This window comes from Acuticoccus mangrovi (genome assembly GCF_016411865.1).
GTDB classification, from domain to species: domain Bacteria; phylum Pseudomonadota; class Alphaproteobacteria; order Rhizobiales; family Amorphaceae; genus Acuticoccus; species Acuticoccus mangrovi.
Map to the genome: position 1 here is coordinate 1 of NZ_JAEKJA010000009.1, position 55,630 is coordinate 55,630.

The window sequence follows — 55,630 nt, forward strand, 5'->3', positions numbered from 1 at the left end:
TTCAATAGCCGGCATGTCCGGTGAAACGGGGAGCACTCCAGCCGCGGCCGTCGTCGCCCCGCCGCCGCCGATAGACCTCGAGGCATGGGCGGAGCGCAACGTCGTGTTCTCGCCGCAGGAGTCGGAGTTCCACGGGCCGTACAACCCGAACCTGTTCCCGTACTTCACCGAGATCCTGCGCGCGCTGGGGCCGTCCGATCCCTGCCGCATCGTGACGCTCGCGAAGTCGGCGCAGATCGGCGGCACGGTGCTCGCCAACGTCTTCACCCTGTCGGCGCTGGATCTCGACGCGGCCGACGTCCTCTACGTCCACCCGACGACCGACAACGCGCAGCGGTGGTCGAAGCTCAAGCTCGAGCCGATGATGCGGGCGATCCCGCAGCTCGACCGCGCCTTCCCGCGGCGCTCGCGCGACGGCGGCGACGCGGTCCTGATGAAGCGGCGCGTCGACCGACGCGCCTCGCTCCTCATCTCCGGCGCCAACTCGCCGGCCTCGCTGTCCCAGGTCTCCATGCCGCGGCAGTGCCAGGACGACCTGGACAAATGGGAGAACCACCCGACCGCGGGCGACCCGGAGCGGCAGGCCGACACGCGCTCGGCGGCGCGCGAGTTCGCGAAGATCTTCAAGGTGTCGACGCCGCTCCTCGAGCCGGGATCGCGGATCATGCGCAACTTCCGCGATGGGACGCAGGAGGCGTTTCACGTGCCGTGCCCGGACCCCGATTGCGGGCACTATCACGCGCTCGAGCTCGGCAACTTCGTCGCGAGTCTCGAGGCGGGCGCGAGCCCGGAGGAGGCGCACTTCCATTGCCCGGACTGCGGCCAGCCGATCCGCGAGCACCAACGCGCCGAGACGGTGCGGCGTGGGCGGTGGGTTGCGTCGAACCCCGCGGCGGCGAGCCATCATCGCTCATTTCACCTGTGGAGCGCCTACTCGCCGCTCCAGTCCTGGGCGCGGATCGCGCGCGCTTGGCTCGCCTCGCGCGGCGACGCGGGGGCCGAGCAAGTCTTCCTCAACGACGTCGCCGGGCTGCCGTATGAGGCGCTCGGCGAGGCGCCGCCGTGGGAGACGCTCCAGAAGCGTGCCGAGGCGGGGCACAAGCGCGGCGTGGTGCCGGCCGGGTTCGCGGTCCTGACGATCGGCATGGACGTCCAGGGCGACCGCGTGGAGTGGCAGGTGGTCGCGTGGGACCGGCACGCGCGGCGCGCGGTGGTCGAAGTCGGCGTGGTGTCTGGGCATATCTCGGAGCCGGACACCTGGCCGCGGCTCGACGCCGTGGTGCGCTCGGAATGGCGCACCGAGGCAGGCGGGCGCCTTGCGATCGACCTCGCCGCGATCGACGGCAACGCCTACACCGAGGACGTTTGGCAGTGGGCGCAGCGGCACCCGGCGTCGAAGGTCATCATGGTGCGCGGCGTGCCGGGGCCGAACGCGCCGCTCATCGCGCGGGTGAAACGCGAGCGGCGGCCCGACGGCAAGCTCCGGCGCTACTCGGCGCGGTTCTACCACTTCGCCGCGGACAACCTGAAGCTCCGGCTCTACCGCAACCTCGAGAAAGCTGACCCCGCCGAGCGCGGCGCGGCGCTGTTCCCCGCCGGGCTGGACGCGGCGTACTTCCAGCAGCTCACCGCCGAGCGGCGGCAAAAGAAGATCGGGAAGGACGGGTTCGCGCGCTATCAGTGGGTGAAGGCCGAGCACCAGGCGAACGAGATGCTCGACACGATGAACCAGGCCGAGGTGGCGGCGATCAAGTGCAACGTCCACACCGCCGACGAGCGGGAGTGGGACCGGCTCGAGGCTGAGCGGTGCGGCGTACCGGCGGCGGCTCAGGGTGACCTTGAGGACCTGATGGGGCCGATCGCGGAGCAACCGCCGGTGATTGGTCGACCGTATTCCAGTGGGCGCCATCCCGCCGCGATGAGCGAGCGGCGGAGGATGAAAATGTGGTAGCAGAGCTTGGAGAGAAGTCCGTAGCGCTTCGCTGACGACCGTCATCTCGTGCGGTTCAATAAATCGGGAGCCCGGCCGACCAAGGCGGACGCGCCAGCCTTAACCCCACAGTCCGTTAGCACGAGTTCGAGAACGGGAGTTACGGAACGGGCCGAGCGAGGATACCGACGCCGCATCCTTGAGAACTGCCCCGCCGGAATCACGCTACGATCGCTTGGCAGCGAACTGCCTCTCCGACTGTCAGCTACTGACTGTGCCGCTCGATCACCGGAAAGCAAGGGTTCGGAAACAAATGCGTGCCATAAGCGTTTATGGCACGTATCCCTGATATGAGTCTCAGAGGGTACGTGTCACCCCTTGCGAAAGGGCATGGGGACCGCTTAGATTGCGACACGACGGCCTTGGGGCTCCACCCTTCAAGGCCCTAACCTGGAGCTGATTCATGTCCCGTTATCCAGAGGGCTGGTGATACGCAAAATGCCGGGGAGATCTCCCCGGCATTTTACGTTTGAAGTTATCCAAACTTCAGCAGCCGACGGAAAGCTCTTTTCTCATGTAAAGAGTAAAATGCTTTCGCTAGGCTGAGACCTTCTCCATTGCTCACCTGATTAAGCGCTCGCCGGCAACGGTCTAATCCGTCCCTCACACCAGACTCCTCCTGAGAGCACGAAATTAAAACGGCTCCGATCGTATCTTCTACTTGGCTGTTCCAGTCGGTGCCCCCGCTGTTAGCAATTAGATCATGGATGATATCCAGCGCTTCCTGCGCGCACTCTTCGGTGGCCTCGGTAATTATCTCGCCTCCACCGGAGGATTCATCGAATGCTCGATGGAAATAAGCCTCCGACAAAAAATACGCGAGATTAGCCTTCGCTTTTACGGATGATGCGGAAGGACTCTCTGCAGCTATCTTAAGAACTTCCCGCCCCGTAGACAGTGCTTCCTCATATTCGGATAGAGCCATGCATACCAAAGAGCGAAATACTATAGAGTTATTACGTTCATCTGAGCTATGGATTGAATCTATCCAATCGTCTATCAGTTCTATAGCCCAGTCAGTTCGGTCTCCAGATGGTCTAAGCAGGGCATAGACAGCTGCAACCCGACACAAATCTCGAGAAAGGCCCTTAGCGTCAACGTATAGGTCGAATCTTTGAAACAGTTCCATTGTAAGATCGTCAGATAGAGAGACTACAGATAGTCTCTCTTTATTATTTTGTACATATGATAATATATCAATCGCATCTTGATCGCTTGATCTTTTGATACCCATTACTAGCTCTGTGCTAGCAACGTGGCGCCGGGCGGCGTCTAGCTCCCAAGCGTCAGATATTAAGCTCTTCAAAATTTCGCTCTGCTCGTCAAGTATTTGAGCTACAAACGTCAGCTTCTCCATGTATAAACTGAGGCGTCGATCGATTTCTGCTGCAGGCTTATACGTAAGGTCATGAGTTTTCGTTCCCCAGCTCATCGCAAGAAGAGTCTTAATTTGTATTTCGCAGGGAATTTTGTGGAATTTACCCAGACCTACAGCGACTATGTGGAAGGCGCGGTATCCTTTATTTGTTAGTGGATCCCTAAAACTGATTCTGTCTATTCTGAATCGGCTACTCGAGAATTCCTCTTTAAGATAATTGCAGATCTCGTCTGTATCAGACGGGTAGTTGCATACTATAGTAACGCCAGCGATATCGTGAACTTGCTCGGGTGTTGCGGGTGGATTTACGGTCGAAGATTTATTCCATTTGTACAATTTTAAAGCTATTTTCCGGTCTGTTTTAATTGGATTCCTTGGGTCTTTTTCGGCTCTTGAGAAGACTTCGATTACCAAATCATGAAGTCGAGGCGTCTCGAAGGCTCTCTGAAGCTCGGACGTAACCGTTGATTGGAATTCAGTATACAGCTCTCTGCGGGAGCTTCTGCTAAGATATAACTCTACTTTTTCCAGTTCCTTCGCGTAAACTCGTTTCAAGGCAGTGTCCCCCCCCCCCCCCGGGCGCAACGAGACTTTACAGATTATGTCTGCCGCATAACAAATGCGGAATAGATCGAAAAGGTAAGTCCAATGTCAACGTCTATGTGCGGTGCGACCCCATTCGTGGACACCACGAGTCGCCGATCCGCACGACGATCCCGGGCGTGGAGCTGGAAGTTTTCACACCTTTGACCCCTTCCCATTCCCAGGCCTCCTCACCGACGCCGACCCGGAGCCGCACACGCGCGCCCTGAAGGAGCGCCTCGGCGACCTCGGCGAACGGCTCAACGCGTTCCGCAAGGAGCGCCTCGCCACGCACGACGACCTTACCATGACCGGCCTCTACAACCGCCTGGAGCGCCGCCGCGAGGCACTCGCCGGCGGCAAACCGCTCACCGAGGCCGAGCGGGAGGACCACGCCCGCGCCCAGATCGCGCTGCTCGCCGAACTGCATGATGACATCGACCGCGCCACTCTCGCCGCGTACGGCTGGGAGGACCTCGCCGATGCCCTCGTCGGCAAGCCCGGCGGCACCACCCCGTCCACCCACAAGGACGAGGCTCAGGAGGCCGCCGAGGAGGAAATGCTCTCCCGCCTCGTCGCACTCAACGCCGAGCGCGCCAAGGAGGAAGCGCGCGGCTTCGTCCGCTGGCTGCGGCCCGACTACCAGATCCCCAAGCTTGGCCATAAAGTGAAGAAACCGCAGGGTGAACAGATCGAGGTCGAGATGGCCCTCGCCACCGCCTCCGAAGCCCGCCACTGGCCCGACGATGCCCGCGACCAGTTCGCTGCCGTGCGCGATCTCCTCACCGCCGCGCCCGACGCCATGCCTCACGAGGCGATCGCCCGCGCGTTCAAAGGCCGCCTCACCGAAAAGCGCCGCAACCGCGTGAGCGAGGTGCTCGACATCCTCTCCGACCTCGGCCTGGTCCGCGCAGTCCAGCGCGAGGGCGAGACGCTCTATTTCGCACGGCGCTGATCAGGACAGGACGTCTTGCTCGCGACCACGAAGCATAGCCATCCAGCAGGCATTGATGCCAGGGTAGCGCGGTGCCCTCCGCGAAGGGTGCCAAGGATGGCGCCCATTTTTCCTCGCGGTGCAGTCCTTCTGGCCTGAGCCGCGAGGTTAGCTGCCGCCTTGCTTGTAGTGGAAAACTCGGAAGAAAGTGTCATTAATGACACTTTTGGTTCGCTGATGCGCTATTGTCCCACTCGACTAGTGGGGCGGAAATGGTGGCGATTACCCTTCTCCAGGCGAAGGACCAGCTCGACGCGGCGGTCGCCGCGCTGACGCTCGCGCGCCAGGGTAGTTACTCCATCTCCACCGGGACAGGCTCGCGCGCGTCCACGCCGGCGAGCGTCGACTCGATCCTGAAGGACATCGCGTACTGGCGCGCCGAGGTTGAGCGGCTGTCGCCGCGGCGTGGCCCGTCGCGGGTCTACCCAGCGTGAACATCACCGACGCGGTGGACCGCGCCATCGCCTTCATCGCCCCCGGCGCCGGCGCCCGCCGGATCGCCAACCGGCACGTGGCCCGCACCGCCGCCGCGATGCGCGGCGGCCACAAGGGCGCCCGGCGGGACCGCGACGCGACCCGCACGTGGCTTCCCGACGGCGGCTCGCCGACCGCCGACACCCACCCCGACCTTCCGACGCTGCGCGCCCGGTCCCGCGACACCATCCGCAACGACATGATCGCCGGCGGCGCCATCCGCACCGTCAAGACCAACGTCGTCGGCCTCGGCCTGGTGGCGAAGCCGACGGTAGACGCCGAGGTGCTCGGCCTGTCGCCGGAGGAGGCGCAGGCGTGGAACCGCGAGGCCGCGCGCCGCTTCCGCCGGTGGGCCAAGACCGCCGACTTCTACGGCCGCGAGACCTTCGCTGGCCTCCAGGGTCTCGCCTTCCGCGCGGTGCTCGAGTCCGGTGACGTGTTCGTGCTGCGCCGGTTCGATCCGTCCGCGTCGTTCGGGCTGCGCCTCCAGGTCCTCGAGGCGGACCACGTGCGCAACCCGGCGAAGCGCACGGACACCGACCGCGTCCGCGCGGGCGTCCAGCTCGACATTCGCGGCCGGCCCGAAGGGTACTACGTCACCGATCGGCACCCTGGCGACGATGTCCGCGGCGCGGTCGCGCGCTGGCGCTTCGTCCCCCGCGTCGGGCGCGACGGGGCGCCCCTGGTGCTGCACCTGTTCGAGGCGACGCGCCCCGGCCAGATCCGCGGCGTCCCGTTCCTGTCGCCGGTCCTCGAGGCGCTGAAGCAACTCGGCCGGTTCACTGATGCCGAGCTCATGGCCGCGGTCAACTCGGCGATGATCGTCGCGTTCGTCACGACGCAGGGCGACCCCGACAGCGCCGGCGCCGTGCTCGGCTCGCCCGACGGGGCCGGCTTTGCGGCCGGCGTCGACACGTCCGGCTACACGCTCGAGAACGGCCGCGTCGTCGGGCTTCGGCCCGGCGAGACGGTCGACATGAAGGCGCCCGGGCGCCCGAACACCGCGTTCGAGCAGTTCGAGCGGGCAATCCTGCGCGAGATCGGCGTGGCGCTGGAGCTCCCGTTCGAGCTCCTCATCAAGCACTTCGAAGCGTCCTACAGCGCGAGCCGCGCGGCGCTCGAGATGGCTTGGCAGATGTTCCGCGAGCGGCGCGACTGGCTGACCCGTCACCTATGCCAGCCGGTCTACGAGTGGTGGCTCGCCGAGGCCGTCGCGCGTTGCGACCTCGCCGCGCCTGGGTTCTTCGACGACGAGGCGACGCGGGCCGCGTGGTGCGCGGCCGAGTGGATCGGCCCCTCGCGCATGTCGCTGGACCCGCAGAAGGAGGCGGCGGCCGACGCTGCCGACGTCGCGCTTGGCGTGAAGACGCTCGACCAGGTCATCGCCGAGCGCACGGGCGGCACCTTCGAAAGCAAGCACGAGCAGCGGGTGCGCGAGGTCGCGATGCGGATCGCCGCGGGCCTCGAGGCGCCCGTTGCCGCCGCCACTGCGCGGGCGCCTGCGGGCGACCCCGAAAGCGACGACGACGGCGAGGCGCGCGCGAAGGCGCCGGCGCCCGGCCGAAAAAGAGGAGAGGACGAATGACGACGCAACCGCCGACGGCATCCCTTTTCGTGGTCGAGCCGTGCGAGGGCGACAGCGCCTATCTGTTCGCGGCCGACCGCACCCTCGGCGAGGTCGCGGCCGAGCTTGCGATGCGCGAGGGCATCCCCGGTGGCTCACTCCTTGTGAAGCCGCTGGTGCCGACCACGCCGCCGGCGACCAGTGAACCGCGCTCCCGCCTGTCGGTGGTGCGTTCGTGAGCGCGTGGGCGCTCGCCGCCGACCGGCTCGAGCCGTCGGCCTCGCATTCGGTGCGCGCCCGCGTCGAAGCGCGGGCCGAGCGCCGGACTGTCATGGCGGTCGGCGAGCGCCTGTCGTCGTCGGTGATGACCTTTGCCTCGCTAGTCCGCGAGGTCGCGGTCGTCCCGGTGTGGGGCGCGATCCTTAACAAGCGGTCGGTGTTCTTCTGGAGCTATGAGGAGATCGCGGCCGACCTCGCGCTCGCGGTCGCCGATCCGCGCGTGAAGCGCATCGTCCTCGACATCGATTCCCCCGGCGGGATGGTGGAGGGCTGCGCCGACTGCGCCGAGCTCATCGCCGCCGTATCGGCCATCAAGCCCGTCTCGGCGCAGGTGCGCGGCTCGGCGTGCTCGGCCGCCTACTGGATCGCCGCCGCCGCCTCGCCGATCGCGGCGACGCAAGGGTCGATCGTCGGGTCGGTCGGCGCCGTCATCCACTACGTCAACCTCGAGCCACTCCTCGAGAAGATGGGCGCGCGGGTTGTGGAGGTGGTCGCCAAGCAGTCGCCGGCGAAGCGGCTGGACCCGGACAGCGACGAAGGCCGCGCCGAGCTCCAGGCAATCGTTGACGACGCCGGCGAGCGCTTCGTCAACGCGCTGGCGGTCTACCGCGACACGAAGCCGGCGGCGGTGCTCGAGCGGTTCGGGCAGGGCCGGGTCTTCCCGGCGGCCGCCGCGCTCGAGCGGGGGATGATCGACCGTGTGGGCGGGTTCGACCTCGCCGCAGTGCCGCCCGCCGACCCCGCCGAGGACGAGGCCGGCGAAATGCCGGCGGCCGCCATCATCCCCAACGCAACGACGGAGATCCCCGTGGCAACGGAAACCACTGCGTTCGCCTCCCTCACCGAGGCCGAGCTCAACGACCGCCTCGCCGAGGCCGTGACTGCCGCCACTCCGGACATCGTGGCGGGGGCCGCCGCCGCCGAGCGTGCGCGGTGCGAGGCCATCCTCGCCGCCGCCGGCGCCCGCGCTGACCTCGCCGTCGCGTCCATCGCCGCCGGCCACACGCGCGAGCAGGCGTTCGAGGCGTTCCTCTCCGCCGAGCGAGAGGGGCGCGGCCAGCGACTCGCCGCCATCGCAGCGGCCGACGCCGAGGCGGACGTCACCCCTGTGTTCCCGTCCGCCGACGCGCCGGCGCCGGCCGCGGCCGACACGCCGGACGCGTGGGGCGCCGAGTACGACGCCAGCGCGGCGCTCAAGGCCGAGTTCGCCACCCGCGCCCGCTACGTCGCCTTCCGCAAGGCCGAAACCCGCGCCCGTTGATCCCGGCGCCAACCCTCGAGGAGTTCCTCCATGGCAACCTTGGCGGCCAACGAGCCCCGCAACTTCGTCGCCGGCGACGAGACCGAGTTCCCCGTGATCGCGTCGGACATCATCTATGAGGGCGCCGCGGTCGGGGAGAACGCCGCCGGCTATTCGCGCCCGCTGGTCGCAGGCGATCCGTTCCAGGGCTTCGCCGTCGCCAAGGTCGACAACGCGACCGGCGCCGCCGGCGACAAGCGCGTCACCGTCCGCCGGAAGGGCCTCATCCGCCTGACGGTCGCCGGCGCCAGCGCGATCACCGCGAACGATGGCTCGAAGGTCTACGCGGCCGACGACAACACCTTCACGCTGACGGCGGGGTCCAACTCCCTCATCGGAGTGGTGGCGCGTTGGGACGCCTCCACCGACTGCATCGTCCACTTCGACGCGGACGCGGTCGCGCTGCGCTGATCCTCATCCGGGGCGCGCCGTCCCATTCGCGGCCCCGAGGCGGGGCGTCTGACGCCGTAACGGGCGCTCCGCCAAGCCCTCTTCGCCAATCGCTCGAGCAACTGAAAGGCACCCGCCATGGTGGCGCAGTCCAAGGAATACATCACCGACCGCGCGGTGCGCGGCATGTTCTTTCACTCGCTCGAGGACGGGCCGATGGCGTGGGTGTCCCGCGTCGCCGACCGGTTTGAGTCCGACCAGGAGGTGGAGCGCTACGCCTTTCTCGGCGAGGTGCCGCAGATGAAGGAGCGGGCTGGCAATCAGGCCGAGGCCAAGACCCTCACCGAGAATGCCTTTACGATCCGCAACACCGACCACGAGGCGAGCCTCGAGGTGCGGCTTCGCGACATGGAGCGCGACAAGACGGGGCAGATCGACAAGCGCGTCGCCGAGCTCGGCACCCGCGCGCTCGCCTATCCGGCGAAGCTGCTGACCGCGCTCCTCGTCGCCGGTGAGGCGACGGCCATTTACGACGGCCAGTCCTACTTCGACACCGACCACAGCGAAGGTGCGTCGGGGTCGCAGTCCAACGACCTCGCCTTCGACATGGTGTCGACCGCGCCGACCGTGGCCGAGTTCGCGGACGCCGCGCTGGCGTCCGTGGAAGCGATGATGGGCCTCAAGGACGACCAGGGCGAGCCGCTGAACGAGGGCGCTCAGGTGTTCGACCTGATGGTGCCCGTCAAGCTGATGGGCACCGCCAAGAAGGCGCTCGGGATGCCCGTCATCCTGAACGGCGGGCAGGCGGTGACGAACCTCGTCGCCAACATGGAGGGGTTCACCTTCAACCTGGTGGTGAACCCGCGTCTCACCTCGGCGACGAAGTTCTACTCCTTCCGGACGGACGGCGCGCTCAAGCCGCTCATTATCCAGGAGGAGATCCCGCTCGACATCGTCCCGCTCGGGCCGAGCTCCGAATACTGCAAGGTGAACAAGCGGTGCCGCTACACCGCCGAGTGGACCGGCGCGACCGGCTACGGCCGCTGGCAGCACGCGGCGCTCACGACCTTCTCGTAACGGCGTTCGCACCGGCGGCCTCGCCGCCGGTGCCTCGCGGCGCGGTGGCTTCGATCTTCAGCTACCCGCGCCGCGGGTCTCCGGCGGCCGCTGCACCGCCGGGGACCATCGGCAAGGGGCGCCCGGCGCCCTTTCCCGATGGTCCGAACCGAAGGAGGAACGGATGAACGAACTTTGGTTGATGCTCACGGTCGCCACGGCGGCGACGATCGGAGCGGGCGCGGGCGCAGCTGTTGCACTCGGCTTTGCGGCAGGCCGGGTACGCGCGGCGCGCGACGACGCCGCGCGGTGGGAAGCCGTCGCGACGGGGTTCGCACGTCGCCTCGGCGAGGCCGCACGGGCGCGCCGCGTCGCCGCGCTCAAGAGCGAGGCGCGCGAGGCGGCCGATGCCATCAAGCGGCGCGGCGTCGCGAGCTTCTGCCACCCGGCGACCCCAACGGCACTCGATCCCGCCATGCCTTTCGCGCAGCCGGCGCCGTTCGTCGATCCGGCACGCCGCGGTCGGAGCGGCACCGATGCTCGCTGAGAATGCCCGCTTGATGACGACGGGGATGTTCTCCGTCGCCGTGACGTACACGCCAGACGGCGGCGCGCCGCTTGAGATTCGCGGCATCCCCGACACGCACTTCGTGGACGGCGCGGCCGACGACTATGGACCGCTCGCGACCAAGGTCGCCGAGATCACCGTCGCAGACGTTGACCTGCCGGCCGGTGCCGCCGCCGGGGACGCGGTCGCGTTCGGCGGCAACTTCTACGTCGTGCGCGAGCCGCGGCCGGACGGGACCGGCGTGACGCGAATCACCCTCGAGAAGGTGACACCATGACCACCCGCACGATCTATTCCGACCTCGGCGACGAGATGCTCGCGCTCGCCGACCAGACCACGACCGTAATCGACGCTGTGGTGACGAGGCTCGCCGACGGCGAGCGCGAGTTCGCCGACCGCGCCCTCGCCACGGTGCAGCGCCTTCGCGACGAGCGCGCGATGCTCTCCGCCCGCAACGAAGCGATCATGACGGCGCTCCTCGGCGAGGAGCCGCCGGCGATGCTCGGCCTCGGCATCTCGCTCGACGGGCCGCGCTGACGATGCCGCACGTTCGCCAGACGATCCGCGAGGCTGTTGAGACGCGCGTAACGGGGTTGCCGACCACCGGCGCCAACGTGTTCCGCGTGTCGCCGCACGCCGTCGGCAAGCTGCCGGCACTTCGCGTGTCGACGATGGACGAGTCCGTGGCGCGCCACACGATGGGGATCGTCATGCGCACGGTGGGCGTCACCGTCACCGCGTTCGCCAAGTCCGGCGACGACGTGGAGGATGCGCTCGACGCGATCGCGGCCGAGGTCGAAGCGGCGGTGATGGCCGGCGGGACCCTCGGCAGCGTGGCTCTCGACGTGGAGCACACAGGTACGCGCAAGGCGCTCGGTGAGGACGGCGAAGTGCGCAACGGCATCGCGCAGCTGTCGTTCGCTGTGCGCTACCGCACGCCGGAAGGCGCGCCGACGGTTGCGGCGTGACCGTCCCGACGCTGCGTAGGACCGTCGCCCGGGCGACGGCCGTCTACACCAACCGCGGCACCTCACCGGGAGTGCGCGCGGGCATCGCGGCGGCCGAAGCCGCCGGAGTTCCGGTGGAGCATCCCCAATTCGAGGAGGAATGAATGGCGGTCCATGTGGGCAAGTCTGGTGTCGTCAAGAACAGCACCGGCGCGGTCGGCGAAGTCCGGTCGTGGACGATCAACGAGACAGGCGAGACGACGGACGCGACCACGATGGGGTCGGGCAACTGGCGCACCAACGTCGCCACGTTCAATTCGTGGACGGCCGAAATCGAGTGCTTCTACGACGACGCCGACACCGTCCAGGGCGGGTTCACCGTCGGCGCGACCATCGACCTCGCGGTACAGCCGACCGGCTCCACCTCCGGCGAACCGGAATTCTCCGGCGACGCGATCGTGACCGGGTGCAGCACCGCCGGCGCGGTCGACGGCCTGGTGACGGCGAACCTCTCGCTCACCGTTACGGGCGCTCTAGTGAAGGGCACCGTCTCTTAACTCCTCGCGGCGTCCTCGCGCCGGTGCGGCCGGCGGCTCTCTCGCTCTCACTGCAGACAGGCACCTTCCTATGTCCATCCTCGACATCGCGCTCGCGCACTACAAGGCGACCACCGGGACCATCGTTGAGATTCCCGAGTGGACCCCGGCCGGCGAGCCGACCCTTCGCGCGCTCGTGCGCCCGCTCACCATCGCTGAGAAGCGCACCGTCATGAAGCTCCACGAGGGCGACAAGACCGGCGTCGACGCGACGATCAAATGCATCATCCGCGCGACCACCAACGCCGACACCGGCGCGGCGCTGTTCAAGGAGTCCGACCTCCCGGCGATCCGCAACGGGGTTCACCCGGCGATCGTCAACCGGCTCGGCAAGGCGCTCGACGATCTCGACACCGACGGCGCGAAGTCGCTCGCCGACGCGGTGGACGCTGCCGAGGGAAACTGATCGCCGATCCGCAAGCGCAAGCGATGTTCGCGCTCGCGGATCGGTGGGGGCAACCGCTGTCCGTGGTCCTCGGGATGACGACGGCGGAGTTCGTGTGCTGGCTGGCGTGGTGCCGGCTCTCCCGGAAACAGGCAGGGGGCAAGTAGGATGGCCGCCGAGATCCGCCCGCTACGGTTCCTGATCCAGGCGAAGGACAACTCCAGTCCGGCGTTCGCCCGCGTCAAGCAGAACCTCGGCGGCTTGACGCAGATGTGGGACCGCTTCCGCGAGCGCGGGAGGCGGGCGGTCGAAGTCCTCAAGGACTTCGGCCTCTCGCTCGAGGGGCTCAAAACGCCGTTCCAGGCCATGGGCGGCTGGCTCGAACTCTTCGACGGGCAGGCGAAGGCGGTGGCGCAGGTCGAAGCCGCGATCAAGTCCACCGGCGGCGTCGCCGGCCGGACGTCGGAACAGCTCCAGGCGATGGCCTCGGCACTGCAAGGGAAGACGCTGTTCGGCGACGAGCAGATCCTCCAGCGCGTCGTTGCGCCGCTTCTGACCTTCACCAAGATCCACGGAGAGGTGTTCGACCGCGCGACCGCGACCGTGCTCGACTATGCGCAGGCGCTCCGCACGGACCTCCAGTCGGCGGCCATCCAAGTCGGCAAGGCGCTGAACGATCCGATCGCCGGCGTGTCAGCCCTCGGCGAGGCCGGCGTCCAGTTCACCGAGGCGCAGAAGCTCCAGATCAAGGCGCTCGTCGAAGCCGGCAAGATGGCCGAGGCGCAAGGGCTCATCCTCGGCGAGCTCGCGACGCAGTTCGCCGGCTCGGCCATCGCGGCTGCCGAGGCGGGAACAGGCTGGCTGACGCAGCTTCAAAACGCGTGGGGCGACTTCGGCGAGGGGGTCGGTGGCATTCTGAACGACACGCTCAAGCCGATGGCTCCGGCGCTCCAGGACATGGTGACGTACCTCACCAACATGGACCCGGCGGTGCAACGCGCCGTCGTCGTCTTCACCGCGATGTACGCCATCGTCGTCCCGCTCCTCGGCGCGCTGGCGCTTCTGGTGACGGCCATCGGCATCATCGGCGGACCCGTGACGATCGCCATCGCCGCCATCGCGGGCCTCGTCGCCGCCTACGTCGCCTTCAAGGAGGACGTGGACGCGGTTCTCGGTGCAGTGCGTGACGCGGTCGTGCTGTTCGCGACGGACATGCCGAAGGCGCTCGAGGCCGTTGCCGCGGAAGTCGATCGCATCGGCGCCATGATCGCCGGCGCTCTCGACCGCTGGCTTCGCCAGCGCGTCGGAAACGTCCTCGCGGACAACGTCAAGATGCTGTGGGGCTATCTGCAACAGCTTCGCGAGTGGCGGTGGCAGGTGCTCTCGACCATCGGCGATGCGGCATCCGACGTTCTGTCCGGGCCGGATGTTATCCACGTCCGCGACCAGTTCACCGGCCGCGTGGACGAAGCGTTCTGGCTGATGCAGGAGTCCGCGACCGGCGCCGGCGGCGCGACCGAAAAGCAGATCACCGCCTCGTTCCAGCGCATGGCGGCCGCAGCGACCGAGGCGGCGGCGGCAACCGCCGCGAACGTCACAAGCCGTTACGACGAACTCGCGAAGGGCAGCGCCGGCGCGACCGGCGGGGCGAAGGCCGCCGCGCTCAAGGACTTCGAAGACCTCAAGGACAAGCTGCCGAAGCTATCGAAGGACGCCACCGACAAGGTCAAGGAGTCCTGGCTCGATTTTAGCCGAGTGACGTCCGGGGCGCTGTCGGAACTGTTCGACATCTCCAGCGCGCAGACCTTCGCCGAGCGCATAGTGAGCGTGTTCAACCGGATGGCCGACCGGATCATGGACCAGGCCCTCAAGCCGCTCGAGGACGCGATCGGAAGCGCCCTCAACAGCGCCTTCGCGCCGTCCGGCACCTCCGGCGGCGGCCTGTTCAGCGGCCTCCTCGGCTCGCTCGGCCTCGGCAACCTGATGGGTGGCGGCAGCGGTGCGGCGCCGATCCCGAAGCCGAAGCCTGCGTTTGCGTCGGGTGGCTCGTTCACCGTCGGCGGCGCCGGCGGCATCGATAGCCAAGTGGTCGCCTTCCGCGCGACGCCGGGCGAGCGGGTCGACGTGCGCACGCCGGGGCAGGCGGCCGAGTCCGGCGTGCTCCACGTCCACTTCCACGGCGTCAGCGACGCGGGCTCGTTCAAGCGCAACGAGGCGCAGATCACCGCCGACCTGTCGCGGGCGGTGGCGCGCGGGCGACGGAGCCTCTGATGGCGTTCCACGACGTCCTCCTCCCGCCGCATATCCTAGCCGGCTACCGCCGCACGGTGCAGCGCCGTACCGAGGTCACAGAGCTCGCCGGTGGCAGCGAGGAGCGCAACGCGCGATGGGCCGCGAGCCGCCGCCGCTTTCAGATCGGCTATGGCGTCCGCGATCACGACGCGCTCGCCGACCTCATCGCGTTCTATGAGGACAGACTCGGCCCGCTGCACACTTTCCGGTTCCGCGATTGGGCGGACCGCAAGTCGTGCGCCCCCACCGCGACGCCTGCCGCGACGGACGTCGCGATCGGGACCGGCGACGGGTCGACGACGACGTTCCAGTTGGTCAAGCGTTACGGCAGCGTGTCGCCGTTCGTGCGCACCATCACCAAGCCGGTTTCGGGCACGGTGCTCGTCGCGCTCGCCGGCGTGGCGCAGGCGTCGGGATGGTCGGTCGACCTCACCACCGGCGTCATCACCTTCACGATGGCGCCGGCGAACGGCGTCGCGGTCCGGGCAGGCTACGAGTTCGATTGCGAGGTGCGGTTCGAGGCCGACGACATCGGGGCCGACGTCCTCCACGACACGCTGGGCAGCGTCCCCGACATTACCCTCCTCGAGGTGCGGCCGTGATCCGCCCGTCGGCCGTCTGCATCATTGCCGTCGCCGCGATCGTGCCCGACCTCATCGCCGGCCGTGCCGGCCTGCCGGCGATCCTTCTTGCCGCCGTCCTGCCGCTGGAGCGCCGCCCATGAGGACCCTTCCGACCGGGATGCAAGCGCATCTCGACACCGGGACGACCACGCTCGCCTGGTGTTGGCGCGTCGTCGCGCAGGACGGCGCTGTTCTCGGCTTTACCGATCACGACCGCGACCTCGCGTTCGACGGCACGACGTATCGCGCCGAGACCGGCTTCACGGGCTCGGCGCTCACGGCCGAGCTCGGCCTCGCGGTCGGCAACCTTACGGCCGACGGGGCGCTCCAGGCCGACGCGCTGACCGAGGCGGACATTATCGCCGGCAAGTGGGACGACGCGGATATCAAGATCTGGCTCGTCAACTGGCAGGACGTCGGCCAACGCGTCCTCATGACGTCGGGCAGCCTCGGCGAAGTGGAGCGCGCCGACAACGCTTTCTCCGCCGAGGTGCGCGGCCTCGCGCACCGCTGGCAACAGAAGCGAGGGCGGGTGTACGGCGCGACATGCGATGCGACACTCGGCGATGCGCGGTGCGGCGTCGATCTCTCGGCGTCTGCGAACCGTGGCACGGGCACCGTTTCCGGCGCGTCCGGCATGGTCTTCGAGGCGAGCGGGCTGTCCGGCTTCGCGGGCGCGTGGTTCGCGCGCGGCCTCCTCACCTTCACCTCCGGGGCGGCGACCGGGCGCGGCTTCAAGGTGGTGGCGTTCAGCGCCGGCGCGACGGCGACGGTCGTCCTCCAGGAGTCGCCGGTCCATCCGATCGCAGTCGGCGACACCTTCGCCGTCACCGCCGGGTGCGACAAGCGGTTCGAGACGTGCCGGACGAAGTTCGCCAACGGCATCAACTTCCGCGGCTTCCCGCACATGCCCGGCGACGGCTATGCCGTCCTCTACCCGGACTCGGAAGCCGAGAACACGGGGACCTCGCGCTATGGTCAGTTCTGAGGCGCCCCCGCAATATCGAGATCATCGATATTGCACGCCGCCAACACCCGGCGAGGTGCTCGCCGCCGCGCGCCGGTGGATCGGCACGCCGTACCACCACCAGGCGAGCGCGCGCGGCGTCGCCTGCGATTGCGTCGGGCTGATCCGCGGCGTGTGGCGCGACCTCGGCTACGCGCCGGCGACGCCGATGCCGGCCTATTCGCGCGATTGGGGCGACGCCACGGGCAACGAGGGCGTGCTCGCCGCGGCCGGCGCGCATCTCGTCGCCCGCCCGACGGGCACGCCGGAGCCGGGCGACGTCGTCGTGCTGCGCTGGCGCGCGGCCGGCCTCGCCAAGCACGCCGGGATCTTCGCGGGCAACACCTTCATCCACGCATTCGAGCCGCACGGGGTGGTGGAGGCGTCGGTCGACTCCTTCGTCGCCAAGCGCATCGTCGCGGCGTTCGCGTGGCCGACGAGGGCCCCCACAGAAGGCGAGGCGGCCTGATGGCGACGCTCGTCCTCACGTCGGTCGCGGGCGCGCTCACGGCCGGCTCCACCGGCTTCGGCGCGCTCCCCGTCAATGCCGGCGCCGCCGTCGCAGGGCGCCTCGTCGACTCCATGCTATTCGGCGGCGGCCGCGACGGCCAGCACGTCGAAGGGCCGCGGCTCAACTCGCTGCACCTCACCGGCTCGTCCGAAGGCTCACCGATCGCCCGCGCCTACGGCACCGTGCGCCTCGGCGGCACGATCTTCTGGGGCACCGACTTCGAAGAGGTGACGACGACGGAGACGACGGGCGGCGGCAAGGGGATCGGCGGCGCGCCGTCCTCGACGTCCACGACCTACACCTACTTCGCCAACTTCGCCGTCGGGATCTGCGAAGGACCAATCGCCTACGTCAACCGCGTGTGGGCGGACGGCAAGGAGCTCGACCTCACCGACGTCGTCGTGCGCTTCCATCTCGGCGGAGAGCACCAGGCACCCGACTCGCTCATCACGGCGGTGGAGGGCGCGGACGGAGCGCCGGCCTATCGCGGCACTTCCTACGCCGTGTTCGAGCGGCTGCCGCTTGAGACGTTCGGCAACCGCATCCCGCAACTGTCGTTCGAGGTGATGCGCACGGTGCCCGGCGCGCTCGCCGACACGGTGCGCGGCGTGACGCTGATCCCCGGCGCGACCGAATGGGGCTACGAGCCCGGCATCGTCGAGCAGTCCTACGGGGACAGCGAAGGGCGGGTGACGTCGACCGCCGTGGAGAACCGTCACCTCCCGGTCGAGAAGTCGGACCTCATGGTGGCGCTGGACCACCTCGCCTTCACGCTGCCGAACGTGGAGACGGTCCTCCTGGTGGTGGCGTGGTTCGGCGACGACCTACGCGCCGGGTCGTGCACGGTCCGGCCGAAGGTGGAGAACCGCGAGAAGCGGACGGCGCCGGAGGACTGGAGCGCGGCGGGCCTCACCCGCGACACGGCCGAGCTCGTCACGACGCTCGACGGGACGATCGTCGCCTACGGCGGCTCGCCGTCGGACGCGTCGGTGGTCCGCTGCATCCGCGAGCTCAAGGACCACGGCTATCGCGTCGTCCTGTACCCGTTCATGATGATGGACGTCCCGGCGGACAACACGCTGCCGGACCCCTACAGCGACCACGCATCGGGCAACGGCCAGTCGGCCTATCCCTGGCGCGGGCGCATCACCGTCTCGCCGGCACCGGGCCGGGCGGGGACGGTCGACAAGACGGCCGCCGCCGAGTCGCAGGTCGCGGCGTTCCTCGGCACGGCCGCGCCCGGCGACTTCGCGGCGGACGGCGACGGCGTCGCCTACAGCGGCCCGGCCGAGTGGCGCTACCGCCGGTTCGTGCTCCACATGGCGGCGCTGGCGCGGGCAGCGGGCGGGGTCGACGCCTTCACCGTCGGGTCGGAGATGATCGGCCTCACCACGTCGCGCTCGGCGACGAGCACGTTCCCGTTCGTGGATGGGCTGGTGGACCTCGCCGCTGACGTGAAGGGCATGCTCGGGACCGGCACGCTCGTCTCCTACGCGGCGGACTGGAGCGAGTATCACAGCTATCGGCCGGCCGACGGGACCGGCGACATCTACTTCCATCTCGACCCGCTGTGGGCGTCCGACGCTGTCGACTTCATCGGGATCGACAACTACCTCCCTCTCGCCGACTGGCGCGAGGGCGAGGATCATCTCGACTACGACCCCGCCGGCGGCGCGGCGACGACGTACGACCTCGCCTATCTCAAGGGCAACGTCGAAGGCGGCGAGAACTTCGACTGGTACTATGCGAGCCCGGCCGACCGCGCGGCGCAGCTGCGCACGCCAATCACCGACGGCGTGCACAACGAGCCGTGGGTGTGGCGTCAGAAAGACATGCGCGGCTGGTGGTCGAACGACCATCACCCGCGGTGGGATGGGGTGCGCCGCTCGGCGACGGCGTGGGCTCCGAAGTCCAAGCCAATCTGGCCGCGAACTGCCACGTGTGGACGTGGGACGCGCGCCCGCACCCGACGTTCCCGCTCGACTCGGCGTCGTGGGGCGACGCGCCGAACTGGCGCCGTGGGCACTGGCTGTCCGCCCGCGCCGGCGGCGTCTACGTCCCGGACCTCCTCGCGCACCTCGCCGCGGCCTACGGCTGCGCGGGCACCTTCGACGACGCCTACGGCATGTGCGACGGCTTCGTGATCGAGGCCGCGACCACGCTGCGCGAGGCGGTGCAACCCCTGTCGCTCGCCTTCCTGTTCGACCTCGTCGCGCGCGGCGCCGAGGTGCGCGCCGTCACCCGCCGCGCGGCGCCGCTCCGCGCGACGCTGGACCCGGCCCGGCTCGTCGCGAGCGGGACGAAGGCGGCGGTGAAGCGCAAGCGGGCGCAGGAGACCGAGCTCCCGCGCGTCGCCCGGCTCAACTATCTCGACGCCGAGGGCGCCTACTCCTCGGCCGTCGTCCAGGCCGAGCGCCTCGCGACGACGTCGGAGCAGACCGCCGACGCGACGCTCCCCGTGGTGATCGACCAGGCGCGGGCGCAGGCGATCGTCGACGCCTGGCTCGCCGACCTGTGGGCCGCCCGCGACGTAATGAGCTTCGCGCTGCCGCGCGCCTCGCTTGGGCTTGAGCCAGGCGACGTCGTGGAGCTCGAGGCGGCGAGCGTGGTGCGCTGTGTGCGCCTCACCCGCCTCACCGACGGCACCGGCCGCGAGGCCGAGGCGACGGGCTTCGCCGCTGCGCCCTTCCGCGTCACCGAGGCGGCCTCGCGTCCGGCCCGGCGGCGCAGCGGCGGGCGCTCGGCGCCGAACGCGTTTCTCGAGGTGATGGACCTGCCGCAGGTCGGCGCGTCCGACGCCGGCAAGCCTATGCTCGCGGCGCACGGCCAGCCGTGGGGCGGTGCCGCCGTCTACCGCTCCCCGACCACCGACGGGTGGACGCTGGACCAGGTGATCGGGGCGCGGGCGTCGATCGGCGAGACGCGCGAGGACCTCGCCGCCGGTCCGGCAGGTCGCTGGCACCGTGTGACGGTGCGCGTCGCGCTCTACTCCGGCACCCTCGCGTCCGTGACGGACCTCGAGCTGTTTGAAGGCGCGAACACCTTCGCCCTCGAGGTGGACGGCGCCGGAAGCAACGTGTGGGAGGTCTTCCAGGCGCGCGACGCGGTGCCGGGGCCGTCCTCCGGCGTCTACGACTTCTCCATGCTGCTGCGGGGCCAGCGCGGTACCGACCACCGCATCCGGGGCAATGTCGCGTCCGGCGCCCGCATCGTCCGGCTCGACGGCGGCGGGATCGTCCAGCCGGCCCGCTTCGACGCCTCCGACATTGGCCGCGCGATCAACTGGCGCGCCGGCCCGGCGACCAAGCCGATCAACGACGGCTCCTACGCGACCGAGGCCATCACCTGCCGCGGCGAGGGCCTGAAGCCGTTCGCGCCGGCGCACCTTCGGATGGTGCGCGAGGCGAGCGGCGACGTCGTCCTGTCGTGGGTGAGGCGGACCCGCGTCGGCGGCGACATCTGGCCCGACGAGGACGACGTTCCGCTCGGCGAGGCGTCCGAGCGCTACGAGGTGCGCATCCTGGACGGCGGCACGGTGCGCATGTTCACCGCGACCGCGCCGACCGTCACCTACACCGCGGCGCAGCAGACCGCCGACTTCGGCGGCCTGCCGACCGCGATCACCGCGCGCGTCGCGCAACTCTCCACCACCGTCGGCAGGGGCGCGACGCGCACCCTCACGGTCACGTTCTGAGGATCTGTCATGCCGTCCGCAAACCTCGCGCTCCCGTACCTCGAAGCCGACCAGGCGCAGAAGCACGTCCCCGTCAACGAGGTGCTCCAGGCGCTCGACGCGCTGGTGCATCTCACCCTCGCCGACCGCAACCTAACCGCGCCTCCCGGCTCGCCGGGTGAAGGCGTCCGCTACATCGTCCCCACCGGCGCGACCGGGGCGTGGAGCGGGCAGGCGGGGAAGGTCGCCGCCCGGCAGGCCGGGGCGTGGATGTTCTACATGCCGAAGGCCGGCCATCTCGCCTACGTCGTCGACGAGGCCGCGTTCGTGGTGTGGTCGGGGTCCGAGTGGATCGCGCCCGCGCTTGCCGGCTTCACCGGGGTGACGGTCGCGCAAGAGACGCTGTCGAGCCTGTCCGGCGCCTACGTGGAGACGACGACGGCATTCCCGGCGGGGTCGGTGGTGTTCGGCGTCTCCATGCGCGTGACGGAGGCCGTAACCGGGGTGCCGTCGTTCGGGGTCGGGGTTTCCGGCGAGCCGAGCAAGTTCGGCGGGTCGCTCGGCACGGGCGTCGGGAGCACGAACGCGGGGCCAGTCGGTCCGTACGGCAATTATTCCAACGCGAAGGTGCGGTTGACGCCGACAAGCGGTAGTTTCACCGGAGGGACGGTGAAGTTGGCATTACATTACTGTTTGATGCAAGTGCCGGCCGAGTGAGTGCCGTGGCCGTCAGCTTTTTGCCAGTAGCTGGAGCGGTGGGCCATGCTGCCCCGAAGCGGCCATTCGCGGGTCGCGAACTTTAGGCTGCTCCCAAGGACCGAGCGCTCCTGGCTGAGGCAGTTCGGCCTTGGGCGCCCGATCGTGGTCGCAGAGGCGGGGTGCCCCAGGTTCAGTCAGGCAGCGGGGGCTGGCAGGCGGGCGTAAAGCGGTGTGACGGGCGGCATGGTTGCAGCGGTTTAAGCGTAGGACAATCCAGATCTGAGAGACAATAGAAACAGGGCGGTAAATATGCGCATTTCACGAATAAGGATGAGTAACTTTGCTAATTTTTCAGAGATGAGCGTTTCTACTGGCGAAAATATCGTTATCGTAGGAGAGAACAAAGTCGGCAAGAGTAATTTCATCCGAGCCTTGCAAATGCTTCTGGACCCGAGCCTGTCAGAGCGCGACCGCCGACTCAGTCTGGAACATTTCTGGGATGGTTTAGGCGGAGACAAGCTCGGAGAATCGGTCGAAATTGCTGTCGAGCTGACCGACTTCACCGACGATCCGCGATTGATGGCGCATCTGAATGACTGCGTGATTGATCCCGGGCCGCCCATGGTCGCGCGGCTCACCTACCGCTTTCAGCCGAAGGCCAATCTCGGACGGAATCCGGAGAGCCTGGCTGACTATGAGTATATCATCTTCGGCGGAGACGACCCCGAGATGTCGATCGGGCCGTCGCTGCGGCGGATGCTGCCGCTCGACGTGCAGGTTGCGCTACGCGATGCCGAGAAGGATCTGGCGAGCTGGCGCAACTCGCCGCTAAGGCCGTTGATTGAAGAGCTTTCAACCTCCCTGGACGAGTATGCTCGCGCGGAAATTCAAGAGCAGGTGAACGAGGCACAGGCCGAGTTGGAGACCCATGCCGAAGTGGTCGCCACGGCAGAGCGGATCAGCGAGCGGCTGATCGCCATCGCGGGCGAGCAGCATGCGGTTCCGCTGACGCTCGGTCTTGCGCCGACGCGGGTCGACGCCTTGCTGCGCAGCCTGCGCCTCCTGATTGACAATGGCGCGCGCGGGATTGCCGACGCCAGTCTCGGCACGGCCAATCTGATTTTCATGGCGCTGAAGAGTCTCGAACTCGATCGGCTCGTAACGGACGGTGAACGCGACCACACGTTCTTCGTCGTCGAAGAGCCGGAGGCGCACCTTCATCCGCACGTCCAGCGTCTTGTCTATCGCTACTTCCTTGGCACGGGTGCAGACGAGGAGGAGGATGCGCCGCCGCTGACGACGATCCTCACGACGCATTCACCCCACATCGCCAGCGTTGCCCCGATCCGCTCGATCGTCTTGCTTCGCCATGACGCGGCGACGAACGCAACGATCGCCATCTCGACTGCCACGGCGCCGTTCACCGCGCGCGACGAGGCCGACCTTCAGCGCTACATCGATGTTAGCCGCGGCGAGATCTTCTTCGCCCGCGGTGTCGTCCTGGTCGAGGGTGACGCGGAGCGCTTCTTGGTGCCGGCCTTTGCCGAGGCGCTTGGCATCCCGCTCGACATGCTCGGCATCACGGTCTGCTCGGTCAGCGGCACGAATTTCACGCCCTACGTGAAGCTGCTAGGCCCGAACGGCCTGAACATCCCGCATGTGATCCTGACGGACCGCGACCCCAATGGCGCCAGCCATCCGCGGGTTCGGCGTCGTCTGATCAATGTCCTGCAATTGCGCGAAGAAGGCGTCAGCTACAGGCGTCTCGAGGCGGACGCCGTGATCGCCCGAGCCGAGCCGTTCGGCTACTTCGTCAACAGCAACACGCTGGAACCCGAGCTGTTTACCGGCGGCCTTGCAGAGGCCATGCAGGAGGTGATCGAAGAAGAACTGAGCATCGGCGACGACACCCGCGAGGAGCTGCAAGGGTGGGTGGATGACCCCGACACGCTCGACGAGGATGCGCTGATCGCGCTCATCGAACGGATCGGCAAGGGACGTTTTGCCCAGGCGCTCGCGCGCCACGTCGACGTGGATACGTGTCCGGATTACATCTGGCGGGCATTGGAGCATATCCGCGATGCCGTTGCGTAGCGTCAGCGCTGCCTATCTCGCCCAGGCGGGAGATCTTGCTGGCAACCCGGGTCAGCAGGCGGCCTATGACTCGACGGGCCACTGTGTCGTGCTGGCAGGTCCCGGCAGCGGCAAGACCAAGACACTCGTGCTCAAGCTGGCGAGGATCATGGCCGAGGACGTGCGCGCACCACGTGGTGCGGCGTGCATCACCTATAGCCAGGAATGCGCTCGCGAGCTGACGCGCCGGCTCGAGCGATTGGGTCTGCGCGAGGCATCCAATCTCTTCATCGGCACCGTTCACGGTTTCTGCTTGCGGCATCTCCTCATGCCGTATGGCCGGCTTGCCGAGTTGCCGGTGCCGTTCCCGCTGGCAGTCGCCACGGGCCGGCAGAGCGACCAGGCCATGAAGCGAGTGGGCGACAGACTGTTCGGTGTCGGTCATCCGAACAAGACGATGGACCTTGGAAGGCACAGGCGATCAGTTCTCGACCGAACCTCCATTGCCTGGAGCAGCCAGGAAGAGCTCGCCGCGTGGGCGGAAGGATACGAGGCTGAGCTGCGGAGGATAGGCCTTATCGACTTTGATGACCTTGTCGTCTTCGGGCAACGGCTCGTCTCGGAGCACGATTGGGTGCTCCCGCTGCTGCAGGCGAAATTCCCCGTCCTCGCCGTCGACGAATATCAGGACCTCGGCGTGGCCCTGCACCGCATCGTCAAGCGCGTGGCCTTCGACGGCGGTGTTCGGCTCTTTGCGGTGGGAGATCCCGACCAGTCGATCTACGGCTTTACTGGAGCCGATGGAGCGCTCCTGCAGGAGCTTGCCGAGCGGCACGACGTCGAGCGGGTGCAGCTCCAACTCAACTATCGTTCGGCGTCCCGGATCGTCAGCGCCTCCGAGATGGCGTTAGGCGAAGCGCGCGGCTATCAGTCCAACGACCCGGACCGGCCGGCTGCCATCGAGTTCACGCAATGCGCTGACGGTCTCGAAGGGCAGACCGCCCACGCAATCGAAGAGATCATCCCCGCAGCGCTCGCAGGAAAGCCCGGGCGGGCGCTCGGCGATATTGCCATCCTCTATCGCGACTATCGGGCCGGAAACGTGGTGGCGGAAGCGGTGGCCGCCGCAGGCCTCGACTTTGTCCGTGTCGACACCGCCGCGCCTTACCGGAAGGTCGCGCTCACGAGCTGGATCGAAGATTGCGCCGCATGGTGCGCGGGCGGCTGGCGCGAGGCCCGGCCGCAGTTGCGCGGGCTGCTGGATCGTTGGTTGGGATTTCATCGCGCGCGAATACCCGAGGCCCAAGCGCGCGATGAAGCGCAGCGTCTAACGCAGCTTCTCTGGTCGCTTCGCGTCGAGGCGGGGCTCGCTCGGGATTTCGTGGCGGCGCTTCGGGCTGGGATGCTAGACGCACTGATGGCTGGCGAGCCCAGCCTCGCCGATCAGGGCGAGCAGGTGGATCGGATGACGGCAGCCCTCGCTGTCGGAGGTACGCTTGCCGATCTCGATTTGGCAAGTCTCGGCGGGCGAGATGGCTCGCCATTGCACCTCAATCTCCTGACGCTTCACTCCGCGAAGGGGTGTGAATATGACGTCGTGATCATGGTCGGTCTCGACCTCGGCAGTCTGCCATGGCGCAATGAATTGCCCGCTGCTCGCCGCGAGAGCCGCCGGCTATTTTACGTCGGTCTCACGCGCGCTCGCGACGAGGTCCACATGCTTTATTCCGGCTACGTCGATACGCCTCGCGGAAGGATGCATTGGGGCCGCTCTCCGTTCCTCAACGAGCTCGAAGCGCGCATGGAGGAGGCGGAGGACGAGTAAACTATAGTGTCATTGCGTGAGGCTCAGGCGATCGAAGTCCTGGCAGATCCATTCTGCAATTTCCTCCCCTGAATCCGAAACAACGGACGTCCGCTTTGGGCATCGCTTAACAAAGCACTAAACGGTCGGAATGGGTTCATCTACTGATCCCACTCGTAACCGCATCATGCGGAAAAGCGTGAATAACCCAGCACTTCGAAGCGTCCTTCACTGTCATTAATGACAGTAACAGGGTGTTTTTGGGTAGAGTGTTAGGCAGCTGTCGTCGACAGCGTCAACGCTGGAGCCCGCATCAATGTCAATATGCCTCTGGTCCGGCTTAGACGAGGACCGCAAGACGGTCATCCTCGCGTCATCGACGCCTCACCTCGAGTATCTCCGGGCCTTTGTCGGCACCAAGGAAGTGCCCGGCTCCGGCGACAACCCGCTCATTGTCGCATGGGGCGAGGCTTCGGTCGGCTGGTACAGACACGACGCGACCGCCTGGTGCATGGTCGCCGTCAACGGCGCGATCATCGCGTGCGGCGGCGAGGGGACCGGCTCGGCGCTCGCGCGGTCCATCATCGGTTACGGGACCCCGCTGCGTTACCCGGTGAAGGGCGCCCTCGGCGTCATCCCGCGTGGCAGCAACCCGACCTACGGGCACGTGTTCATTGTCGACCGCGTGGACACCACCGTCATGCGCGTCATCAACGGCAACGTTGATGACGAGGTGTGCGTCTCCACGGTGCGGATCGACCAGGTTCTTCCGAACGGCTTCGTCTGGCCGGCCGGCATCCCGCTCACCGCCGAGGCGCGCGCCGCGGCCGGGCCGGCGCCGAAAGCCGCTCTCGGCGACCGCGTCCTCCGCTACCAGGACGAGGGCGAGGACGTCGCCGAGCTCCAGCGCGCGCTGACCCGCGTCGGGATCAGGCCGACGCTGACCGGCACCGGCTGGTTCGGCCCGTCCACGCGCGCGGCGGTCGAGGCGTTGCAGCGCACGCGCAACCTCACCGTGGACGGGATCGTCGGCCCGGTGACGTCGGGGGCGCTGGCGCAGGCCGTCGCCGCCGCCGCCACGAAGGCCGACGCCGAGCGGGCCGCCGCACCCGCCGCGGCCGGCGGCGTGGTCGGCGGCGCCACCGCGGTCGCCGCGGCCAGCGCTGCGCTCGGGCAGGTCAACGGCGTCGTTCGCGAGGTCGGGAGCCTCGCCGCCGGCACCGCCGGCCTTGGTCCTATCATCGGCGCCGCAGCACTTGTGGCGCTTCTCGCGCTCGTCGGCTTCCTCGTGTGGCGCGCCAGGCGCGGGAGCTTGGCGTGATCCTCGCTGTCATCGCCGCCGCCCTCGAGCACGCGCGCCTAATCCTCACGATCGCCGCCGTCGTTGTCGCGGTGGCGCTCATGGCCGCCGTCTATCTGGAAGGCCGCAGCGCCGGGCATCGCGCAGCCGTGGAGGCGGTTGACGCGCAGAACGAGCGTGCCGCCCGTGCGGCCGCCGATGCCGATCGATCCGTCGACGCCTGCTACGACTTGGGGAGGAAGTGGGATGTCGCGACCGGTCGTTGCCGCTAGCGCGGCGCTCCTCGCGCTGGCGCTCGGCGGGTGCCAGTCGGTGCGCCCGGCGACCATCGCCGGCGAGTGTGCCGTGATCCGGCCGGTGCCGTATGCCGTCCGCGCCGACACCCGCGTGGGACAGCGGTGGGTGGACTCCACCATCGAGGCCGGCGTCGCCGTGTGCGGGCATCCTCGGCCGCCGGCGGTGCCGTCGTGACGCGGTTTCTCGTCGGCGTCACGGCGCACGGGCGGCTCAACGAATGGGTCGCCTCGCTCGTCCTTCTCGGCATTGCCGTCGTCCTCATGCTTCCCGGTAACACCTTCGCCATCTCGCCGGGGTTCGTTGCCTTCGCTCGATGGATCGGCGGCGAGGCGGCTCTCGGCGTTCCGGTCGCTGTGATCGGTACCGCCCGCGTCGCTGCGCTCCTCGTCAACGGACGCATCCCGTACTCGCACCGGTTCCGCGCGGCCGGCGCCGTTCTCGGCGCGGCCGTCTTCATGAGCCTCGCGATCCTCTTCGCAGCACCGATCGCGACCGGGGCGACCGCCGCCGCGAGCACCGCGGTCACGACCTATCTCGTGCTCGCGTTCGGCGACCTCATCGCAGCATGGAGGTCCGGAGCCGATGTTCGACTCGCTCGCCGGCATTGACGTGGGGGCGCTCCTCGCGCTCGGCGGCGCCATCGGGACCGTCGTCGTCGGGGTCGGCGCCGCGGTGCTCGGCCACCGCAAGGCGCCGGCGGGCGACGCGACCGCGACGGCATGCGGCGTCGAGGCGGCCGTCGCCGACGTCCGCGACGACGTGCGCGAGATGCGCGACGACGTCCGCGGCGTCCTCGCCGACCTCCGCGAAGTGCGCGGGTCGGTTCAGCGCCTCGAGGTGATCGCCGGCCGGCTTGACGTGCGAGGGAGGGGCTGATGCCGACGTGCCCGCAGCCGCCGCACCCGCCGGCCGCCCCCGCAGCGACCATGCCGGCGGCGGTCGGCCTCGCCGGTCCCGGCGGGGTCGGCAAGTCGACCACGGCTCGAGCGCTCGCCGCCAGCATGCCGTTCGTCGTCGTGCCGATCTCCACCCCGATCAAGGCGATGATGCAGGCGCTCTACGAGGCGTTCGGCGTGGACGGCGAAACGATCCGACGCAAGCTGGACGGCGACCTCAAGCGCGTCCCGTGCGCGGTCCTCGGTGGCCGGACGCCGACCTACGCCATGCAGACGCTCGGCACCGAGTGGGGCCGCAACCTCATCGCCACCGACCTGTGGGTGCGCTGGTGGCGCCGCGAGGCTGCCGATTGCGTCGCCGCCGGCCTCGTCCCGGTCAACGACTCCGTCCGCTTCGCCGAGGAGGCCGACGCGGTGCACGAGCTTGGTGGCGTCGTCGTCGGCCTCGCCGGCCGCGGCGACCTCGCCGCCGATCATGCGTCGGAGCACGGCGTGCCGGCAGACGCGACGGTGACGGTCGCCGGCGCTCCGGCCGACGTCGCCGCCGCGGTCCTCGCCGTCGCACTCACCACCATCGGCGGAAGCGCCGGCAACCTCGGGGAGGATTGATCCATGGTCGCGATCCCGGACCGGAACGCGCGGCTCGAGCGCAGCCTTCAGTCGCCGGCGAGTGGCGTCGTCGTCATCGCCCCGAGCGACACCGCCGACCTCGGCGAGGTCGCTCGTGCGCTCTACGTCGGCAACGCCGGCGACGTGAAGCTCACGGCGCTTGACGGTAGCACCGCGACCTTTGTTGCACTCGCAGCCGGCAGCGTACTCCCTGTGACCGTAACGCGTGTGTGGTCGACCGGGACGACGGCGGCCAACCTCGTCGGCCTTATCTGAGGCTCGCTTGCGCGACGACTTCGATTTCCTCAAGAACCTGTGCGCGCGGGCCGCCGGCGTCCGAGTCGCGGATCTTGAGTGCCCGACGCGCGGCCACGCGCACGTAGCCTTCGCGCGGCAGCTCCTGTGCTACCTCGCGAACACGATGCTCAACCTCAACTATGCAACCGTCGGCGCCCTCGTCGGCCGGGACCGTGCCACAATCCGGCATGCCTGCGCGACCATCGAAGACCGTCGAGACGATGGCGCGTTCGACATGTTCGTTACCTCGGTCGAGGACGCTGTCCGCTCGGCCGAGGCTGCCGCGTCTCTGCGTCCATGCGAGATGGTCCCGCCAACGCGGTCGCGGCGTGGGCGGCCGTCTACGGAGGCGCGCGCCTGAGGGTCTCTGTGGCGCCCGGCTGAAACAGTTTACATCAGGACTGTTTCGCCCGATGGTATGAAACCCTCGTCGTCCCTGTAAGCGATATAAAATTGCGGGATTTTAGTCTCTGTCTACGTACAGATTTAGCAACGCTGAGAGATATGCGGTATTCACCGTACACCGCGAACGCTGCTGGATTTGCCGCGCGCCGGTGTCGCTCAGTGATGTTCAGATTGATCATATCATACCGGAGCATCTGAATGGCTCTAATGAGCTTTCTTCGATACTCGTGTCGCTTGGTCGACCTGAGGGCTTTGAAATTAATTCATTCGAGAACTGGATGCCGGCACACCCAATATGCAACAGAGGCAAGGCCGGGCATGTTTTTTCTCCATCTCCTCTAATCCAGATGGAGCTTGAGCGCGCATCCTTGTTGGCAGGCCGCGCGAAAGATCTTGCCCAACGCTATGCCACCGAACGACAGATTGATAGCGCTATCCAGCGAATATTGATTGCTCACGAAGCCGGTTCTCTTACCAACGATCAGCAAAAAAAGCTGGCTGACGTCGTCCTACACTTCCATGAAGAAAACCGCCCGGCGGAGATGAAGGGGAGGTCGCTAATGATCGCGCCGTGGCTGACGGTTTTGGGCGAAGACGCCCATTACTACTATCTGCAAGGGCCCGGAGGAATGCGAGGAATTCGCCCGAAAGGCGACAAGATTGATATGAGCTGGGACTGCCCCCGATGCGGAGTTACTGGCTGGAATGGTGTAAAGTGCATTACATGCGGAATGATGGACGACGGCGATTAAGATTCTTAGTCAGAATTGGTCATTTTGTTCGCCCCGCAGGGACCGGTTTCATGCGACACGTTGGAAATAAATAGCGCTGACAATGCAAGGGCCGTGGCTATGGAAATGATGAACGGGAGAATAATCCGAGTTCCTTCTTCCCATGAGGAGACCTCTGCCGCACTATTTGCAGCAAGATACGCTTGCCTTACACGCGTATAATCAATGAGCAATTCGGATAATTCGTCTCTTAAGTTCAAAACGTACCTGTCCTCTATCCCTTGGGGGAACGAGGCCAGCATCGTGATCAATTCGAGCTTCGGCAGATTGTCAATCGACACAAGTTCTATCTCGGGTTTTACATTGGATTGATACCATTCACAGGCGCGCTGATGATCCACGACATCGCGGTCAAAGCTAGCTGGACTCATCGCAGACCTGACGAGAGTCATGCAGAAGCCTCTTTCAACACTTGATACTCGAAAATCTAGAATATTACTTATCGAATTTTGGGTCTTCAGTCTCTCGTAAACGAGAGCATTGGACGCTATGATCCGAGATGCTTCGAAGGACAAAACAAGAAGGCTTACACTGCCTAGCACAATCACCAAAACATCGAAGGGCAGACGGTTAAATAAATTAAGAGGGGCCAAACAGGCAGACAGAACGCCGATAGAATTTATAATGGTAAATCCAAGGAGAGCTATTACGATAAATTGCATATGGGGCACCACATCAATTTTAGCTAGCGGGCGTTAGTACTGGACGAATGAACTGACTCCGAATACTGCTGAGACGGAATTGTAGCAAACTGTTTCAACTCGCATCCGGAGGGAGGTTGTCGAGTAAGCCATCGATCGCCGTAGCGACCGCGAGCTTCGGGTCGGTGTAAGTCGCCCGATCATAATGCCGCCCCGACACGCCGGCGGTAAGCCCGTGATTGTGCCACATGTCGACGGCGCCGATGGCGCGAAGATCCGGGTGGCGGTCGTTGAGGTGCGTCTTCATCGTCCGGCGCAGGTCGCGCGGCTGCCAGGGCTCCATCTCGGTTGTCTCGCACCAGCGTCGCACGGCGCGGGGGAGTGCGTTGCCGGTGATGTGCGCGTCGTCCCGGCCGGGCGACGGGAACAGGAACGGCGAGTTGCCCGTCATCCGCTTCGACCAGGTGAAGATCTCGAGCGCGTGGCTCGTGACGGGGAGCTCCTGCGCCCGGCCGTTCTTCGTCTTCGCCCAAGCGATCCAGGTGCGGCCGTCGCGCTCGAACAGTTGGTCGCCCCGCGCGAAGGCGACCTCCTCGACGCGGATGCCGCCCATGGCGATGATGCCGAGGATGGCGGCGGTGATCGTCGGCGCGATGTCGGCGCCGCCGAACCCGTGCCAGACCTTGCCGAGCTCCTCAAACGCGAGGAACCGCTCGCGCACGCCACTCGTGCGCGGTCCGCCGACCGACGTGACGGGGTTTGCCCTGATCCCGAACCGAACCGCGGCGACGGGCCGGGTCGGATCGTAGTCGGCCGCCATCGCGTGCGCGAACGCCGCGTGCAGGTGGGCGCGCGGGTGACGCGGCTTCACGCCGCGATCGTTCAGCCGCCGCAGCCAGTCGGTGACGTCATCCGGCGTGGCGTTGGCGGCGGGGGTGTCGCCGCCGATCACCGCGACGGCCGAAGCGGGACCGCCGACCAGGAAGTGCCGGTAGACCTCGTGGTCACGCTGCCCGGCCGCCACCATCGCATCGAGCTTCATCTCGCACAGCTCGAGGAGCGTGCCGGCCCGGGCCTTGGGGGGCCGGCTCCGCCTCGTCGGGGGCCGCCGTGGCGCGCTCGATTGCGGCCCCCGAACCGACGAGGGCGCGAGCCTCCTTGAGCGGCAGCGCTGGATACGTGCCGACCGCGATCCGCTTGCGCTTGCCGCCGTCAATCCGGACGGACTGCGAGAAGGCGAGGCCGCGGGGGCCGGTGCGCACGCGCAGCCCCTCGCAGCCGGCGTCGAAAAATTCCTTCCGCGCCGTTTCCTTCTCAAGGCTCTTCACAAAGCGGTCGGTGAACGTGACAGGCATCGCAAAGCGCTCGGTGGTGGCCCCCAATGCCGTCCGCCGAGTCTGCCGTCAATGGCCCCCAATCTGGAAAGCCGCATCTACCCTGGGCGAATTTGGTCGGAGCGGCAGGATTCGAACCTACGACCCCTTGACCCCCAGTCAAGTGCGCTACCAGGCTGCGCTACGCTCCGCCGGGGAGGTGAGTATCGGGTTCGGCGCGCCGACGCAAGCGCTCTCTTGGTAAGCTGTGATTAAGCATAAGCAGTCATTCTTCCTTTGCCATGTTGGGGAGGGAAGCATGTCGAAGCGCCTCGTCCTTTGGGTTGCGATCGCCGGGCTGATGATCGTCGGCGGCATCGGGCTGAGAGCCGGTGCATTGCCTGTCGCTCAGCTCGATCTCTTCCTGACGGGTGGGGGAGAGGGCGACGGCTCCACCGACATCGACCTGCGGCGCCCGGAGGTCCTGCGGGCTCTCGAGCTCGCCCTCGCCACGTTGGGGAGCGATCGGGCGGCGGCTCTCGTCAGACCGCGGCCGGGGGCGGCCGTCGCCGGGGAGGGGCTCGCGGCGCGCGTCGCCGATGCCGTCGCCGTGTGGGCCGACAGCTGCCGGGTGCGGCTGCGGCTGGCGTCGGCCGACGTCGCCGCCGCCCATCGCGTGCTCACCGCGATCGGCGGCACGCTCACGGGACCGCGGGTGCGGCTCGCGTTCAAGAGCGAGGCGAGCGGCGGTGCGGGCGTGCTCGTGGCGGACCTCGTGGCGCTCTTCGGCGGAATGCTGCTCTTCGGTCTCGTCGCGGTGGGAGTCGGCCGGCGCCGACCGGGTCAGCGATGCATCCAGGAGATGAGGGCACCCACCGGGATGACCCAGATGAGGCCGGTCACGACGTAGTAGAGAAGCTGCACGACACCGCTCGTTCCGGGCAGCAGCTTCACCGCCAGCACCATCACCATGAGACAGTAGACGATCAGGAACACCACCGTCGCGAGGGTTCCGATCAGCTTCTTGACGCGGACGTGCATTCACTCTCCTCGGCTTTCGGGCGGATCCGTCCCGCGGCGGCCGCGCTTCGGTCCCGGCCGCTCGGCCGATGGAGTGGACCTCGACACGCCGCCTTGTCCAGCGCCCGCGCATGAATGGGCGCCCGAGACGACCCGCGCAACGCCCTCTCGGTTGCGATCGCCCCATCGTCGATCTAAGACGGCTCGCCGGAAGGCCCTCAACATTGCGGCCGGATTGCGGCTCCGTTTGTGGCCGCTGACGCCGTTTGTCGACGTGTCCGCGGCCAGATCGAAGAGGATCAAGTATTCCCCATGATGTCATTGCGCAGTCTGTTGAGAAGAATGACGCTCGCGGTGGGGGTGATCATGGCAATGGCCGGCGGGAAATGCCTGGCCCAAGGGGGAAATGACGTTCCGCCCGCCATTGGCGCGGGCACGAATACAGAAACCACGGGGATGGCCGGCGCGGATCACCCCCGCCCCGTGCGCACCGGCAGCCCGCGCCTGACGATCGAGACGCTGCGCCACCTCGCCACCGCGCTCGACACGGCGGTGCTCGACTATCGCAACGACAAGTCCGCCGAGCGGCTCGCCGAGATCGACCTGCTGTTCGACCAGCTGATATCGCTCATCGACCTGTCGGGCGTGTCGCCGGCGGTGCGACGGGAGACCGGGCTTCGGACCGGGCTTGCCCTCCTCGACATCGTGGCGCGCGTCGGCCTCCCCGCCGAGGCCGAGATCCCCGGAGCGGATGCGTTCGTGGACGATGCCAACGCGAGCTGGCGCCTGCCGCTGACCCCGCTGCGTCTCGTCCGTCTCGACGACGGGCCGCGGCAGGGCGAGTTCCTGTTCTCCGCCACGACGGTGCGCGCCGCTCCGCGCTTTGCGAGCGCGCTCAGCGATGTGGAAATGGAGTCCGATCTCGCCTTCAGCACGTGGAGCCGGGGATGGCCCCAGGTGACGGGGCCGCTGATCCCTGCCGATTTCGTGCGGGGGATGTCCGGCGACGTCCGCATCCTCTGGCACGGCACGCCGGTGTGGAAGGTCGCCACCGTGCTCGCGGCGATGGGGGCGGCGCTCGCGATCGTGTTCGGCTTCACCGCCGCCGTCTGGCCGGGGGCGGGCGACAGCCGCTCGCTCCGACTGGTCCGGCGGCTGCTCCCGCCGCTCTTCGCGCTCGTGGTAATCCGCCTGCTGGGCTCCTTCTTCGACAATCAGCTCAACATCTTCGGCGACTTCGCGAACGGCGTCGGCATCGCCGCCGTGGTCTTCGACTATCTGACCTTCGCCTGGCTCTTCTGGGTGGTGGTGACGGGCGGCTTCAGCTGGCTCTCGAGCACGCCGGAAGGCATCAAGGAGAGCCTCAACGCGAGCCTCGTGAAGCTCGGCGCCCGCATCGTCGGCGCCATCGGCGTCCTCGTCATCCTGGGGGCGGGGGCGACGCAGCTCGGCCTGCCGGTGATGAGCGTCGTCGCCGGCCTCGGCGTCAGCTCGCTCGCCGTCGCCCTCGCGGTGCGGCCGTCGCTCGAAAACCTCATCGGCGGCATCGTCCTCTTTGCGGACCAGCCCGTGCGGGTGGGCGATTTCTGCAGCTTCGGCAGCTACATGGGAACAGTGGAGGCGATCGGCATCCGCTCCACCCAGATCCGCGGCCTCGACCGCACGCTGATCTCGGTGCCGAACGCGAAGTTCGCCGACATGGAGATCATCAACTGGGCGCAGTGCGACCGGATGCTGATCAACGAGACGGTGGGGCTGCGCTACGAGACGCGGCCCGATCAGCTGCGCTACGTCCTCACCAAGCTGCGCGAGATGGCCCACGGGCACCCACGGATCGAGAGCGATTCCATCCGCATCCGGCTGACCGGCTACGGCGACTCCTCGCTCAATATCGGCATCCGCATCTACGCCCAGACGCGTGAGTGGAACGACTTCTACGCGATCCGCGAGGACGTCTTCCTGCGTGTCTGCGAGATCGTGGCGGAGGCGGGCACCGATTTCGCCGTGCCCGCCTCGCGGCTCTACATGAGCCGCGACGAGGGGCTCGACGACGAGCGCAGCCGGCACGCCGTGGAGGCGGTGGACGGCTGGCGGCAGAAGGGCACGCTGCCCTTCCCCTTCCTGTCCGAGGCGCAGGTGCTCGCCCTCGCCGGGACGGTGCCCTATCCGCCGCAAGGCTCGGTGGAGACGGAGGCCGACGCCGCGATGCGCCGCAGCCGCGCCGAGCGCCTCTCCGACGCGCAGGAGGAGCACGCCGAGGCGTCCGCTCCCGAGACGCCCACCACAGAGACGACCACCACTGGGGCAACCACCACTGGGGCGACCACCCCCGAGCCGGCGGACGAGGAGCGCACGGAGCCGCAGCGGTAGAAGATCCCGCGTCCGGCAGGTGGGCGAGGGCGGCCCGAGGGTGCCGTCCCGCGTCGATCGGGGCGCCGTCGCGGGTTCATCGGGTGCATGTCGTGGTCGAGGTGGGTCGTGAACCACGTCGCGCCAACGATCTGCGGCCCGTGATGCCGGCGAACGCGAAGAGGAGGCGGGGAGGGCGGAAGGTCGCTGGCGCCACGCTCGCGAGGGAGGCGAGCTCCCGCCGGCCGCCACCCCGGCGCCTCCCTCCGGCGCGGGTTCGGCCGCAGGACGGGGCTCGGCAGCCATGGCGACGGATCCATGATCCGAGCCGACCGATGGCCGGTCGCGCGGCCGCGATGGGACTGTCCCACATCGATTAACTCGCTCCTTAAAAGAGCGCGTCCGACCCCTTGAATGGCACGAAGGTTGCAATTCGACGGGGCGAAAGGACGCACATCGCCATGATCTACGATCCCTTCATGCAGCGCGCGATCGACCTCTCCCGCGAGGCGGTGGAGACGGGTGAAGGCGCACCATTCGCCGCGGTGGTGGTGAAGGACGGCATGATCATCGGCGAGGGCATCAACCGTGTGGCCGAGGCCTACGACGCGACGGCCCACGGCGAAGTGGAGGCGATCCGCGACGCCGGTCGCCGGCTCGGGACGTGGGATCTGTCGGGCACCGCGCTCTACACCACGTGCGAGCCCTGCGCGATGTGCGTCGCGGCCATCTACTGGGCCCGCATCGACCGCGTCTACTACGCCAACACGCTGGCCGATGCCGAAGCGCTCGGGTTCGACATCGCCACCCTCGAGGCGCTGGTCAAGAGCCGGCCGGCCGATCGCGCCACACCGTACGAGCCGCTGATGCGCGAGAGCGCCCACGGGGTGCTCGAGGACTGGTCGCGCGCGCCGACCTTCCGCAGCTTCTGACGCGCTCAATCGCTTCACGACGGAGAGAGCAATGACAAAAGTCGACCCCTTCGCCTTCTGGTCCCGCGGTATCGGGAGGCGCCAGTTCCTGGCGGGCTCCACCGCGCTCGGCGCGATGGCGGCCACCGGCCTCGGCCCCCGCCGGGCCCACGCCGAGGAAACCCTCAACATCCTCACCTGGCCCGGTCACGCCGACCCGGCCGTCGTCGGCCCCTTCGAGGAAAAGTACGGCGTCGACGTCGTCGCGAAGGAGTATGTCGGCGGCGAGAACATGCTGGCGCTCGTCAACCAGTCGCCGCCGGGCACCTACGACGTGGTGCTGTCGGACGCCGAGTACGTAGTCATGCTGCGCGACGGCGGCTTCATCGAGGAGATGGACCCGGCCGACTATCCGTTCGACAGCCTCTTCCCCGAGTTCAAGAAGTTCCCGGGCCACTGGCTCGATGACAAGCTCTACTCGATGATCATCCGCTTCGGGTATCTGGGCCTCGCCTACCGCACCGATGCGCTGACCAAGGAAGAGGTCGAGTCCTACGCCATCATGTGGGACGAGAAGGTGAAGGGCGGCGTCGGCTTCTTCGACTGGTACCTGCCGTCGATGGGCTGCCTCTCCCTCTATAACGGCAACGAAAAGCCCTTCGATATCGACGATGCCGCCTTCGACAAGCTGAAGGAGACGCTGTTCTCCCTCGCCCCGCAATCGTCAGGCTTTTATTCGATGGCCGACACCTTCTCCTCGCTCACCTCGGGCGCGGCGAAGTGCATTCCGGGCATCGGCGACTGGATCACGCTGCTGCTCGCCAAGGACGGCGTGCCCGTCGACGCCACCGTCCCCAAGGAGGGCGGCATCCAGTGGACCGAATCCATGTCCATCATGGCCGGCTCCACCAAGAAGGACCTCGCCAAGGCCTTCATCCAGTACATGACCTCGGCCGAAGGCCAGATGCGCTCGGCGATGATGCCCGCCTACAACGCGTCGATCCCCTCGAAGCCCGGCTGGGAAATGCTCAACGCCGAGCACCCCGACGAGGCGGTGCGCCTGCGCATGACCTTCGACGACCGCAACGTTCTCGACGAATACGCCGAGGGCAAGATCCACATCCGCCGCACGCCCGTTCAGCAGGACATCGAGACCTGGAACGACGCTTGGACGGAATTCAAGTCGCTCTGAGGCCGGCGGGACCCATGGCGCACGGTCGCCCCACGAAGCGGCGGGACATGTTTCCCGCCGCTTTCATCCTGCCGCCGCTCGTGTGGCAGGCGTCGTTCTTCATCACGCCGCTCGTCTTCCTCGTGTGGATGTCGTTCTGGCGGGTGAAGAATTTCCGCCTGACGCGGGACTTCGTGACCGCCAACTGGGAGCGGATCTACAACGCCGGCTTCTTCTACGACGCCTACGTCCACACCTTCACGCTCGCCACCGTCAACGCGCTGGTGGTGTCGGTGCTCGCCTTTCCGGCGGCCTATTTCCTGGCCTTCCGCGCCGGGCCCAAGGTGCGCCAGCTCGCCATCGTGTTCCTGGTGACGCCGTTCTTCACGAGCTACCTCGTGCGCATCTATTCGCTGCAGATCATTCTGGCCGAGCACGGCATCATCAATTCGGCCCTCGGCCTCGTGGGGCTCGGCCCCATCACGATGCTCAGCACCTCCTTCGCCACCGTCGTCGGCTTCCTGACGCTGACGCTGCCGCTCGTGATCCTCGTCCAGCTCCTCGCCCTGTCGCAGGTCGACAAGCGGCTGATGGAGGCGGCCTCCAACCTCGGCGTGCCGCCATTTGAGGCGGTGTTCAAGGTGGTGATCCCGTCAGCCAAGGTGGGGCTGATCATGGCCGGCACTTTCGGCTTTCTGCTCTCGTTCGGCGACTATGTGAGCCCGCTCTTCCTCGGAGGCTCCAAGCCGCCGACGCTGTCGATCCTCATTGCCGACCAGGTGAAGTCCGGCAACAACTGGCCGCGCGCCTCGGTGGTGGCGGTCACGATGGTGGTCACCCTCGTCGCCGTCCTCCTTCTGATGACGAGCCTCGCCTACGCCAAGAGGGGGAAGAAATGACCCGCGGCGACAAGATCCTCTCCGTCTATCTCGCGGCGATCTTCGTCTTCATCCTGGCGCCGATCGTCACGCTGATCGTGTTCTCCTTCAACGCCGACCGGTTCCCCTCGCTCCCCTGGAGCGGGTTCAGCCTCGAATGGTACGAGGCGATCGCGTCGGACTCGACGATCCACACCGGCTTCAAGAACTCGCTCATCGTGGCGGTGGCGACGGCGGTGATCTCGACCATCCTCGGCTTTTGCGCCGCCTACACCGACTATCGCTTCAAGTTCTTCGGCAAGATGGGGTTTCTGGCGCTCGCGGCGATGCCGCCCACGGTGCCGGTGGTGATTTTGGGCATCGCCAACCTCACCTTCATGGCGCAGATCAACCTCGCCGGAACGCTGCAGGCGGTGATCCTCGGTCACACGGTCTATTGCGCGCCCTTCGCGATGGCGCTCATACGCATCCGCCTCGCCGATCTCGACCCCGACATCGAGCCCGCCGCCTGGAACCTCGGCGCCACCCGCATGACGACGGTGCGCCAGGTGGTGCTGCCCTTCTGCCGCCCGGCGATCTTCTCGGCGATGGCGATCACCGCCGCCGTCTCGTTCGACGAGTTCATGATCGCCTGGTTCGTCTCGGGCATCAACGAAACCCTGCCGGTGCGCATCCTCGCGATGCTCCAGGGCCAGGTCAGCCCGCGCATCAACGCCGTGGGCAGCCTCGTCTTCCTGGTGACGATCACCCTCGTCCTGATCGCCCAGGCCGCCGTCTACTCCTTCCGGAAGACCCGCCGAAATGTCTGAGCCGATCCTCACCCTCGACGCCGTCGAAAAGCGCTACGGCGCCGACGTCGCGGTCGAGCGCATCGACCTTGCCATCGACAAGCGCGAGTTCATCGTCCTGATGGGCCCCTCGGGCTGCGGCAAGACCACGACGTTGCGCATCCTCGCCGGCCTCGAAACGCCGACGGCCGGCGAGGTCCGCCTCTGGGGCCGGCCCATCAACGACGTACCGCCCTGGCAGCGCGAGATGCCGATGGTGTGGCAGAGCTATGCGCTCTTCCCCTTCCTCGACGTGCGGCGCAATGTCGAGTTCGGCCTCAAGCAGCGCGGCGGCATGTCCGCGGGCGAGCGGCGGAAGAAGGCGCTCGAATGGCTCGACCGCCTCGGCATCGCCCATATGGAAAAGCGCGGCATCCATCAGCTCTCGGGCGGTCAGCGGCAGCGCGTGGCGCTCGCCCGGGCGCTGGCGCTGGAACCGGAAGTCCTTCTCCTCGACGAGCCGCTGTCGGCCCTCGACGCCCACCTTCGCATCCGGATGCAGGGCGAACTCTCCCGCCTCCACTCCGAGCTCGGCATCACCTTCGTCTACGTGACGCACGCCCAGTCCGAGGCCTTCGCGCTCGCCGACCGCGTCGTCATCATGAGCGAGGGGAGGGTGCAGCAGATCGGCGCCCCGCGCGAAATCTACCGCGCCCCGGCGAGCCGGTTCGTGGCCGACTTCATCGGCGCCTCCAACGTCGTCGGCGGCACCGTGGTGGAGGAAAAGGACGGGACGGTGGTGCTCGAAACCCCCGTCGGCCGTCTCGAAGCCACCGGGAGCCGCGCCAAGGGGGCGGCCGGCGCGCTCTCGATCCCGGCCGACTGGATCGCCGTCGAGCCGGCGGGGGAGGCGACCGACGGCACCGCCGTCGAGGGCCGCCTCGTCACCGAGGATTTTACGGGTGCCGTCGTCACCCTCTACGTGGAGCTCCACGACGGCTCCCAGTTCTTCGTGCAGAAGCAGCAGCACGAGATCGAACGCCTGTCGCTGAAACGCGGCACCCGCGTGCGTCTCTCCTGGCCGCTCGAGCACGCCACCATTCTGCCCGAGTAGTCCCCATGCCTCTCTTCATCAAAGACGCGACGCTGTTGCCGGTCGGCGGGCCGGGCGGCCTCACCCCGGCGACGGGATCGATGCGGGTCGTCGGCAACTCGATCGCCGCCATCGGCGCCGGGCTGACGCCGGAGCCCGGCGACACCATCGTCGACGGCACCGACCGGCTGGTGATGCCGGGCCTCGTCAACAGCCACATCCATTCGAGCGAGGGCCTCTTCAAGGGCCGCTACGACAACCTGCCGCTCGAACTGTGGATGCTGCTCGCCTATCCGATCGTCGGCGCCAGCGCGGCGTCGGAGCGGCTCGTCTATCTGCGCACCATGCTGTCGGCGGCGGAGGGCTTGCGCACCGGCTCCACCTGCCACACCGACGACATCTACGAGGCGCCCAAGCAGGACATCGGCCGTCTCGCCGCCGTCTTCCACGCCTATCGCGACGTCGGCATGCGGGCGACCATCTCCGGCCACGTGATGGACAAGCCCTTCCTCGACACGATCCCCTTCGCCCGCGAGATCGTGCCCGCCGATCTCCAGGCCGAGTGCGACGCCGTCGCCGTGCCCGCCGTCGCCGACTACATGGCCTTCGCCCGGGAGGCCTTCGCCAAGCTCCACGGCATGGAAGGCCGGCTCAACTTCATGATGGCCCCGTCGGCGCCCCAGCGGTGCACGGCCGAAATGTTCCAGGCCATCGACGAGCTCGCCCGGTCCAACGGAACGCCCCTCCACACCCACATCGTGGAGACCAAGCTCCAGGCGATCACCGGCCCGGTGATGTACGGCAAGACGCTGGTCGAGCACATGAAGGCGATAGGCGTCCTGCACGACGGGGTCACCATCGCCCACTCCATCTGGGTGACCGACGACGACATCCGGCTTCTGGGCGAAGCGCGTGCCTCCATCGTGCACAACATCCTGTCGAACCTGAAGCTCGGGTCGGGGCTCGCGCCGGTGAAGCGGCAGCTCGAAGCCGGCGTCAACGTCGCGCTCGGTTCCGACGGGGTGTCGACCGCCGACGCGCCGCGCATGTTCGACGTCGTCAAGGCCGCCGGCCTCACCCACAAGATCGGAACGCCCGACTATACGCGCTGGCTCACCGCCGGCGAGGTGCTGACAGCCGCCACTCTCGGCGGTGCGCGCTCGGCCCGCCTCGGCGACGTGACGGGCTCGCTGGAGGTGGGCAAGCGCGCCGATTTTCTGGTGCTCGACATGCGCACGGCGAACTTCACCCCCCTCAACGACATCCTCAACCACCTCGTCTATTCGGAGAATGGTTCGTCCATCGAGGCGGTCTATGTGGACGGGGAGAAGGTGATGGAACACGGCACCCTGACGCGGGTGAACGAGGCCGAGCTGCTCGCGGAACTGCGGCAGATCGTGCCCGAATACCTTGCCCGCCACGCCAGGACCGAGATCGACAACGAGCGCATGATGGACTTCTTCGCCGCCATCCACCGCCGCGCCGCCGAGACCGACATCGGCATGCACCGCCTCGGCACGGAGCCCGCGTTCCGATGAGAATGGCCGACCTCGCCTTCACCGAATACGAGGCGCTTGTCCGGGAGAAATCGCCCATCGTGGTGATCCCCTGCGGCGCGCTCGAGCAGCACGGGCCGCATCTGCCGCTCGCCACCGACGCGATGATCCCGACGATGCTCGCCGAGCGCTTCGTGCCCGCCTTCGGGGGGATCGTGGCGCCGACCTTCACCTATGGCGTGCGCTCGCAGCCCAAATCCGGCGGCGGCAACCATTTTTGCGGCACGACGAGCCTCTGGGGCTCCACATACGCGCTGATGGTCGCCGACATCGTCGAGGAGTTCGGCCGGCACGGGGTGAAGAAGATCGTCATGCTCGACGGTCACACCGAGAACCAGCCCTTCCTGGTCGAGGGCGTCGAGCGGGCGCTCGTCAACTTGCGCCGCGACGGGATCACTGATGTTCGCGTGATCCGTCTCGCCTACTACATGGCGATCGACGCGAAGCTCCAGGCGACGCTGTTTCCGGACGGGCTCCTGTCGTGGGACCTCGAGCACGCCGCGGTGATGGAGACCTCGGTGATGATGGCGCTGTCCCCGTCCCACGTGCGGCTCGACAGGATCCCCGACGATCCACCCGCCGATTTCCCCATCTACGAGACGTTCCCCATCGACCCGGCGCCGATCCCCTGCCACGGTGTGTTGTCCTCGGCGAAATCCGCGACCGCCGAGAAGGGGCGGGCGGTGGTGGACACCCTCGTCGCCGAATTTTCGGACCTCATCCCGCGCGCCTTCCGGTAACGCCATGCTCGATCTTCTCATCACCAACGCCACGCTGCCCGACGGGCGTACCGGTATGACGATCGCCGTCCTCAACGGGCAGATCGAGGCGATCGTCGAAGGCCCCCTCGACACTCCCGCGGAGACGACCATCGACGCCGGCGGTAACCTCGTCTCCCCGCCGCTCGTCGACGCGCACTTCCACCTCGACGCCACTTTGGCGCTGGGCACCGGGGGCAAATACAACGAGTCCGGCACCCTCGCCGAAGGCATCCGCCTCTGGGGCGAGATCCGGCCGCTGCTGTCCGCCGACGACTTCAAGCGCCGCGCCCTCGACTATTGCGGCCTCGCCATCGCCCAAGGGATGGGCGCGATCCGCACCCATGTCGACGTCACGCCCGACGATCTCCTCGCGGTGGAGGTGCTGTCGGAGGTGAAGCGGGAGGTGGCCGACCTCATCGACATCCAGATGGTCGCCTTCCCGCAGATGGGCTACTTCTCTAAGCCCGAGATGGCGGACAACATGACCCGCGCCCTCGACATGGGCGTGGAAGTCGTGGGCGGCATCCCCCACCTCGAACCCACCTACGAGTTGGGGCAGGAATCGATCCGCGTTCTGACGAAGATCGCCACCGAGCGCGGCCTGATGGTCGACCTCCACTGCGACGAGAACGACGACCCCAACTCCCGCCTCATCGAAACCCTGACCTATGAGACGACCCGCCTCGGTCTTCGCGGCAAGGTGACGGGCTCGCACCTCACCTCGATGCACTCGATGGACAATTTCTACGCCAACCGGCTGATCGTGATGATGGCGAAGGCGGGGATCCACGTGGCGTCGAACCCGCTCGCCAACATGTTCCTGCAGGGGCGCTTCGACACCTACCCCAAGCGGCGCGGGCTGACGCGCATTCCCGAGCTGATCGCCGCCGGCTGCCGTGTCGCCATGGGGCACGACAGCGTGCTCGACCCCTGGTATCCGCTGGGCCGGGGCGACATGCTCGACGTCGCCTTCATGGCGGTGCACGCCTCGCACATGTCGAGCCGCACCGAGATGCCCGTGGTGTTCGACTGCGTGAGCGGGGCGGCGGCCGAGATCATGGGGCTCGAAAGCTACGGGCTCGAAGACGGGTGCCGGGCGGACTTCGTGATCCACCAGGCGGCGGACACCATCGAAGCCATTCGGCTGCGCCTGCCGCGGCTCGCCGTCATTCGTACCGGCAAGGTAATCGCGCAGAACGCGCCGACGGTGACGAGCCTTTCGTTCGGCGATCCCGTGGAGATCGCCGCCGTCGGCCGTCCCGCCCACTGAGGGGATCCCGCCACCCCGGCGGGGCTCAGTCGCCGTTGGCGAGGAGGTCGCGCATCGCCTGCTGGAAGCGGGCCGCGATCTGGTCGCGGTGCACGTGACGGCCGTCGGCGACGCGCTTCGCACCGCCGACCCAGACGCCGTCGATGCCGATCCCCTCGGCGAACACGAAGTGGTCGAGCGTCTTCGCCCGGGGAAGCCAGTCGACCGCCGACATGTCGAGGGTGACGAGGTCGGCGGGGTGGGCGACGGCGATGCCGTGGGGCGCGCCGAGCGCGCGGCCGCCGCCCGCGAGCGCTTCCTCAAGGAGGTGGAGGCCGGTCGAGCCGCCGGGCCGAGCGATCGCGTTGCGCGAGCGGTGGGCGAGGCGTTGGGCGTACTCCAGCTGGCGCAGCTCGCCGGCGAGCGAGATCTGGATGTTGGAGTCCGAGCCCACGCCGAAGCGCCCGCCCTCTTCGAGGAAGGCGAGGGCGGGGAAGATGCCGTCGCCGAGATTGGCCTCGGTCAGCGGGCATAGGCCGGCGGTCGCCCCGCTCTTCGCCATCGCCGTGCATTCGGCCTCGGTCATGTGGGTGGCGTGGATCAGGCACCAGCGCTCGTCGACGGGCGCATGATCGAGAAGCCACTCCACCGGCCGCGCCCCGGACCAGGCGAGGCAGGCGTCGACCTCCGCCGTCTGCTCCGACACGTGGATGTGGATCGGACCGCCGCGCGCGAGCGGCAGGATCGCGGTGAGCTCGTCCGGGGTGACGGCGCGCAGGCTGTGCGGCGCGATCCCGAGGACGCCGCCGGGGAGGGCGGCGACGAGCGCGGCCGCCCGCTCCATCAGCCTCGCATAGGCGTCGAGATCGTGGATGAAGCGGCGCTGCCCGTCGAGGGGCGGCGCGCCGCCGAAATCGGCGTGGGCGTAGAAGACCGGCAACAGCGTGAGGCCGATGCCCGCCTCGCAGCTCGCCGCGACGATGCGCTCGGCCATCTCGGCAGGGTTGGCGTAGGGCGCGCCGGTGGTGTCGTGGTGGAGATAGTGGAACTCGCCGACGCGGCAGAAGCCCGCTTCGAGCATTTCCATATAGAGCTGCGCCGCCACCGCCTCGGCGTGCTCGGGCCCCATGGTCAGGCCGAAGCGGTACATCTCCTTGCGCCAGCTCCAGAAATTGTCGTCCGCGGGGCCGCGCGTCTCGGCGAGCCCGGCCATCGCGCGCTGGAAGGCGTGGCTGTGGAGGTTGGCGATTGCCGGCAGGAGGCAGGGCGCGATCTCGTCGCCCGCCTGCGCCGCCACGCCGACCTCCACCGTCTCGATCATCGCGCTGGCAAAGGTGACGCGGACGTCGTGGGCAAGGCCCGACGGCAACAGGGCGGTCTCGGCGTGGATCGCGGTCATCGTAGTCTTCCTTGCGAGCGGGTGGCGACTTTAGACTTGCTTTGTGTCCATATAAGTATATACATAAATGCAAAGTACACAACTGGGCCGATGTCCGACGGGGAGTGGATGATGGCGAAAGGCGATCGGATCTGGACCAACGCGCGGCTCGCGACGCTTGACCCCGAAAAGGCGGGGCTCGGCGTGGTGGAACAGGGTGCGCTCGCGGTGCGCGGCGACCGCATCCTCTTTGCCGGCTCCCGCGACGATCTCCCCGCCGACATCGCCGATGGCGCCGAAACGATCGACGCTGGCGGGCGCTGGGTCACCCCCGGCCTCGTCGACTGCCACACCCATCTCGTCCACGCCGGCAACCGGGCGCGCGAGTTCCAGATGCGCCTCGCCGGCGCCTCCTACGAGGAGATCGCGCGGGCGGGGGGCGGCATCGTCTCCTCCGTCACCAACGTGCGCGAGGCGAGCGAGGACGAGCTCGTCACCGAGACCCTGCCGCGCCTCGACGCGCTGATCGCCGAGGGCGCCACCACGGTGGAGGTGAAATCCGGCTACGGCCTGTCGGTCGCCGACGAGGTGAAGATGCTGCGCGCCGCCCGCCGCCTCGGGACCGAGCGCGCCGTCGCCATCACCACCTCCTATCTCGGCGCCCACGCGGTGCCGGCCGACTACAAGGGCCGCAACGGCGAGTTCATCGCCGACGTGGTGCTGCCGGGGCTGTCGGCGGCGGCCGAGGAGGGTCTCGTCGACGCGGTGGACGGGTTTTGCGAAGGCATCGCCTTTTCGCCCGATGAGATCGCCAAGGTGTTCGACGCCGCCGTCGCGCTGGGGCTTCCCGTCAAACTCCACGCCGACCAGCTTTCGAACCTTCACGGCGGGGCGCTCGCGGCGCGCTATGGGGCGCTGTCGGCCGACCACCTCGAATATCTCGACGAGGCGGGCGCCAAGGCGATGGCGGACGCCGGCACCGTCGCGGTGATCCTGCCGGGCGCCTTCTACTTCATCCGCGAGACCAAGAAGCCGCCCGTGGAGGCGCTGCGCGCCCACGGCACCGCCATCGCGCTTGCCACCGACAACAACCCCGGCACCTCGCCGCTGACCTCGCTCCTCCTCACCATGAACATGGCCGCCACCTTTTTCGGGCTGACGGTGGAGGAGTGCATTGCCGGCATCACCCGCGAGGGGGCGCGCGCCCTCGGCCGCCTTGCCGACATCGGGACGCTCGAGGCCGGCAAGCGCGCCGATTTCTGCCTGTGGGACATCGATGACCCCGCCGAGCTCGTCTACCGCATCGGCTTCAACCCGCTTCACGCCCGCGTCTATGGCGGCGCGTTCTGAGGATTTTTCGATGATCACCCTCACCCCCGGCGCGGTCCCGCTCGAAGACCTTGCGACGATCTACCGGACGAAGGCGCCCGCGCGGCTCGACCCGTCCTTCGACGCCGGGATCGTCCGCGCCGCCGAGACCATCGCCGCCATCGCGGCCGGTGAGGCGCCCGTCTATGGCGTCAACACCGGCTTCGGCAAGCTCGCCTCCATCAAGATCGACGCCGCCGACACCGCCACCCTCCAGCGCAACCTGATCCTCTCCCACTGCTGCGGCGTCGGCGCGCCGTTGGCGGAAGAGATCGTGCGCCTCGTGATGGTGCTGAAGCTGATCTCGCTCGGCCGGGGGGCGTCGGGCGTGCGGCTCGAGCTGGTGCGGCTGATCGAGGGGATGCTCGCAAAAGGCGTCACCCCGGTGATCCCCGAAAAGGGGTCGGTGGGCGCGTCGGGCGATCTCGCCCCGCTCGCCCACATGGCCGCCGTGATGATGGGGGAGGCGGAGGCCTTCTATGCCGGCGAGCGGATGGCGGGCGCCGAGGCGCTCGCCCGCGCCGGGCTCGTCCCGGTGGTGCTCTCGGCAAAGGAGGGGCTCGCCCTCATCAACGGCACGCAGGTGTCGACGGCGCTGGCGCTCGCGGGGCTCTTCCGCGCCCACCGCGCGGCTCAGACGGCGCTCATCACCGGCGCGATGTCGACGGATGCGGCCATGGGCTCTTCCGCCCCCTTCGTCGAAGGCATCCACACCCTGCGCGGCCACGCCGGCCAGATCGACACGGCGAAAGCCTTGCGCGGGCTCCTCTCGGGCTCGGAAATCCGCGAAAGCCACCGCGAGGGGGACGAGCGCGTGCAGGACCCCTACTGCATCCGCTGCCAGCCCCAGGTGGACGGGGCGTGCCTCGATCTCCTCCGAATGGCCGCCCGTACGCTGGAGATCGAGGCCAACGCCGTCACCGACAACCCGCTGGTGCTCGACGACGGCAGCGTCGTCTCCGGCGGCAATTTCCACGCCGAGCCGGTGGCCTTCGCCGCCGACCAGATCGCCATCGCCGTGTGCGAGATCGGCGCCATCGCCCAGCGCCGCATCGCGCTGCTGGTGGATCCGGCCCTCTCCTACGGGCTGCCGGCGTTCCTCGCCAAGGCGCCGGGGCTGAATTCGGGTCTGATGATCGCCGAAGTCACCTCCGCCGCCCTGATGAGCGAGAACAAGCAGATGGCGCACCCGGCCTCGGTGGACTCGACGCCCACCTCGGCGAACCAGGAAGACCACGTGTCGATGGCCTGCCACGGCGCCCGCCGCCTTCTGGTGATGACCGACAACCTCGCCGCCATCATCGGCATCGAGGCGCTGACGGCCGCCCGCGGCATCGAGTTCCGCGGCCCCCTCGCCACGAGCCCCGAGCTGACGAAGGCGATCGCCGCCGTGCGGGCGCGCATCACCCGCCTCGACGTCGACCGCTACATGGCGCCCGATCTCGAAGCGGCCGCCGGTCTCGTCGCCGACGGGACGCTGGCGGGCGCCGTGTCGGGCGACCTTCTCGTGCGCCTCGAGGCGTGAGATTCAACGGGCGATAGCCGCCCTTTTGCAGTCGGGAGACGACAGACGATGGCCGATCCGCGTCACAACATGCGAGACGTGCGGGCCCCGCGCGGAACGACGCTCAACGCCAAGAGCTGGGTGACCGAGGCGCCGCTGCGCATGCTGATGAACAACCTCGACGCCGAGGTGGCCGAGCGGCCGCACGATCTCGTCGTCTATGGCGGCATCGGCCGGGCGGCGCGCACCTGGGACGATTTCGACAAGATCGCCGCCACGCTGAAGACGCTGGAAGAGGACGAGACGCTGCTCGTCCAGTCCGGCAAGCCGGTGGGTGTTTTCAAGACCCACAAGGACGCCCCGCGCGTTCTGATCGCCAACTCGAACCTGGTGCCGCACTGGGCGACCTGGGACCACTTCAACGAGCTCGATAAGAAGGGGCTCGCCATGTACGGCCAGATGACGGCCGGCTCCTGGATCTATATCGGCACCCAGGGCATCGTGCAGGGCACCTATGAGACCTTTGCCGAGGCGGGGCGCCAGCATTTCGGCGGCGATCTCACCGGCAAGTGGATCCTGACGGGCGGTCTCGGCGGGATGGGCGGCGCTCAGCCGCTCGCCGCGGTGATGGCGGGGGCGTGCTGCCTTGCCGTGGAATGCGACGAGACCCGCGTCGATTTCCGCCTCAGAACCCGCTACGTCGACGCCAAGGCCCACACCCTCGACGAGGCGCTCGCCCTCATCGACCAGTGGACGAAGGCGGGGGAGGCGAAGTCCGTCGGCCTCATCGGCAACGCGGCGGAGGTGTTTCCCGAGCTCGTCGCGCGCGGGGTGAAGCCCGACATCGTCACCGACCAGACGTCGGCCCACGACCCGATCCACGGCTATCTGCCGCTCGGCTGGAGCGTCGCCGAGTGGCGCGCCAAGCAGGAGAGCGACCCGAAGGCCGTCGAGGCCGCCGCCCGCGCCTCCATGAAGGTGCACGTGAAGGCGATGGTCGACTTCTGGGAGATGGGCGTGCCGACCCTCGACTACGGCAACAACATCCGCCAGGTGGCGAAGGATGAGGGCCTCGAGAACGCCTTCGCCTTTCCGGGCTTCGTGCCGGCCTATATCCGCCCGCTGTTCTGCCGGGGCGTCGGCCCGTTCCGTTGGGCCGCGCTGTCGGGCGACCCCGAAGACATCTATAAGACCGACCAGAAGGTGAAGGAGCTGATCCCGGACGACGCGCACCTTCACACCTGGCTCGACATGGCGAAGGAGCGCATCGCGTTCCAGGGCCTGCCGGCGCGGATCTGCTGGGTGGGGCTCGGGGAGCGGCACCGGCTGGGGCTCGCCTTCAACGAGATGGTGCGCAATGGCGAACTGAAGGCGCCCATCGTGATCGGCCGCGATCACCTGGATTCCGGTTCCGTCGCGTCCCCCAACCGCGAGACCGAGGCGATGAAGGACGGCTCGGACGCGGTGTCCGACTGGCCGCTTCTGAACGCGCTCCTCAACACCGCCTCGGGGGCGACCTGGGTGTCGCTGCACCACGGCGGCGGCGTCGGGATGGGGTATTCGCAGCACTCCGGCATGGTGATCTGCTGCGACGGCTCCGAAGACGCCGACCGGCGCCTCGCCCGCGTCCTGTGGAACGACCCGGCGACGGGCGTCATGCGCCACGCCGATGCCGGCTACGACATCGCCATCGAATGCGCCAAGGAGAAGGGGCTGCGGCTCCCGGGCATCCTCGGCAACTGAGGCCCCGCGACAATGCCGGATGCGGACATCTCGACGGGGATGATAGATCTTCAATAGCGCCGCGTTGGCGGCGGTTCGACGACGATGAGAGGCCCCATGTCCGACTTGCCAACCCACGTTCACATCATGGAGGTCGGACCGCGCGACGGGCTCCAGATGGAGGCGCGCCACCTCGCGACGGCCGACAAGGTGGCGCTGGTCGAGCACCTCGCCGACGCGGGCCTCACCGAGATCGAGGTCGGCTCGTTCGTCAACCCGGCCCGGGTGCCGCAGATGGCGAACACCGAGGAGGTGTTCGCCGCGCTGCCGCGGCGGCCGGGCGTCGCCTATCGGGCGCTGTGGCTCAACCGGCGCGGGCTGGAGCGTGCCGTCGCGACGGGCGTCGACCTCACCGCCAAGCTCTCCATGGCGGCGAGCGACACGTTCAGCCGCAAGAATGTCGGCCGCTCCGTCGAGGAGACGCTGGCGGCGATGCCGGAGTGGCTGGCGATCTATGCCGAGGAGGGGCTCCGGGACGTCTCGCTCAGCATCATGACGACGTTCGGATGCACCTATGAGGGCTATGTGCCCGAGACGCGCACCGTCGAGCTCATCGGCCGCGTGATCGCGCTGCTCGACGAGCACGGCTTCCGCCTCGCCGAGGCCGATCTGGCGGACACCACGGGGTGGGCGAACCCGCTCTACGTCCAGCGGGTGATCGGCGCGGTTCGCGACAGGTGGCCGGATCTCAAGATCAAGCTGCACCTCCACGACACCCGCGGCTGCGGCATCGCCAACGCGCTCGCCGGGCTCGAGATGGGCGTCGACCGGTTCGATGCCTCGATCGGCGGCCTCGGCGGCTGCCCGTTCGCCGGTCTCAAGGGGGCCGCCGGCAACATCGCCACCGAGGACTTCGCCTTCCTCTGCGCCGAGATGGGTCTGGCGACCGGGCTCGATCTCGACCGGCTGACCGAGGCGGCGCGTTTTGCCGAGGAGAAGGTCGGCCGGCCGCTGCCGGGCAAGGTGTTCCGCGCCGGCCATGTCCATCCGGGCGCGGCGTGAGGGTCGGGCGCGCGCATCGTCTATAGATACGGGTGAGGTGAGTCTCGCGCCGGGTGGCTCAGCGGGGGGCAGGTGCCGACGCCGCGCGGCACGAGGGGAGAGCGAATGTCGAAGCCGATCCACCAGCGCATCTTCGAGGACATCGAAGCCCGGATCATGGACGGCCGGTGGCAGCCCGGGCAGCGCATCCCCTACGAGTACGAGCTGGAGGAGGAGTATGGCTGCTCGCGCATGACCGTGAACAAGGCGCTGAGCGCGCTCGCGGGCCGCGGCATGATCGTGCGCAAGCGGCGGGCCGGATCGTTCGTGGCGCAGCCGCAGATCGACCGCACGGTGATGCAGATCCAGGACATCGGCGCCGCGGCCGAGCTCGCCGGGCACGACTATTCCTACGAGATCACCTCCAGCAGGGTCGACCGGCTCGACGCCGACGAGGCCGCCCAAGTCGGCGTTGCGGACGAGGCGGAGGTGCGCCGGGTGACGTGCCTCCACTTCGTCGACGGCGAGCCCCACGCGCTCGAGAAGCGCCTCATCATGCTCGATGCGGTGCCGGCGGCGCGGTCCGAGACGTTCGCGACGAAGTCGCCGGGGAGCTGGCTCCTGGAGCAGGTGCCGTGGTCGGCGGCGAAGCACGTGATCAAGGCGGTTCCGGCGGACGCCGCCAGCGCGCGCGCGCTGCAGATGCAAAAGGGTGCGCCTTGCCTCCTGTTGACCCGCCAGACCTGGCAGGGGGGGCGGATGGTGACCTCCGTCGAGATCACGCATCCGGGCGACCGCTATCAGTTCACCGGCTACTTCCAGCCGAACGACCCGACCTCCTGAGCGGCGCGGGGAGGGGCGATCGCCGCCAATTCGCACGCAATCCGCCTGCTGATCTATATGGCATGATGCGTACTAATTGATCAATTAATTAATCTTGTCACTCGTCTAATTCGTCGGTAGGCTTTGCGCGTTTGCGGGACCGAAGGGTTCTGTTGGACCGATAGGAGATCCCATGGCTGAGGGACAAAGCCTGCTCGATCCGGCGCTCTATGCGCGCGTTCGCCTGCCGCTCCTGCAGGCCGAAACTCTGCCCCCCTGGTGCTACACCTCCGACAGCTTCTTCGAGAGCGAGGTCGACACGATCTTCCGCCGCATGTGGAACTTCGTCGGCCGCGTGGACGAGATCGCCGAACCCGGCGCCTACATGACCGTCGACGTGTGCGGCGAGCCGCTCTTCGTGGTGCGCGACGCCGAGGGCGCCATCCGCGCCTTCGCCAACACCTGCCGCCACCGCGGCGCTCGCCTGCTCTGCGGCATGGGCCAGAAGCGGGCGATCAGCTGCCCCTATCACAGCTGGACCTACGGGCTCGACGGGGCGCTGCGCGGCGCGCCCGGCATGGAGGAGACCGAAGGCTTCGACCGCAGCCGGTACGGCCTCATCCCCGTCGCCATCGACATCTGGGCGGGCTTCGTGTTCGTCAGTCTCGATCCGGACCCGGCGCCGCTCGCCGATCAGCTCGGCAACCTGCCTGAGGTCTTCGCCTCCTATAGGTTCGAGGACATGGTCTGCGTCCAGCGCACCGAATACGACCTCGCCTGCAACTGGAAGATCTACATCGAGAACGCGATGGAGGACTACCACACCGCGACGGTGCATCGGAAATCCATCGGCACCCAGAAGACCGTACGCGAGGAGGCGGTGGGCGACTGGGACGCGATCTTCATGCCGGCCGAGGCGACCATCGCCGTCCTTCCCGGCGACACCACCCCGTTCCCGACGATCCCCTCGCTGAAGGGGCGCCCCGCCGTCGGCACCTACTTCACGGTGCTCTATCCGAACACCTTCTTTGCCAGCACGCTCGACTGCATGTGGTGGCTCCAGGCCCTTCCCGAAGGGCCGGGGCGCTGCAAGGTGATCCACGGCGTGTGCTTCCCGAAGGACACCGCCGCCCGCGACGACTTCGCCGCCGTGCTCCCCCGCTACAACCGGCGCTGGGAGAAGTCGCTCGGCGAGGACAACGGCATCTCCGAGGAGCAGCAGGTGGGGCTCAACTCGCGCCTCGGCGGCCCGGGGCGCTTCTCCATTCACGAACCGATCGTGCACGCCATCGGCAATTGGGTGCTCGACCGTGTGCTCGCCGACGATCCGCGCGCGTGAGCTACAACTGGAACTTCGGGATCATCTGGGACTACCGCTTCGTCTATGTGTACGGAGCGCAGACCACGGTGGCCCTCAGCATCGTGGGGGCGGTGTTCGCGATCCTCATCGGCCTCTTCGTGGCGCTGGCGCGCCAGAGCGCGCCCAAGCCGGTGGCCCTCCTTGCTTCGGCCTACGTGGAGTTCCTGCGCAACACGCCGCTGCTCGTGCAGATCTTCTGGATCTTCTACTGTCTGCCGGTGCTGACGGGGGCGAGCTTCACCGCCTTCTGGGCGGCGGCGATCAGCCTGTCGATCCACTTCTCCGCCTATTTCGCGGAGATCATCCGCGCCGGGATCGCCTCCATCGACCGGGGGCAGACCGATGCCGCCCGCATCCTCGGCTTCAGTTACGCGCAGACGATGGCGCGGATCATCCTGCCGCAGGCGTTCCGCCGCATCCTGCCGCCGCTCGTCAACATGATCGCCGACATCGTCAAATTGTCCTCGCTCGCCTCCGTCATCGGGGTCTATGAGCTGATGCACTCGATCAACAACGCTATCATGAACACCTTCCGCCCGCTGGAGCTCTATTCGGCACTCGCGGTGGTGTATTTCATCATCATCTATCCGGTCGCCTTCGTGGCCCGGCGGGTCGAGCTGAGGCTCGCCAAGCGATGACCCTGGCCCTCTCCGTCCGCGACCTCACGCTCGACTACGGCGATCTCAAGGTGCTGAAGGGCGTGACGTTCGACGTTGCCGCCGGCGAGGTGCTGTGCGTCATCGGCCCGTCGGGATCGGGCAAGAGCACGCTGCTGCGCTGCGTCGCCTATCTCGAGGACCACTTCGGCGGCGCCATTCGGGTGGACGGCGAGCTGCTCGGCCGGCGCGAGCGGGGTGGCAAGGTCGTGCCGGTGCGCGGCGCGGCGCTGCGCAAGGTGCAGGGCAAGGTCGGCATGGTCTTCCAGCACTTCAATCTGTGGCCGCACATGTCGGCGCTGCGCAACGTGATGGAGCCGCTCACCGTGGTGAAGCGCATGGACCGGGAGGCGGCGCGGGCGCTCGCGATGGAGAACCTCGCCAAGGTGGGGGTCGCCGACAAGGCCGACGCCTACCCGCCGCGCCTCTCCGGTGGCCAGCAGCAGCGCGTCGCCATCGCCCGCGCCCTCGCGATGCAGCCCCGCGTGATGCTGTTCGACGAGGCGACCTCCTCGCTCGACCCCGAGCTCGTCAACGAGGTGCTCGGGGTGATGCGCCAGCTCGCGGAGGAGGGGATGACGATGCTCGTCGTCACCCACGAGATGGAGTTCGCCAAGAAGGTCGCCGACCGGGTGATCTTCATGGATGGCGGCGTGATCGCCGAAGAGGGGCCGCCCGCGCAGCTCTTCGACCATCCCCGCGAGGCGCGCACCCGCGCCTTCCTGTCTCTCATCGACCACGACCTTGCCGGCGATCCCGCCTGAGGACGTCCGTCCAACCCGGAGAAGGAGACCTGCCCATGACCTTGCCGACCCCCGTGAAGATCGCCGTGGCCGCCGCTCTCGCGGCCGCGATGGTGCCCGCGACCGCCATGGCGCGGGACATCGAGGACATCGTGCAGTCGAAGAGCTTCCACATCGGCGTGGTGCCGTTCGACGTCGACATCATCAAGGACCCGACCGGCAGCGACTATACGGGCGTGTTCGTGGAGGCGATCGAGCACGTCTGCGAGGAGATCAAAGTGACGTGCGAGTTCCAGGAGTACACCTGGCAGAGCTTCATCGGCGCGCTTCAGTCCGGTCAGATCGATCTGTCGATCGCCACCACCTACGCCACCATCCCGCGGGCGACGGCGGTGCTCTTCTCGGATCCGATCTACGATCTCGGCTACAAGGCGGTGACCAAGGAGGGGGACGACCGGTTCACGAGCGTCGCCGACCTCGACAGCTCCGACGTGATGGTCGCCGTGGCGCAGGGCACCGGCCAGATGGCCTGGGTGCAGAAGGTCGCCCCCAAGGCGCAGCTGCGCGTGGTGCCGACGGAGGAGGGGGCGCTCCTGGAGGTGGTGACGGGCCGCGCGATGATCGCGATCAGCGCCTCGGCCGCCGCCGACCACGCGCTCAAGACCCAGCCCGGTCTCGCCGAGGCGCTGGGCGGCAACATCTTCGACGTGAACCAGGTGGCCTGGGCGATGAACCGCAACGACATCGGCCTGAAATTCTTCGTCGATACGGCGCTCGGCAAGCTGAAGGCCTCGGGCCTCCTCGAAGAGCTCGCCAACAAGTACGATGCGCCCTGGAAGGGCACCATCGCCAAATGACCATCCGCGGGCCGGCAGGGCCGGCCCGCCTCCCCGGAGGACCCTATCGATGCCGCGCAAGACCCTCCGCCCCGCCTCGCTCGATTTCCAGCCTCGCCCCACCTACCCCTATTCGCCGGGCGCCACCGATGGCCGGCTGATCCTTACCGCCGGTCAGGTGGCGTGGGGACCCGACGGCGCGCTGGTCGGGCTCGGCGACATCACCGCCCAGACCCGCCAGACGCTGCGCAATGTGGAAGCGGTCCTGAAGGAGGCCGGGGCGACGTTCGACGATGTCCTGAAGTGCAACGTGTACCTCAAGGACATGGCTCACTTTCAGGCGATGAACGACGAGTTCGCCCGCGCCTTTCCCACCGATCCGCCCGCCCGCACCACCGTGCAGGCCCACCTTGCGGAGCCGGAGATGCTGGTGGAGATCGAAGCCATCGCCAGCCTCGGCTAAGCCGATCCAACCCGAGAGTCGATCCATGACAACCAGCGAGTCCGCGCCCACGCGCCCCGTTCGCGTGCACGTCCACAACCGCGAGGGGCTCGGCCCCGTCTTCGAGGTGAGCGAACGGCGGTGGGCGGAGGCGCTGGAGCGTCATCCGGAGATCGCCGCCCGCCTTTCGGCGAGCTTCAGTCGGACCGACGAGGCGCTGGAGGCGGGCCTTGCCGACGCCGACGCGCTGTTCTGCTGGGACGTGCCGCG

The 55,630-nt window shown here is 67.8% G+C and carries 61 protein-coding genes and 1 tRNA gene (1 of these 62 cut by a window edge); 55 read left to right on the forward strand and 7 right to left on the reverse strand.

From position 1 onward, the window contains the following. Window positions 1–1,951, forward strand: a 1,951-nt coding sequence (locus JCR33_RS11820) for a phage terminase large subunit family protein (protein ID WP_332461171.1), incomplete at its 5' end; no start/stop codon positions are given. A 514-nt stretch (window positions 1,952–2,465) separates the two neighbouring features. Here the strand turns inward: JCR33_RS11820 and JCR33_RS11825 are convergent. Continuing rightward, window positions 2,466–3,923 (reverse strand): RelA/SpoT domain-containing protein, encoded by a 1,458-nt coding sequence (locus JCR33_RS11825; RefSeq protein WP_198882291.1) that lies wholly within the window; start codon window positions 3,921–3,923, stop codon window positions 2,466–2,468. A 112-nt stretch (window positions 3,924–4,035) separates the two neighbouring features. Here JCR33_RS11825 and JCR33_RS11830 point away from each other — a divergent pair, with 112 nt between their 5' ends. From JCR33_RS11830 to JCR33_RS11985, 33 genes are all read left to right on the forward strand, one after another. Next, the gene (locus JCR33_RS11830; protein ID WP_198882292.1) at window positions 4,036–4,905 is read left to right on the forward strand and encodes a hypothetical protein; all 870 of its coding nucleotides are present in this window, start codon (window positions 4,036–4,038) and stop codon (window positions 4,903–4,905) included. Between the two features lie 251 nt (window positions 4,906–5,156). Beyond that, window positions 5,157–5,378, forward strand: coding sequence for a DUF6148 family protein (locus JCR33_RS11835; RefSeq protein ID WP_211110252.1), 222 nt, complete (start codon window positions 5,157–5,159; stop codon window positions 5,376–5,378). After that, window positions 5,375–7,003 (forward strand): phage portal protein, encoded by a 1,629-nt coding sequence (locus JCR33_RS11840; RefSeq protein WP_198882294.1) that lies wholly within the window; start codon window positions 5,375–5,377, stop codon window positions 7,001–7,003. Before JCR33_RS11835 ends, JCR33_RS11840 begins: the two co-directional genes overlap by 4 nt. Next, the gene (locus tag JCR33_RS11845; protein ID WP_198882295.1) at window positions 7,000–7,221 is read left to right on the forward strand and encodes a hypothetical protein; all 222 of its coding nucleotides are present in this window, start codon (window positions 7,000–7,002) and stop codon (window positions 7,219–7,221) included. The genes JCR33_RS11840 and JCR33_RS11845 overlap by 4 nt, the downstream gene beginning before the upstream one ends. Then, window positions 7,218–8,522, forward strand: coding sequence for a S49 family peptidase (locus JCR33_RS11850; protein ID WP_198882296.1), 1,305 nt, complete (start codon window positions 7,218–7,220; stop codon window positions 8,520–8,522). The genes JCR33_RS11845 and JCR33_RS11850 overlap by 4 nt, the downstream gene beginning before the upstream one ends. Window positions 8,523–8,552: 30 nt before the next feature. Then, window positions 8,553–8,972: a capsid cement protein gene (locus JCR33_RS11855; protein WP_198882297.1), complete on the forward strand. Its 420-nt coding sequence runs from the start codon at window positions 8,553–8,555 to the stop codon at window positions 8,970–8,972. A gap of 117 nt (window positions 8,973–9,089) precedes the next feature. Next, window positions 9,090–10,028 (forward strand): Mu-like prophage major head subunit gpT family protein, encoded by a 939-nt coding sequence (locus JCR33_RS11860; RefSeq protein ID WP_198882298.1) that lies wholly within the window; start codon window positions 9,090–9,092, stop codon window positions 10,026–10,028. A 163-nt stretch (window positions 10,029–10,191) separates the two neighbouring features. Beyond that, a complete protein-coding gene (locus tag JCR33_RS11865; protein WP_198882299.1) occupies window positions 10,192–10,554 on the forward strand; it encodes a hypothetical protein in 363 nt (120 codons plus the stop codon). Next, window positions 10,544–10,852 (forward strand): head-tail joining protein, encoded by a 309-nt coding sequence (locus JCR33_RS11870; protein ID WP_198882300.1) that lies wholly within the window; start codon window positions 10,544–10,546, stop codon window positions 10,850–10,852. The genes JCR33_RS11865 and JCR33_RS11870 overlap by 11 nt, the downstream gene beginning before the upstream one ends. Next, a complete protein-coding gene (locus JCR33_RS11875) occupies window positions 10,849–11,112 on the forward strand; it encodes a hypothetical protein (RefSeq protein WP_198882301.1) in 264 nt (87 codons plus the stop codon). Before JCR33_RS11870 ends, JCR33_RS11875 begins: the two co-directional genes overlap by 4 nt. A gap of 2 nt (window positions 11,113–11,114) precedes the next feature. Then, window positions 11,115–11,543 (forward strand): hypothetical protein, encoded by a 429-nt coding sequence (locus tag JCR33_RS11880; protein ID WP_198882302.1) that lies wholly within the window; start codon window positions 11,115–11,117, stop codon window positions 11,541–11,543. Further along, window positions 11,540–11,686: a hypothetical protein gene (locus JCR33_RS11885; RefSeq protein WP_198882303.1), complete on the forward strand. Its 147-nt coding sequence runs from the start codon at window positions 11,540–11,542 to the stop codon at window positions 11,684–11,686. The genes JCR33_RS11880 and JCR33_RS11885 overlap by 4 nt, the downstream gene beginning before the upstream one ends. After that, window positions 11,687–12,079: a phage tail tube protein gene (locus JCR33_RS11890; protein WP_198882304.1), complete on the forward strand. Its 393-nt coding sequence runs from the start codon at window positions 11,687–11,689 to the stop codon at window positions 12,077–12,079. Between the two features lie 70 nt (window positions 12,080–12,149). Then, the gene (locus tag JCR33_RS11895) at window positions 12,150–12,524 is read left to right on the forward strand and encodes a hypothetical protein (RefSeq protein WP_198882305.1); all 375 of its coding nucleotides are present in this window, start codon (window positions 12,150–12,152) and stop codon (window positions 12,522–12,524) included. A gap of 147 nt (window positions 12,525–12,671) precedes the next feature. After that, window positions 12,672–14,774, forward strand: a complete 2,103-nt coding sequence (locus JCR33_RS11900; RefSeq protein ID WP_198882306.1) for a phage tail length tape measure family protein — start codon at window positions 12,672–12,674, stop codon at window positions 14,772–14,774. Further along, entirely contained in the window at window positions 14,774–15,397 is a 624-nt protein-coding gene (locus JCR33_RS11905) for a DUF2460 domain-containing protein (protein ID WP_198882307.1), read from the forward strand. Before JCR33_RS11900 ends, JCR33_RS11905 begins: the two co-directional genes overlap by 1 nt. Continuing rightward, on the forward strand, window positions 15,394–15,519 hold the full coding sequence (locus JCR33_RS25320; RefSeq protein ID WP_269751182.1) for a hypothetical protein: 126 nt from the start codon (window positions 15,394–15,396) through the stop codon (window positions 15,517–15,519). Before JCR33_RS11905 ends, JCR33_RS25320 begins: the two co-directional genes overlap by 4 nt. Next, complete coding sequence (locus JCR33_RS11910) at window positions 15,516–16,406, forward strand: DUF2163 domain-containing protein (RefSeq protein WP_198882308.1); 891 nt, start codon at window positions 15,516–15,518, stop codon at window positions 16,404–16,406. The genes JCR33_RS25320 and JCR33_RS11910 overlap by 4 nt, the downstream gene beginning before the upstream one ends. Window positions 16,407–16,461: 55 nt before the next feature. Then, complete coding sequence (locus tag JCR33_RS11915) at window positions 16,462–16,893, forward strand: NlpC/P60 family protein (protein ID WP_332461172.1); 432 nt, start codon at window positions 16,462–16,464, stop codon at window positions 16,891–16,893. Beyond that, entirely contained in the window at window positions 16,893–19,079 is a 2,187-nt protein-coding gene (locus tag JCR33_RS11920) for a baseplate multidomain protein megatron (RefSeq protein ID WP_198882310.1), read from the forward strand. Before JCR33_RS11915 ends, JCR33_RS11920 begins: the two co-directional genes overlap by 1 nt. Then, on the forward strand, window positions 19,061–20,629 hold the full coding sequence (locus JCR33_RS11925) for a phage tail protein (RefSeq protein WP_198882311.1): 1,569 nt from the start codon (window positions 19,061–19,063) through the stop codon (window positions 20,627–20,629). The genes JCR33_RS11920 and JCR33_RS11925 overlap by 19 nt, the downstream gene beginning before the upstream one ends. Window positions 20,630–20,638: 9 nt before the next feature. Continuing rightward, window positions 20,639–21,325: a DUF2793 domain-containing protein gene (locus JCR33_RS11930; RefSeq protein WP_198882312.1), complete on the forward strand. Its 687-nt coding sequence runs from the start codon at window positions 20,639–20,641 to the stop codon at window positions 21,323–21,325. Window positions 21,326–21,637: 312 nt separating this feature from the next. After that, a complete protein-coding gene (locus JCR33_RS11935; RefSeq protein WP_232372532.1) occupies window positions 21,638–23,401 on the forward strand; it encodes an ATP-dependent nuclease in 1,764 nt (587 codons plus the stop codon). After that, complete coding sequence (locus JCR33_RS11940; protein WP_198882314.1) at window positions 23,388–25,205, forward strand: ATP-dependent helicase; 1,818 nt, start codon at window positions 23,388–23,390, stop codon at window positions 25,203–25,205. Before JCR33_RS11935 ends, JCR33_RS11940 begins: the two co-directional genes overlap by 14 nt. 295 nt (window positions 25,206–25,500) lie before the next feature. Next, a complete protein-coding gene (locus tag JCR33_RS25325) occupies window positions 25,501–26,505 on the forward strand; it encodes a C40 family peptidase (protein WP_198882315.1) in 1,005 nt (334 codons plus the stop codon). Further along, the gene (locus JCR33_RS11950) at window positions 26,502–26,756 is read left to right on the forward strand and encodes a hypothetical protein (protein ID WP_198882316.1); all 255 of its coding nucleotides are present in this window, start codon (window positions 26,502–26,504) and stop codon (window positions 26,754–26,756) included. The genes JCR33_RS25325 and JCR33_RS11950 overlap by 4 nt, the downstream gene beginning before the upstream one ends. Next, on the forward strand, window positions 26,731–26,955 hold the full coding sequence (locus tag JCR33_RS11955; RefSeq protein ID WP_198882317.1) for a hypothetical protein: 225 nt from the start codon (window positions 26,731–26,733) through the stop codon (window positions 26,953–26,955). The genes JCR33_RS11950 and JCR33_RS11955 overlap by 26 nt, the downstream gene beginning before the upstream one ends. After that, on the forward strand, window positions 26,952–27,389 hold the full coding sequence (locus JCR33_RS11960) for a hypothetical protein (RefSeq protein WP_198882318.1): 438 nt from the start codon (window positions 26,952–26,954) through the stop codon (window positions 27,387–27,389). The genes JCR33_RS11955 and JCR33_RS11960 overlap by 4 nt, the downstream gene beginning before the upstream one ends. Further along, window positions 27,364–27,657 (forward strand): hypothetical protein, encoded by a 294-nt coding sequence (locus JCR33_RS11965; RefSeq protein ID WP_198882319.1) that lies wholly within the window; start codon window positions 27,364–27,366, stop codon window positions 27,655–27,657. The genes JCR33_RS11960 and JCR33_RS11965 overlap by 26 nt, the downstream gene beginning before the upstream one ends. After that, entirely contained in the window at window positions 27,657–28,286 is a 630-nt protein-coding gene (locus JCR33_RS11970; RefSeq protein WP_198882320.1) for a P-loop NTPase family protein, read from the forward strand. The genes JCR33_RS11965 and JCR33_RS11970 overlap by 1 nt, the downstream gene beginning before the upstream one ends. Before the next feature lie 3 nt (window positions 28,287–28,289). Beyond that, window positions 28,290–28,562, forward strand: a complete 273-nt coding sequence (locus JCR33_RS11975; RefSeq protein ID WP_198882321.1) for a spike base protein, RCAP_Rcc01079 family — start codon at window positions 28,290–28,292, stop codon at window positions 28,560–28,562. 7 nt (window positions 28,563–28,569) lie between these two features. Continuing rightward, window positions 28,570–28,944 carry a helix-turn-helix domain-containing protein gene (locus JCR33_RS11980; RefSeq protein ID WP_198882322.1) on the forward strand — a complete coding sequence of 125 codons (375 nt, stop codon included), beginning with the start codon at window positions 28,570–28,572 and terminating at the stop codon, window positions 28,942–28,944. A gap of 193 nt (window positions 28,945–29,137) precedes the next feature. Further along, a complete protein-coding gene (locus JCR33_RS11985) occupies window positions 29,138–29,740 on the forward strand; it encodes an HNH endonuclease family protein (RefSeq protein ID WP_198882323.1) in 603 nt (200 codons plus the stop codon). A gap of 5 nt (window positions 29,741–29,745) precedes the next feature. Here the strand turns inward: JCR33_RS11985 and JCR33_RS11990 are convergent, their stop codons facing one another. The 4 genes from JCR33_RS11990 to JCR33_RS12005 form a co-directional block, all read right to left on the reverse strand. Then, window positions 29,746–30,171 carry a hypothetical protein gene (locus tag JCR33_RS11990; protein ID WP_198882324.1) on the reverse strand — a complete coding sequence of 142 codons (426 nt, stop codon included), beginning with the start codon at window positions 30,169–30,171 and terminating at the stop codon, window positions 29,746–29,748. A gap of 364 nt (window positions 30,172–30,535) precedes the next feature. Then, a complete protein-coding gene (locus JCR33_RS11995; protein ID WP_198882325.1) occupies window positions 30,536–31,462 on the reverse strand; it encodes a tyrosine-type recombinase/integrase in 927 nt (308 codons plus the stop codon). Then, complete coding sequence (locus JCR33_RS12000) at window positions 31,425–31,775, reverse strand: Arm DNA-binding domain-containing protein (protein WP_198882326.1); 351 nt, start codon at window positions 31,773–31,775, stop codon at window positions 31,425–31,427. Before JCR33_RS12000 ends, JCR33_RS11995 begins: the two co-directional genes overlap by 38 nt. A gap of 93 nt (window positions 31,776–31,868) precedes the next feature. After that, window positions 31,869–31,945: transfer RNA gene (locus tag JCR33_RS12005), tRNA-Pro, on the reverse strand. 107 nt (window positions 31,946–32,052) lie between these two features. Here JCR33_RS12005 and JCR33_RS12010 point away from each other — a divergent pair. After that, complete coding sequence (locus JCR33_RS12010; protein WP_198882327.1) at window positions 32,053–32,643, forward strand: hypothetical protein; 591 nt, start codon at window positions 32,053–32,055, stop codon at window positions 32,641–32,643. Here JCR33_RS12010 and JCR33_RS12015 read toward each other — a convergent pair. Then, window positions 32,577–32,774, reverse strand: coding sequence for a DUF2842 domain-containing protein (locus JCR33_RS12015; RefSeq protein WP_198882328.1), 198 nt, complete (start codon window positions 32,772–32,774; stop codon window positions 32,577–32,579). The genes JCR33_RS12010 and JCR33_RS12015 overlap by 67 nt on opposite strands. 435 nt (window positions 32,775–33,209) lie before the next feature. Between JCR33_RS12015 and JCR33_RS12020 the strand changes: the two genes are divergently transcribed. From JCR33_RS12020 to JCR33_RS12060, 9 genes are all read left to right on the forward strand, one after another. Then, window positions 33,210–35,123, forward strand: coding sequence for a mechanosensitive ion channel family protein (locus JCR33_RS12020; protein ID WP_198882329.1), 1,914 nt, complete (start codon window positions 33,210–33,212; stop codon window positions 35,121–35,123). A gap of 440 nt (window positions 35,124–35,563) precedes the next feature. Continuing rightward, window positions 35,564–36,034 carry a nucleoside deaminase gene (locus tag JCR33_RS12025; protein ID WP_198882330.1) on the forward strand — a complete coding sequence of 157 codons (471 nt, stop codon included), beginning with the start codon at window positions 35,564–35,566 and terminating at the stop codon, window positions 36,032–36,034. Window positions 36,035–36,065: 31 nt separating this feature from the next. Further along, the gene (locus JCR33_RS12030) at window positions 36,066–37,205 is read left to right on the forward strand and encodes an ABC transporter substrate-binding protein (RefSeq protein WP_198882331.1); all 1,140 of its coding nucleotides are present in this window, start codon (window positions 36,066–36,068) and stop codon (window positions 37,203–37,205) included. A gap of 47 nt (window positions 37,206–37,252) precedes the next feature. Then, on the forward strand, window positions 37,253–38,083 hold the full coding sequence (locus JCR33_RS12035; RefSeq protein WP_211110253.1) for an ABC transporter permease: 831 nt from the start codon (window positions 37,253–37,255) through the stop codon (window positions 38,081–38,083). After that, complete coding sequence (locus JCR33_RS12040) at window positions 38,080–38,871, forward strand: ABC transporter permease (protein WP_198882333.1); 792 nt, start codon at window positions 38,080–38,082, stop codon at window positions 38,869–38,871. Before JCR33_RS12035 ends, JCR33_RS12040 begins: the two co-directional genes overlap by 4 nt. Continuing rightward, window positions 38,864–39,943 (forward strand): ABC transporter ATP-binding protein, encoded by a 1,080-nt coding sequence (locus JCR33_RS12045; RefSeq protein ID WP_198882334.1) that lies wholly within the window; start codon window positions 38,864–38,866, stop codon window positions 39,941–39,943. The genes JCR33_RS12040 and JCR33_RS12045 overlap by 8 nt, the downstream gene beginning before the upstream one ends. Before the next feature lie 5 nt (window positions 39,944–39,948). After that, complete coding sequence (locus tag JCR33_RS12050; protein WP_198882335.1) at window positions 39,949–41,460, forward strand: amidohydrolase family protein; 1,512 nt, start codon at window positions 39,949–39,951, stop codon at window positions 41,458–41,460. After that, a complete protein-coding gene (locus JCR33_RS12055; RefSeq protein WP_198882336.1) occupies window positions 41,457–42,218 on the forward strand; it encodes a creatininase in 762 nt (253 codons plus the stop codon). Before JCR33_RS12050 ends, JCR33_RS12055 begins: the two co-directional genes overlap by 4 nt. A 4-nt stretch (window positions 42,219–42,222) precedes the next feature. Next, window positions 42,223–43,509 carry a cytosine deaminase gene (locus JCR33_RS12060; protein ID WP_198882337.1) on the forward strand — a complete coding sequence of 429 codons (1,287 nt, stop codon included), beginning with the start codon at window positions 42,223–42,225 and terminating at the stop codon, window positions 43,507–43,509. Between the two features lie 25 nt (window positions 43,510–43,534). On the opposite strand, the gene JCR33_RS12065 is transcribed toward JCR33_RS12060, so the two are convergent. Next, window positions 43,535–44,887 carry a formimidoylglutamate deiminase gene (locus JCR33_RS12065; protein ID WP_198882338.1) on the reverse strand — a complete coding sequence of 451 codons (1,353 nt, stop codon included), beginning with the start codon at window positions 44,885–44,887 and terminating at the stop codon, window positions 43,535–43,537. A gap of 111 nt (window positions 44,888–44,998) precedes the next feature. Between JCR33_RS12065 and hutI the strand changes: the two genes are divergently transcribed. The 11 genes from hutI to JCR33_RS12120 all read left to right on the forward strand — a co-directional run. Further along, window positions 44,999–46,216: an imidazolonepropionase gene (gene hutI, locus JCR33_RS12070; protein ID WP_198882339.1), complete on the forward strand. Its 1,218-nt coding sequence runs from the start codon at window positions 44,999–45,001 to the stop codon at window positions 46,214–46,216. Between the two features lie 10 nt (window positions 46,217–46,226). Beyond that, window positions 46,227–47,759, forward strand: a complete 1,533-nt coding sequence (gene hutH, locus JCR33_RS12075; protein WP_198882340.1) for a histidine ammonia-lyase — start codon at window positions 46,227–46,229, stop codon at window positions 47,757–47,759. A gap of 48 nt (window positions 47,760–47,807) precedes the next feature. Beyond that, entirely contained in the window at window positions 47,808–49,481 is a 1,674-nt protein-coding gene (gene hutU, locus JCR33_RS12080; protein WP_198882341.1) for a urocanate hydratase, read from the forward strand. Between the two features lie 96 nt (window positions 49,482–49,577). Further along, on the forward strand, window positions 49,578–50,522 hold the full coding sequence (locus JCR33_RS12085) for a hydroxymethylglutaryl-CoA lyase (RefSeq protein ID WP_198882342.1): 945 nt from the start codon (window positions 49,578–49,580) through the stop codon (window positions 50,520–50,522). Window positions 50,523–50,627: 105 nt separating this feature from the next. Beyond that, window positions 50,628–51,344, forward strand: a complete 717-nt coding sequence (gene hutC, locus JCR33_RS12090) for a histidine utilization repressor (protein WP_198882343.1) — start codon at window positions 50,628–50,630, stop codon at window positions 51,342–51,344. Window positions 51,345–51,516: 172 nt separating this feature from the next. Beyond that, a complete protein-coding gene (locus tag JCR33_RS12095) occupies window positions 51,517–52,662 on the forward strand; it encodes an aromatic ring-hydroxylating oxygenase subunit alpha (RefSeq protein ID WP_198882344.1) in 1,146 nt (381 codons plus the stop codon). After that, on the forward strand, window positions 52,659–53,321 hold the full coding sequence (locus tag JCR33_RS12100) for an amino acid ABC transporter permease (RefSeq protein WP_198882345.1): 663 nt from the start codon (window positions 52,659–52,661) through the stop codon (window positions 53,319–53,321). The genes JCR33_RS12095 and JCR33_RS12100 overlap by 4 nt, the downstream gene beginning before the upstream one ends. Beyond that, entirely contained in the window at window positions 53,318–54,103 is a 786-nt protein-coding gene (locus JCR33_RS12105) for an amino acid ABC transporter ATP-binding protein (protein WP_198882346.1), read from the forward strand. Before JCR33_RS12100 ends, JCR33_RS12105 begins: the two co-directional genes overlap by 4 nt. A 35-nt stretch (window positions 54,104–54,138) precedes the next feature. Next, window positions 54,139–54,939: a substrate-binding periplasmic protein gene (locus tag JCR33_RS12110; protein WP_198882347.1), complete on the forward strand. Its 801-nt coding sequence runs from the start codon at window positions 54,139–54,141 to the stop codon at window positions 54,937–54,939. A 49-nt stretch (window positions 54,940–54,988) separates the two neighbouring features. Next, window positions 54,989–55,381, forward strand: a complete 393-nt coding sequence (locus tag JCR33_RS12115; protein ID WP_198882348.1) for a RidA family protein — start codon at window positions 54,989–54,991, stop codon at window positions 55,379–55,381. A gap of 25 nt (window positions 55,382–55,406) precedes the next feature. Then, on the forward strand, window positions 55,407–55,630 hold the beginning of the coding sequence (locus tag JCR33_RS12120; RefSeq protein WP_198882349.1) for a D-2-hydroxyacid dehydrogenase. The gene runs 787 nt beyond the window's last position; only the first 224 of its 1,011 coding nucleotides appear in the window; it begins with the start codon at window positions 55,407–55,409; its stop codon lies off the right edge, out of view.

Coding starts and splice junctions, on each gene's coding strand:
- JCR33_RS12000 (WP_198882326.1), bottom strand. CDS start 31,775: ATGCCTGTCACGTTCACCGACCGCTTTGTGAAGAGCCTTGAGAAGGAA.
- JCR33_RS11930 (WP_198882312.1), top strand. CDS start 20,639: ATGCCGTCCGCAAACCTCGCGCTCCCGTACCTCGAAGCCGACCAGGCG.
- JCR33_RS12015 (WP_198882328.1), bottom strand. CDS start 32,774: ATGCACGTCCGCGTCAAGAAGCTGATCGGAACCCTCGCGACGGTGGTG.
- JCR33_RS12105 (WP_198882346.1), top strand. CDS start 53,318: ATGACCCTGGCCCTCTCCGTCCGCGACCTCACGCTCGACTACGGCGAT.
- JCR33_RS25325 (WP_198882315.1), top strand. CDS start 25,501: ATGTCAATATGCCTCTGGTCCGGCTTAGACGAGGACCGCAAGACGGTC.
- JCR33_RS11875 (WP_198882301.1), top strand. CDS start 10,849: ATGACCACCCGCACGATCTATTCCGACCTCGGCGACGAGATGCTCGCG.
- JCR33_RS12085 (WP_198882342.1), top strand. CDS start 49,578: ATGTCCGACTTGCCAACCCACGTTCACATCATGGAGGTCGGACCGCGC.
- JCR33_RS12065 (WP_198882338.1), bottom strand. CDS start 44,887: ATGACCGCGATCCACGCCGAGACCGCCCTGTTGCCGTCGGGCCTTGCC.
- JCR33_RS12030 (WP_198882331.1), top strand. CDS start 36,066: ATGACAAAAGTCGACCCCTTCGCCTTCTGGTCCCGCGGTATCGGGAGG.
- JCR33_RS12050 (WP_198882335.1), top strand. CDS start 39,949: ATGCCTCTCTTCATCAAAGACGCGACGCTGTTGCCGGTCGGCGGGCCG.
- JCR33_RS12020 (WP_198882329.1), top strand. CDS start 33,210: ATGGCCGGCGCGGATCACCCCCGCCCCGTGCGCACCGGCAGCCCGCGC.
- JCR33_RS12055 (WP_198882336.1), top strand. CDS start 41,457: ATGAGAATGGCCGACCTCGCCTTCACCGAATACGAGGCGCTTGTCCGG.
- JCR33_RS12035 (WP_211110253.1), top strand. CDS start 37,253: ATGTTTCCCGCCGCTTTCATCCTGCCGCCGCTCGTGTGGCAGGCGTCG.
- JCR33_RS11880 (WP_198882302.1), top strand. CDS start 11,115: ATGCCGCACGTTCGCCAGACGATCCGCGAGGCTGTTGAGACGCGCGTA.
- JCR33_RS12010 (WP_198882327.1), top strand. CDS start 32,053: ATGTCGAAGCGCCTCGTCCTTTGGGTTGCGATCGCCGGGCTGATGATC.
- JCR33_RS11855 (WP_198882297.1), top strand. CDS start 8,553: ATGGCAACCTTGGCGGCCAACGAGCCCCGCAACTTCGTCGCCGGCGAC.
- JCR33_RS11955 (WP_198882317.1), top strand. CDS start 26,731: ATGTCGCGACCGGTCGTTGCCGCTAGCGCGGCGCTCCTCGCGCTGGCG.
- JCR33_RS12110 (WP_198882347.1), top strand. CDS start 54,139: ATGACCTTGCCGACCCCCGTGAAGATCGCCGTGGCCGCCGCTCTCGCG.
- JCR33_RS11990 (WP_198882324.1), bottom strand. CDS start 30,171: ATGACTCTCGTCAGGTCTGCGATGAGTCCAGCTAGCTTTGACCGCGAT.
- JCR33_RS11965 (WP_198882319.1), top strand. CDS start 27,364: ATGTTCGACTCGCTCGCCGGCATTGACGTGGGGGCGCTCCTCGCGCTC.
- JCR33_RS11905 (WP_198882307.1), top strand. CDS start 14,774: ATGGCGTTCCACGACGTCCTCCTCCCGCCGCATATCCTAGCCGGCTAC.
- JCR33_RS12040 (WP_198882333.1), top strand. CDS start 38,080: ATGACCCGCGGCGACAAGATCCTCTCCGTCTATCTCGCGGCGATCTTC.
- JCR33_RS11925 (WP_198882311.1), top strand. CDS start 19,061: ATGTGCGACGGCTTCGTGATCGAGGCCGCGACCACGCTGCGCGAGGCG.
- JCR33_RS11900 (WP_198882306.1), top strand. CDS start 12,672: ATGGCCGCCGAGATCCGCCCGCTACGGTTCCTGATCCAGGCGAAGGAC.
- JCR33_RS12025 (WP_198882330.1), top strand. CDS start 35,564: ATGATCTACGATCCCTTCATGCAGCGCGCGATCGACCTCTCCCGCGAG.
- hutC (WP_198882343.1), top strand. CDS start 50,628: ATGTCGAAGCCGATCCACCAGCGCATCTTCGAGGACATCGAAGCCCGG.
- hutI (WP_198882339.1), top strand. CDS start 44,999: ATGGCGAAAGGCGATCGGATCTGGACCAACGCGCGGCTCGCGACGCTT.
- JCR33_RS11860 (WP_198882298.1), top strand. CDS start 9,090: ATGGTGGCGCAGTCCAAGGAATACATCACCGACCGCGCGGTGCGCGGC.
- JCR33_RS11835 (WP_211110252.1), top strand. CDS start 5,157: ATGGTGGCGATTACCCTTCTCCAGGCGAAGGACCAGCTCGACGCGGCG.
- JCR33_RS11910 (WP_198882308.1), top strand. CDS start 15,516: ATGAGGACCCTTCCGACCGGGATGCAAGCGCATCTCGACACCGGGACG.
- JCR33_RS11940 (WP_198882314.1), top strand. CDS start 23,388: ATGCCGTTGCGTAGCGTCAGCGCTGCCTATCTCGCCCAGGCGGGAGAT.
- JCR33_RS11870 (WP_198882300.1), top strand. CDS start 10,544: ATGCTCGCTGAGAATGCCCGCTTGATGACGACGGGGATGTTCTCCGTC.
- JCR33_RS11895 (WP_198882305.1), top strand. CDS start 12,150: ATGTCCATCCTCGACATCGCGCTCGCGCACTACAAGGCGACCACCGGG.
- JCR33_RS12045 (WP_198882334.1), top strand. CDS start 38,864: ATGTCTGAGCCGATCCTCACCCTCGACGCCGTCGAAAAGCGCTACGGC.
- JCR33_RS11970 (WP_198882320.1), top strand. CDS start 27,657: ATGCCGACGTGCCCGCAGCCGCCGCACCCGCCGGCCGCCCCCGCAGCG.
- JCR33_RS11920 (WP_198882310.1), top strand. CDS start 16,893: ATGGCGACGCTCGTCCTCACGTCGGTCGCGGGCGCGCTCACGGCCGGC.
- JCR33_RS12060 (WP_198882337.1), top strand. CDS start 42,223: ATGCTCGATCTTCTCATCACCAACGCCACGCTGCCCGACGGGCGTACC.
- hutH (WP_198882340.1), top strand. CDS start 46,227: ATGATCACCCTCACCCCCGGCGCGGTCCCGCTCGAAGACCTTGCGACG.
- JCR33_RS11995 (WP_198882325.1), bottom strand. CDS start 31,462: ATGAAGCTCGATGCGATGGTGGCGGCCGGGCAGCGTGACCACGAGGTC.
- JCR33_RS11845 (WP_198882295.1), top strand. CDS start 7,000: ATGACGACGCAACCGCCGACGGCATCCCTTTTCGTGGTCGAGCCGTGC.
- hutU (WP_198882341.1), top strand. CDS start 47,808: ATGGCCGATCCGCGTCACAACATGCGAGACGTGCGGGCCCCGCGCGGA.
- JCR33_RS11865 (WP_198882299.1), top strand. CDS start 10,192: ATGAACGAACTTTGGTTGATGCTCACGGTCGCCACGGCGGCGACGATC.
- JCR33_RS12115 (WP_198882348.1), top strand. CDS start 54,989: ATGCCGCGCAAGACCCTCCGCCCCGCCTCGCTCGATTTCCAGCCTCGC.
- JCR33_RS11975 (WP_198882321.1), top strand. CDS start 28,290: ATGGTCGCGATCCCGGACCGGAACGCGCGGCTCGAGCGCAGCCTTCAG.
- JCR33_RS11890 (WP_198882304.1), top strand. CDS start 11,687: ATGGCGGTCCATGTGGGCAAGTCTGGTGTCGTCAAGAACAGCACCGGC.
- JCR33_RS11935 (WP_232372532.1), top strand. CDS start 21,638: ATGAGTAACTTTGCTAATTTTTCAGAGATGAGCGTTTCTACTGGCGAA.
- JCR33_RS12095 (WP_198882344.1), top strand. CDS start 51,517: ATGGCTGAGGGACAAAGCCTGCTCGATCCGGCGCTCTATGCGCGCGTT.